The organism is Bradyrhizobium sp. WCU1 (genome assembly GCF_053474805.1).
In genome coordinates, this window is sequence record NZ_CM130280.1 from 5,271,954 (window position 1) to 5,329,624 (window position 57,671).

The following is a 57,671-nucleotide window of genomic DNA, read 5'->3' on the forward strand; positions in this document are numbered from 1 at the left end:
AGCCAGAGTACCCCGTAGCTGCCGTCGGCGCGGCGGCCGTCGAGCCAGCTCTGGCAGCGGATCTGCCCGAACCGCTGCCGCAGTGCGGTGAGATGACCGATGAAATCGATGACGTCGTCGTCCGTGCCGAGGTTCTCCCAGCCGATCCAGCCGGTCTCATTGTCCTGGCAATAGGCGTTGTTGTTGCCCCCTTGCGTGTTGGCGACCTCGTCGCCGGCAAGTATCAGCGGCGTGCCTTGTGCGAGCAGCAGGCAAGCCAGCGCGTTCTTCCGCAATTGGCGGCGCATCGCGATGATCGCTGGGTCATCGGTCGGGCCTTCATGACCGCAATTGTTGCTGTGGTTGTCGTTGGAGCCGTCGCGATTGTCCTCGCCATTGGCCTCGTTGTGCTTCTCGTTGTAGCTGAACAGGTCGGCGAGCGTGAAGCCGTCATGCACCGTGATGTGATTGATGCTGGCGCGGGTCGCGCGGTTGTCGTGGTGAAACAGATCCGAGGAGGCGGTCATGCGGCCGGAGATATCGCCGATCAGGCTGCCCTCGCCGCTCCAGTAGCGCCGCATCGCGCTGCGATAGCGGTCGTTCCACTCCGACCATTGCGACGGGAAGGCGCCGACCTGGTAGCCGCCGAGACCGAGGTCCCAAGGCTCGGCGACCATTTTTGCGGTCGCCAGCACCGGGTCCTGGCGGATCGCCGCGAGCAGGGGATGGTTGCGATCGAATCCGTTCGGCCCACGTGCGAGGGTCGTGGCGAGATCGAAGCGGAAGCCGTCGACATGGCAGACCTCGACCCAGTAGCGCAGTGAGTCCATCACCATCTGCAGCACGCGCGGATGGGTGAGGTTGACCGAGCTGCCGCAGCCGGTGAAGTCGTCGTAGAAGCGCGGGTTCTCGCGGTTCAGCCAGTAGTAGGAGGCATTGTCGATGCCGCGGAAGCACAGCGTCGGGCCCATGTGGTTGCCCTCGGCGGTGTGGTTGTAGACGACGTCGAGCAGCACCTCGATGCCGGCATCGTGCAGTCGTGCGACTGTCGTACGGAACGAGTCCAGCGCATTTTCCTGGGCGTAACGCGCCTCGGGCGCGAAGAAGGCGATGGTGTTGTAGCCCCAGTAATTCGAAAGCTTCTTCTCGACCAGGACGCGGTCGTCGATCAGGCCGTGGATCGGCAACAGCTCGATGGTGGTGACGCCGAGCCGCTTGAGATGGTCGATCATCGCAGGCGAGGACAGGCCGCCATAAGTGCCGCGCAAATTCGGCGGCACGTCCTCGCGCTTCTGGGTCAGGCCCTTGACGTGGGCCTCGTAAATGATGGTGTCTTGCCAGGGAACGTGCGGCCGGATCTCGCGGCGGCCCCAGTTGAAGCTCTCGTCGACCACGACCGCCTTCGGCATGCCGCGGGCGTTGTCGCGCCGGTCGAAGGAAAGATCCTCGCGCGCACTGCCGGTGCGATAGGCGAAATGCGCGTCGCTCCACACCAGCCGTCCGGCGAGCCGCTTGGCGTAGGGATCGAGCAGCAGCTTGTTGGCGTTGAAGCGGTGACCCCGTTCCGGCGCGTAGGGCCCGTAGACGCGGTAGCCGTAGAGCTGGCCCGGCGAGACGTCATTGAGATAGCAGTGCCAGACGTCCTCGGTACGCTCCGGCATCTCGATCCGCTCGAGCTCGCGGCGTCCCTGGCCGTCGAACAGGCACAGCTCGACCTTCTCCGCATTCGCCGAGAACAGCGCAAAATTGGTGCCTCTGCCGTCCCAGCTTGCACCGAGCCGTGCGGACGTTCCCCCGGTCAGACGCATGAGCTAGCTTTCCGGTACGAGGAAGATCGCTGCCAGCGGCGGGATGGTCAGGCTCAGCTCGGGCGTGGCGCCCTCGGAAGCACGGACCTCGCCGATATTGCCGACATTGGTGCCGCCGTAATGCGAGGAATCCGAGTTGAACACCTCGTGCCATTTGCCGGCGAACGGCACGCGGACGCGATAATTGCGATAGACGTTGGGCGAGAAATTCACGACCACGAGGCAGCGTGCGCGCGCATCATTGCCCTTGCGGATCCAGGCGAACACATTGTTGTTGGCATCGTCGGTTATGACCCATTCGAACCCGGCCTGGTCGCAGTCGAGCTCATGCAGCGCCGGCAGCGCGCGGTAGAGCCGGTTGAGGTCGCGGACCAGGTTCTGGATGCCGCTGTGCTTCGGCTGTTGCAGCAGATGCCAATCGATCGAGTAGTCGTGATTCCACTCGCGCTCCTGGCCGAACTCGCAGCCCATGAACATCAGCTTCTTGCCGGGATGGCCGAACATGAAGCTGTAATAGGCGCGCAGATTGGCGAAGCGCTGCCAGTCGTCGCCGGGCATGCGGCCGAGGATCGAGCGCTTGCCGTGCACGACCTCGTCGTGGGACAGCGGCAGGATGAAGTTCTCCGAAAAGGCGTAGTGCAGGCCGAACAGGATGTCGCCGTGATGGTGCTTGCGGTGAATCGGGTCCTTGCCGATGTATTTCAGCGTGTCGTGCATCCAGCCCATGTTCCACTTGTAGCCGAAGCCGAGCCCGCCATATTCGACCGGACGCGACACCTGCGGCCAGGCAGTGGACTCCTCCGCCGCGGTCGTCGCCTGCGGGAAGTGTGCGAACAGCTCGGTGTTGAAGCGGCGCAGGAAATCGATCGCCTCGATGTTCTCGCGGCCGCCATATTTGTTCGGGATCCAGCCGCCGGCCGGACGGCTGTAGTCGAGGTAGAGCATCGAAGCGACGGCATCGACCCGCAGCCCGTCGACGCCGTAGCGGTCGAGCCAGAACAGCGCGTTCGACACCAGGAAATTGGTGACCTCGGTGCGCCCGTAATTGTAAATCAAGGTGCCCCAGTCGAGGTGGCGGCCCTGCAGCGGATTGGCGTGCTCGTAGAGCGCGGTGCCGTCGAAATTGCCGAGGCCATGCGGATCGTCGGGGAAATGCCCGGGGACCCAATCGAGCAGCACGGCGAGGCCGGCGCCGTGACAGGCGTCGATCAGCGCGGCGAAATCGTCCGGCGAGCCGAAGCGGCTGGTCGGCGCGAACATCCCGGTCGGCTGGTAGCCCCAGGAGCCGTCGAACGGATGCTCTGATATAGGCAGGAACTCGAGATGGGTGAAACCCATGTCGCTGGCATAGGCCGGCAACTGCTCGGCCATCTCGCGATAGGTCAGCCACTCATTGCGGCCCTTGCGGCGCCACGAGCCGAGATGCACCTCGTAGATCGACATCGGCGAGCTCAGTGCGTTGACGCGATCGGGCGCCGGACGCGGATGCGGGATCTTGCGCTCGTCGATCACGATCGAGGCGGTCTTCGGCCGTACCTCGGCGGCAAACGCCAGCGGATCAGACTTCAGCGGCAGATGCTGGCCGTTGCGCCCGATGATCTCGAACTTGTAGTGGTCGCCGACCCGTGCCCGCGGGATGAACAGCTCCCAATAGCCGGGGCCGCGCACCCGCATCGGATGCCGCCGTCCATCCCAGAAATTGAAGTCGCCGACCACGCTGACTCGCCGCGCATTCGGCGCTAGCACCACGAAGCCGATGCCGTCGACACCGTCGAGCGTCATCGGATGCGCACCGAGCGTGTCGTAAACCCGCTGATGCGTGCCTTCGCCGAGCAGATAGAGATCGAAATCGCTCAGGATCGGCGGAAAGCGGTAGGCGTCCTCCAGCTCGACGACGTTGTCGCCGAATCGGGCGCGGAGCTGGTAGCGCGTCGAGCCGTTCGGCAGGGGGCCCGCGAACAGGCCGGCATCATGGATCCGCGCCAGCGGTGCGGTTTCGCCATGCTCGCCGATCGCCTCGACATTGGTGGCATCAGGCAGGAAGGCGCGCACGACGTTGCGATCCCCCTCGGCGTGCAGGCCGAGATAGTGGAACGGATCGGAGTGGCGACCCTCGATGATGGCATAGGCCTCGGCGGGCAGTTTGTTCATGCAACCTCATGCGGCTGTTGCGCCAGAAGTCTCAACAGGCCAGTCAGCGGGACGCGGAGCCAATCCGGGCGGTTGGCCAACTCATACTCGATCTCGTAGAAGGCTTTCTCAAGCAGGAAAAAGTTGAGCAGGCGGTCGGCCGCCTTGGCCTCATTGGGCCAAAGCCGCTGCCCGGCCATGGTCACGCGGTAGGCCGCCAGCAGGGTATCCGCTGCCTGGTCGCGCCATTCGGCCAGAGCGAGGCTTAACCTGCCGCTCTCGTCGGGGAAAACTTTGAGCGCCCGTTCCAGCGCCGCGGTCGCGGCATAGTCGATCGAGCGGATCAGGCCGGCGACGTCTCGCGCAGGCGGGGCCTTGCGGCGCCGCTCGGCGATGGTGCGGCCCGGTCCGCCGTCGAAATCGATGATGAAGACGTCGTCCTTGACCACCAGCAGCTGGCCGAGATGCAGGTCGCCATGGTGGCGGATGTTGAACCCGTCAGTGTCGCGCGGCAGCAGCGCCTTGAGCCGCTCCGGCAGCATATCGTGCTGGGCCTGCAATTGATCGGCCAGCAGCCGCTCGGCCTCCTTCAGGGAACTGCGGCGCTGCTTCAGCGTGTCGAACACGCGCTCGGCGCGCGCCACGATCTCGTCGATCCAGCGCTGCAGGTCCTCGGACCTGGTCGGCTCGGGGGCGAACTCGGGCAGATCCCGGTTGCTGGCGAGCGCGATGTGCAGCTCGGCGAGACGCTTTCCGGCATGCGCCATGTGGCGCAGATAGGTTGCCTGATCGCCGCCGTTCTCGGCGGGGCCTTCGCTCGCGGCGAGCAGGCGCTGCCGTTCGACGAGGCGGTCGAGGTGCGAGGCGGCCACGGTCCATAGGTCGCCCTGGTTGACCACCATCGCATGCAGCACCGCGATCGCGCTGCGCTTGTCGCCCTCGACCAGTTCAGAGGTGCCGAGCAGGGCCGGGGTGTTCGGAAAGTTGACCACTTCGGTGAGGAAGCGGCCCATCTCGATCTCCGGATTGATGCCGACTTCGAGCTTGCGGTAGATCTTGGTGACATATTCATTGTCGACCAGCGCGGTCGAATGCGGCTGATCGTTCTCGAACACGCGGATGCGCTCGGGCTGCCGTACCGGCCGGTCGGAGAAGCGGCTGGTCGGCCGGAATTCGAGCTTCAGGCCCTGCTCGCCTTCATCGACCGTGAGGTTTTCGCGCAAATTGCGCAGGAACAGGCCGGTGAAGATCTGGTCGGTGGCGACGTCGAGCAGCGTGCCCTCGCGCGCGCCCTGGCGCACGGCGGCGAAAGCGCGCGGGTTGTAGCGTTCGCGGTCGAACCGCACCCATTCAATCTGCATCGGCAGCACGTAGCGGCTGGTGGTGCCGCGTTCGGTGGTTTCGAAGAAGATCAGCCAGGGCCGGTTGTCGCCGACGTCGCAGAACGGGATCGCCGCCACCAGCGTCGGCTGGATCGCCTTGGCGGAATGCTCCGGGTACCAGCGCATCCGGGCCAGATGGCCGGGCAGCACGTCGTGCTCGAACACGCCGCGCTCCCGCGCCAGCGACGTCCAGGTCGAATTCAGCGGCACCACCAGGGTCTCGAATTCCGGCACCGCGCGCGGCGTCACCGGCTCGGACTTGTCGCGCTCCTGCAACTGGAACCAGTAGAAGCCGTAGGGCGCCAGCGTGATCATATAGGGCAGCTCGCCGATCGCGGGGAAGCGCGTGCGCCCGAGCATTTCGAGCGGGATGCGGTCCTTGAAGGCGGAGAGGTCGAGCTCGGTCGCCTGCGCCGAGCGCGACAAATTGGCGACGCAGAGGATGACCTCGCCCTGATACTGCCTGACATAGGCGAGCACCGAGCGGTTTTCCGGGCGGATGAAGGTCATGGTGCCGCGCCCGAAGGCCAGCGTCGACTTGCGCACCGCGATCAGCCTCTTGGTCGCCGACAGCAGCGACGACAGGCTGCGCGACTGCGCCTCGACATTGACGGATTCGTAGCCGTAGACCGGGTCCATGATCATCGGCGCGTAGAGCCGCGCCGGATCGGCGCGCGAGAAGCCGCCATTGCGGTCCGGCGACCATTGCATCGGCGTCCGCACGCCGTTGCGGTCGCCGAGATAGATGTTGTCGCCCATGCCGATCTCGTCGCCGTAATAGATGATCGGCGTGCCGGGGAACGACAGCAAGAGCGAATTCATCAGCTCGATCTTGCGCCGGTCATTGTCCATCAGCGGCGCAAGACGGCGGCGGATGCCGACATTGATGCGGGCGCGTGGATCGTTGGCGTAGGTCGACCATAGATAGTCGCGCTCGACGTCGGTGACCATTTCCAGGGTCAGCTCGTCGTGATTGCGCAGGAACAGCGCCCATTGGCACGCCGCCGGGATGTCGGGCGTCTGCCTCAAGATGTCGGTGATCGGAAAGCGGTCTTCCTGCGCGATCGCCATGTAGATGCGCGGCATCAGCGGAAAGTGATAGGCCATGTGGCATTCGTCGCCATGGCCGAAATATTCCTGCACGTCCTCCGGCCATTGATTGGCCTCGGCCAGCAGGATCTTGCCCTTGGCATAGGCATCGAGTTCCTGGCGCAGCCGCTTGATGATGGCATGCGTCTCCGGCAGGTTCTCGTTGTTGGTGCCGTCGCGCTCGCACAGATAGGGAATGGCGTCGAGCCGGAAGCCGTCGACGCCGGTGTCGAGCCAGCGCTTCATCACCTGCACGATGGCCCGCACCACGCGCGGATTGTCGAAATTGAGGTCCGGCTGGTGCGAGAAGAAGCGGTGCCAGTAGAACTGGCCGGCCTCCGGATCCCAGGTCCAATTCGACTTCTCGGTATCGGTGAAGATGATACGTGTATCGAGGTACTTCTGGTCGGTATCGCTCCAGACGTACCAGCTGCGCGCGCTCGAATTCGGCGGGCTGCGGCGCGCGCGCTTGAACCAGGCATGCTGGTCCGAGGTGTGGTTGATGACGAGCTCGGTGATGACGCGCAGGCCGCGCTTCTTGGCTTCCTGGATGAAGCGCTTGAAGTCCTTCATGGTCCCGAAATCGGGATTGATGTCGCCGTAATCGCCGATGTCGTAGCCGTCGTCGCGGCCGGGCGAGGGATAGAACGGCAGCAGCCACAGCGCGGTGACACCGAGCTCCTGCAAATAGCCGAGCTTCTCCGTCAGCCCGGTGAAGTCGCCGATGCCGTCATTGTTGCTGTCGGCGAACGCCTTGACGTGCAGCTGGTAGATGATCGCGTCCTTGTACCACAGCTGGTCCGCGGTCTCGGTCGCGACCTTCGCCTCGGCGTTGACGGAGGAGAATACGTTCATGACGGCTCCTTCAGGCGACACAGCGCAACAGCAACGCGGGATCGCGCGCAGGATCGAGACGCAGGCGGATGCCTCCCCATTCGAGCGCATGACGCTCGCCGGTGACAAGGTCTTCCACGTCCGTGGCGGGGCGGCGGTCATCGCCGCGGCCGAGCATGACGTCGCCGAGCGGAAGCCAGACCTCGCGCGGTTCTGACGACAGTGCAATCGCGGCCGCGATCACATTGCCCTGATCGGCCGCCTCCTTGACGAAGCCGATCACGCCGCCGTCACCGACATTGATAAAGCGCAGATTGGCGAATTGTTGCAGGGCCGGATTGTTGCGCCTGATCTGGTTGAGGGTTGCAATGTAGAGCTTGATGTTCCCCGGCTTGTCCCAGTCGCGCACCTTGATCTCGTACTTCTCGGAGTTGAGATACTCCTCGCGGCCGGGCACCGGCGCGTGCTCGAGCAACTCGAAGCCGCTGTACATGCCGTAGCTGCTTGAGAGCGTCGCGGCCAGCGCGAGACGCGACTTGAACATCCAGGATTCGCCGCTTTGCAGGTGGAAGGGCAGGATGTCCGGTGTGTTGGCGAAGAAATTCGGCCGAAAGAAGTCACGCTCGGGATACGAGGTCAACTCGCCGAGATACTGCTCGAGCTCGGCGCGCTGCGTGCGCCAGGTGAAGTAAGTATAGGACTGCGAGAAGCCGAGCTTGGCGAGGCCTTTCATCAGTTTCGGCCGTGCGAAGGCTTCCGACAGGAACAGCACGTCGGCATCGCGATCCTGCACCTCGCGGATCAGCCATTCCCAGAATGCCAGCGGCTTGGTGTGCGGATTGTCGACCCGGAAGATTTTCACGCCCTGCTCGACCCAGAACAGCACGACATCGCGCAGCGCATGCCACAACGCGCCGGCATCCTCGGACCCGAAATCCGGAGTGACCACGTCGTCCCAGCGCTGCGGGGGGTGTTCGGCCGCGCGCATCGATCCGTCCGGACGCCGCTTGAACCATTCCGGATGCTCGGTCAGCCAGGGATGATCGGGCGAGCATTGCACGGCGAAATCGAGCGCGACCTCGAGGCCGTGCGCCTTGCATGCCACAACGAACGCGCGGAAGTCGTCGAGCGTGCCGAGCTCGGGGTGCACCGCGTCGTGGCCGCCTTCGGTCGAACCGATGGCATAAGGACTGCCGGGATCGCCAGCCTGCGCGATTGCAGCGTTGTTGCGGCCCCTGCGATGCGTCTGTCCGATCGGGTGGATCGGTGCCAGCAGCACGACGTCAAAGCCCATCGCGGCGATATCGGGCAGCCGCGCGATGCAATCGTTGAAAGTCGCGTGCACGCCTGACGTCCGGCCTTGGCTACGCGGAAACATCTGGTACCACGCGCCGCTGCGTGCCCGCGGACGGTCGGCGGTGAGGGGATAGGGCTGCGATCGCATCAGGTCGCGGCGAAACTGGCTGCCGGCCATCGCCGCCTGCAATTCGGGCGCAAGCAGGGCGCCCGGCTCGCCGGTCTGCAGAAAGATTTCACATTGTTTGATGATCACGGCAGCCGCGGCAGGTCCGCCTGCCTGCGCCTGGGTCAGCATGCCGGCGCCCTCGAGCGCGTCCAGCGTGTGGTCGCTGCCGTCGCGCTGCTTCTGCACAAAGCGGTGCCGCCAGCTGGCGAATTGGTCGGTCCAAGCCTCGATCGCGAATGTGTAGCGTCCCGGCCGCTCGGGCACGAAGGCGCCGCCCCAGCGGTCGTCGCTGTGCGGCGTCATCGGAGCGGACTGCCATGCGTCGTCGCCTTCGCGTCGCCACACCAATGCCGCCGATATTACATCATGTCCGTCCCGGTAGATGTCGGCCCACACCTCGACCGGCTCGCCGGCGATACGCTTGACCGGGAAGCGGCCGCCATCGACCGACGGATAGACATCGGTGACATGAAAAGTGCCATGGGCACTCTCGACAGGCCGGAGGGTTTTGTTCACGGTGATGCCGCCATTGAGAATGCAAATGACGTCTCGACGCCGGGAAGGAGGCGCGCCAGACCCAGATAGAAAGCCGCTCGCCGGACAATGGTTCCCGGCGGGAACGCTTGATAGGGTAGAGCGTTGAACATCAACTATTCCTTTCCCGTATCAGTACAATTTAGCAACGATCCCGATACCGTTGCGAGCAAGCAGCGTGCCGAATGGACCTTTACGCCAAAGCCCAGAGCCTGGGAATCCAGACCGAGTATATCGATGGGAGCGGTCACCGCCGTGTGACAACCCCGGAGGCGCTGACAGCGATCCTTGCCGCGCTGCCGCCCCACACGCCGCGGCGGATCGTCATCGACCCCGTGGTCGTCCGAGGCGGCCATGGCGGTCAGACGCAGCTCTCCGAGGCGGCCCGGCTGCCGGTGCAATGGAAGCTCTCCAGCGGCAGCGCGGTGCTCGCGCAAGGCGAGGCACGTGAGCGGAGCGTGACGTGGCCGGCCGGCCTGCCCGAGGGCGTGCATCGCTTGCAGCTCAAGGATGCATCCGGCAGTGAGGAGCTGCCGTTGCTGGTGGCGCCGGACCGTGCGTTCGGCGGCGCGTTCGATCGCTGCTGGGTGATCGCGGTCCAGCTCTACGGCGTGCGGTCCGCGCGCAACTGGGGCATCGGCGACTTCACAGATCTGGAGGGCCTGCTCGCATTCGCGCATCGGCTCGGTGCCGATGGCATCGGGCTCAATCCGTTGCATGCGTTGTTCGACGACCGGCCGGGCGATTGCAGCCCGTATTCGCCGAACAGCCGGCTGTTCCTCAACGCGCTCTATATCGACGTCGAGAAGATTCCCGAATATCGCGTCGATGCGGCGACGCAGGCCGCGCTGGCGCAGCTGCGCAGCCGCGACATGGTCGACTATGTCGGCGTCGCGGCGCTGAAATGGCCGGCGCTGCGCGCGGCCTTCGCGGCCTTCAAGGCCAATCCCGGCCTCGGGCGCTGGCAGGATTTCGAGGCCTACCGCAAGGAGCAGGGCACGCTGCTGTCGCGCTTCGCTTGTTTCGAGGTGGTGCGGCACAAGTTCAACACGCCGTGGTGGGAGTGGCCGGACGACTGGCGGCAGCCCGACGATGCGGCGTGCACGAAATTGCGCTGGGCGCGCGACACCGCCGCCGAGGTCGAGTTCGTCGAATTCGTGCAATGGACCGCCGACCGCCAGCTCGGCGCCTGCCAGGGACTCGCGCACAAGCTCGGGATGCGGGTCGGGCTCTATCTCGACGTCGCGGTCGGCGTGCAGTCGGATGGGTTCGATGCCTGGAATGAGCAGACCGCGATCTCGCGCCATCTTGGCGTCGGCGCGCCGCCGGACCCGCTCAACACCGCCGGCCAGGACTGGGGACTCGCCGGCTTCAATGCCGCGGGTCTCGAACAGCGGTCGTTCGAACCGTTCCGGCAGATGCTGCGCGCCTCCATGCACCACGCCGGCGCAATCCGGCTCGACCACGCCTTCGGGCTGAAGCGGCTTTATCTCGTGCCGCGCGGCTTCGGCCCGGCCAACGGCGCCTATGTGCTGATGCCGTTCGAGGCGCTCTTGGCGGCGACCGCGCAGGAGAGCGCAGCCAGCCGTTGTGTCGTGATCGGTGAGGATCTCGGCACCGTGCCGCCGGGATTCCGCGAACAGATGAACGGCTGGGGCATCTGGTCCTATTTGGTGATGATGTTCGAGACCGACGACCAGGGCGTGTTCCGCAACGCCGACTATTATCTGCCGGACGCGCTGGTCACCTTCAACACCCACGACCTCTCGACCTATGCCGGCTGGCGCTCGTTCAGCGATCTCAAAACCAAGCGCGCGCTCGGGATCGATCCCGGCGAGACCGACCAGGGGCGCTGGGACGCGCTCGGCCGTCTCGACGACGTGCTGCGCCGGCTCGACATCCACCACAACGATTTCTACTCGGTGGTGGGCTTCATGGCGCGGACGCGATCGCGGATATTGGCGGTCTCGATGGAGGACCTGCTCGGCATCGTCGAGCAACCGAACATCCCCGGCACCGTCTACGAGCATCCGAACTGGAAGCAGCGGCTGCCGGTCTCGATCGAGCATCTCGCGTCGGCGATCGATATCGACGCGCTCAAGCGCGCAACCCGCGAGCGGTCGCATGCCTGACAACGCGGAGCACGGCGCGTGGCTTCCCGGATCGAAGACTACGGACTGATCGGTGATTGCGAGACCGCGGCGCTGGTCGGCCGCGACGGCTCGATTGACTGGCTGTGCTGGCCGGCGTTCGATTCCGATGCCTGCTTCGCGGCGCTGCTCGGCACCTCGCGCAATGGCCGCTGGCTGCTGGCGCCAGCCGAGACGATCAAGCGGACCTCGCGCCGCTATCGAGACGATACGCTGATCCTGGAGACGCGGTTCGAGACCAACGGCGGCGTGGTTGAACTGATCGACTTCATGCCGCCGCGCGGCCATGCCTCCGACGTGGTCCGCCTAGTTCGCGGCATCAGCGGCCGCGTCAAGATGCACATGGAGCTCGTGATCCGCTTCGGCTTCGGGGTCGATGTTCCCTGGGTGAAGAAGAACCCGGACGGCGGCGGGCTGCTGGCGATCAGCGGGCAGGACATGACCGTGCTGCGCACGCCGGTCGAGACCCGCGGCAAGGACCTGACCACGATCGCCGATTTCGAAGTCGGCGAGGGCGACACCGTGCCGTTCGTCCTGACCTACGGAGCGTCCTTTCAGCCGGTGCCGGAACCGATCGATCCCGAGGCTGCGCTGAAGGACACCGAAGACTATTGGCGAGAATGGTGCAGCCGCTCGACCTATGACGGCGGAGATCTGCGCGGCCTCGTGATGCGCTCGCTGATCACGCTGAAGGCGCTGACCTTCAGGCCGACCGGCGGCATCGTCGCCGCGCCGACCACGTCATTACCGGAGAAGCTCGGCGGCGCGCGCAACTGGGACTACCGGTTCTGCTGGCTGCGCGACGCCACCTTCACGCTGCTGGCGCTGATGAATTCGGGCTACACCGAGGAAGCGGCGGCCTGGCACAATTGGCTGCTGCGGGCCGCCGCCGGCGCGCCGGCCAACATGCAGATCATGTACGGCATCCTCGGTCAGCGCCGCCTGCTGGAATGGGAGGCCGGATGGCTGCCCGGCTATGAAGGGGCGCAGCCGGTCCGTGTCGGTAACGCCGCGCATGCGCAGCTTCAGCTCGACGTCTACGGCGAACTGATCGACGCCTTCCATCAATCCCGCATGGCCAAGCTCAAGCTCGACGAGGAGAGCTGGTCGCTGGAATGCACCGTCGTCGCTCACCTCGCCGAGGTCTGGGACCAGCCCGACCACGGCATCTGGGAGCGTCGCGGCGCGCCCCGGCACTACGTGTTCTCCAAGGTGATGTGCTGGGTTGCCTTCGACCGCGCCATCAAGAGTGCCGAGCGGTTCGGCTTCAAGGCGCCGCTGGTGAAATGGCGGGTGCTGCGCGAGGCGATCCATCGCGACGTTTGCCGACGCGGCTTCGATCCCGATCTCAACAGCTTCGTCGAAAGCTATGGCTCAAAGCTGCTCGACGCCAGCCTGCTGCTGCTGCCGTCGGTCGGCTTCCTGCCGCCGGACGATCCGCGCATCCGCGGCACCATCGCGGCGGTCGAGCGGCACATGATGCGCGACGGCTTTGTGCTGCGGCACGATCCGCGCGAGGTGTCCGATGAGATCCAGCCGATCGAGGGTGCGTTCCTGGCCTGCAGCCTGTGGCTCGCCGACTCCCATGTGCTCGCCGGAGATGTCGACAAGGCGCAGGCCATGTTCGATCGCGTGGTGGCGGTTGCCAACGATCTCGGCCTCCTGGCGGAGGAGTTCGACTCTCGAGCCGGCCGGCAGACCGGCAACTTCCCGCAGGCGCTGACCCATATCGCGCTGATCAACACCGCGCACAATCTCAGCGCCGCCAGCGCCGGTGCCGGGAAGCCCGCGGTGCAGCGGTCGACCTGATTCTCCCTCTCGCGCCTTAACGGCCGGTCGTCAGCACGACATCCATCGCGCGCGCGAAGCCGTCGTGCTCGTTGGTCTCGGTGACATGCGTGGCGTGTGCCTTGACGTCGTCGCTGGCATTGCCCATCGCAAAGGAGACGCCGCTTCTTGCGAACATCGGCAGGTCGTTCTGCATGTCGCCGATCGTGGCGACATTCTCCAGCGGCACGCCGAGGCGCTTGGCGATGCCTTCGACGAAGGTGCCCTTGTCATGGCCGGGCGGGGTGACGTCGAGATAGTAGGTCTGCGAGCGCACCGCGGTCGCATCATGGCCGACCATCTGCTGCATGTCGGCTTCGCAGCGTTGCAGCAGCGGCGCATCCGAGCTGGCACCGACGATCTTGCAGGCCTGGTCGAGATAAGGCGCGAAGTCATCGACGATGGTCGGATCGTGCTTGATCGCGCGCTTTTCATGCGCGTTGTATTCGCCGTTGGGATTGCGGGTCAGCCAGCGGTCGTTGGTGAACAGCCAGATGTCGATGCCACGCTCGCGGAGCAGGTCGATGCAGCGCTTGGCTGTCGCGGCGGGGATCAGATGCTGTTCGAGTGGCTTCAATTGCGGATCGACGATCGATGAACCGTTGAAGGCGCCGATCGGCAGCGTGATCGCGAGCGGCGCGACCAGGAAGCCCATCCCGATCGTCGGCCGGCTGGAGACGATGGTGAAGCCGATGCCGGCCTCGTGGAGCTTGCGCACCGCCGTCAGGGCGCCGTCGGTCAGGGTCTTGTCCTTGGTGAGCAATGTGCCGTCGACATCGGATACGACAAGGGCGATACGATTCATGGGCGGTCCAGCTTCAATTGATTGACGATGTCTTCGATGATGGTGTCGACCGAACGGTCGATCGCAACAATGATCGGGCGTTCGTCCGGCGTCGGCGGCTCCAGTGTCTTGAACTGGCTCGCAAGAAGTCCGGGCGGCATGAAATGATCCTTGCGCGCGGCCAGCCGCGTCGCGATCAGCTCCTGGGTGCCGTCGAGGAAGATGATGCGGACGTCGTCGCGGCCATGCACCAGGATGTCGCGATAGCTGCGCTTCAGCGCCGAGCAGGCGATCACGGCGCGTTCGCGGACGCTACAGGTGCGATCGATCTCGGCGGCGATCGCGCGCAGCCAGGGCCAGCGATCCTCGTCGGTGAGCGGCTGGCCGGAATGCATCTTTGCGACATTGCTCGGCGGATGGAAGCCGTCGCCGTCCTCATAGCGCCAGCCGATCCGGATCGCGAGGCGGTCGGCGATGGTGCTCTTGCCTGAGCCGGAGACACCCATGACGACCAGCGCGCAGGGATTTTGCCTGTCACCCAAGGTGGTCACCCAGCAAAGTCATCCAGGAAAATTCTCCGGCAGCGCCGCCTGATCGATCAGCCAGACGGTTTCGCCCAGCGATCGTGCGCGGTTTGCCGGCAGGTTCTCGCCTGCGAACAGGCGCGTCAAGATCGCACGCTTGTTTTCACCGGCCACCTCGAACAGCATCTCGCGGCAGGAGGCGAGGGCAGGCAGCGTCAAGGAGACGCGCGGCACGAACGGCTCGACATTGGCCTTGGGCACTCCGACCACCCAGCGTCGGGTTTCTTCGACCGCGGGATAGCCGGGAAACAGCGAGGCGGTGTGACCGTCAGGCCCGATGCCCATCAGCACCAGGTCGAACAGCGGCCGCTGCGGGTCGAGCTGCTCGGCGCCGTAGAACGCCATCAGCTCGTTCTCGTACAGCGCCGCGCTGACGTCGGGATCCCTGAGGTCGGCGGTGTCGGTTGCGATCGGGTGGACATTCGCAGCCGGGGCGCAGCGGTCGAGGAAGGCCTGGCGCGCCATGCTCATGTTGTGCAGCTTGTCCTTGCGCGGCACCAGGCGCTCGTCGCCGATGAACCAGTGGATACGGTCCCACGGGATCAGCTCGCGATAGTCCGGCGTCGCCAGCAGCTGGTAGAGCGCCTTCGGACTGGAGCCGCCGGTGAGGCAGACCGCGATCCAGCCGGGATTCCCGGCGATCCGCGCGATCACCCGTTCGGCGGCCGTCTTCGCCAGCGCCGCCGGATCGGCGACCGTGATGATCTTGCGCTCGCCGCTCGTGGTCATGCTCAGCCCAGCTTCCGCCAGCTGCGGCCGTCGCGCGTCAGCAGCGCGTTGGCGGCCTCCGGGCCCTCGCTGCCGGCCTTGTAGGGTTGCAGGCCGCGCCCGCCGGCCGTTCTCCAGGCGTCGATGAAGGGCTGCACCGCCTGCCATCCGGCCTCGACACTGTCGGCGCGCTGGAACAGCAAATTGTCGCCGATCATGCAGTCATAGATCAGCGTCTCGTAACCGGTCGACGGCTCGGCCTTGAAGTAGTCCTTGTAGCGGAACTTCATCTCGACGCCGTCGATGTTGATGGCCGGGCCAGGCACCTTGGTGTTGAACTGCAGCTCGATGCCTTCGGTCGGCTCGGTCGAGATGACCAGGTAATTCTGCGACAGGCGGTCGACCGCGGTGTCGCGGAACATCGCGAACGGCGCCTGCTTGAACTTGATCGCGATCTCGGTGCGCTTGGCGGTCAGCGCCTTGCCGGTACGCAGATAGAACGGCACGCCGGCCCAGCGCCAATTGTCGATGGTCAGCTTCAGCGCGGCATAGGTTTCGGTCGAGCTGTTCGGCTTGACATCCGGTGTCTTGAGATAGTCCTCGATCTCGGTGTCGCCGACCCGGCCGGTGCGATACTGGCCGCGCACCGAGTTGGACAGCGCTTCCTGCTCGCTCTGGATCTGGATCGCGCTCAGCACCTCAGCCTTTTCCGAGCGCACCGCGTGGGCGTCGAAGCGCGCCGGCGGCTCCATCGCCACCAGCGACAGCAGCTGGAACAGATGGTTCGGCACCATGTCGCGCAACGCGCCGGTTGCGTCATAGAAGCTGCCGCGATGGCCGACGCCGAGCTTCTCGTCCACCGTGATCTGGATGTGGTCGATGTGGTTGCGATTCCAGATCGGCTCGAACATGCCGTTGGCGAAACGCAGCACCAGGATGTTCTGGACGGTTTCCTTGCCGAGGTAATGGTCGATCCGGTAGATCTGGTGCTCGTCCATCAGCTTCAGCAGCGCGGCATTCAACGCCCGGGCCGATGCCAGGTCGGTCCCGAACGGCTTTTCGATGATCAACCGCCGCCAGGCGCCGTTTTCCTCCAGCATGCCGGTGCGACCGAGTTGCTCGCTGATCGGCAGGAAGGCGCTCGGCGGGGTCGCAAGATAGAACAGCCGGTTGCCGCCGGTGCCGCGCGCCTTTTCCAGCTTGTCGAGCCGTTCGTTCATCGCGTCGAACGACGCGGGATCGCGTGGATCGGCCTCGACCGAGGTGACGCATTCAAACAGCCGCTTCGCGATCGCCTCGTCTACCGGGCGGGTGGCGAACTTGCGCAGCCCCTGCATCAGGCTGTCGCTGAGCTGCTCGCTCGACATGCCCTTGCGGACGATGCCGACGACGCAGAATTTGTCCGGCAGCAGGTTGCCGGCGGCGAGATTGTAGAGCGCCGGGACGACCAGGCGATGGGTCAGATCACCGGTGGCGCCGAAGATGATGAAGGAGCAAGGATCGGGTTTCTTCTGCACGTGACCTTCCGTGGTAATCGTCTCGAGCCCCCGTTCCGATTGCATCGAAACGTGGACTCCAGATTTCGTTTTGACGCGCTTTCTTCACGCGAACCGGTGTCCATCCCGCATCAAGTGCGGGACAGGCCCCGCTCGAAAACGCCTTTAAGCCTTCTTCGGCGGCTCCTTGTGGCCGCCAAAACCTGCGCGCATCGCCGAGAGGATCTTCTCCGCGAAGGTATGATCCTTGCGCGAGCGGAAGCGGGTGTAGAGCGCGGCCGTCAGCACCTCGGCCGGCACCGCCTCGTCGACCGCGGCATTGACGGTCCAGCGGCCTTCGCCGGAATCCTCGACAAAGCCGGAGTAGTTGTCGAGCGTGTGGTTCTGCGCCAGCGCCGAGGCGGTGAGGTCGAGCAGCCAGGACGGGATCACGCTGCCGCGCCGCCAGACTTCGGCGATGTCGGCGATGTCGAGATCGAAGCGATGCTCCGCCGGCAATGCCTCGATGTTGGCGTTCTTCAGGATGTCGAAGCCTTCGGCATAGGCCTGCATCAGGCCGTATTCGATGCCGTTGTGGATCATCTTGACGAAATGCCCGGCGCCGACGGGACCGGCGTGGATATAGCCCTGCTCGATGCGCGGGTCGCGGCCCTCGCGTCCCTGGGTGCGCGGGATGTCGCCGATGCCGGGCGCCAGCGTCTTGAAGATCGGGTCGAGCCGGTCGACCACGGGCTTGTCGCCGCCGATCATCATGCAGTAGCCGCGCTCGATGCCCCAGATGCCGCCGCTGGTGCCGACATCGACGTAATGCAGTCCGCGCTCCCTGAGCGCCTTGCCGCGGCGGACGTCGTCCTGCCAGAAGGTGTTGCCGCCGTCGATGATGACGTCGCCGGGCTGCATCAGCTTCGACAGCGCCTCGATGGTGGCTTCGGTAATCTTGCCGGCCGGCAGCATCACCCAGGCGGTGCGCGGCGCTTCCAGCTTGAGGACGAAATCCTCAAGCGAAGAGGCGCCGGTGGCATTGTCCGCGACCAGCGCGGCGACTGCCTTGGGGTCCTTGTCGTAGACCACGGTGGTGTGGCCGTTGCTCATCAGGCGGCGGACGATGTTGCCGCCCATCCGCCCGAGGCCGATCATGCCGAGTTGCATCGCGCGCCTCCGTCAGTTCAGTGCGGCCGAGATCGCGGCGTCGAGTGCCGCAAGCCCGGAGTTGAGGTCGCCCTTGAGATGCACGCGCAGCGCCCGCCGGCCGCGCTCGGTGAGCACGTCGAAATCGCCGCGCGCCTGCGCCGCCTTGATGACGCCGAAGCTCGCCTTCTGGCCGGGCACCGCCAGGTCCTGGCTATCGTCGGTCGTGACCTGCAGGAACACGCCGCTGTCGGGGCCGCCCTTGTAGGCCTGCCCGGTCGAATGCAGGAAGCGCGGGCCGAACTCGGCGCAGGTCGCAAGGTGCTTTGCATCACGCAGCTTCAGCCGCATCGCCTGCATCGCGTCGATGGTGTCGCCGTCGCGCTCGATATAGGCGAGCAGGGCGACATAGTCGCCGCGGCCGGAGCGCGACAGGTGGGCCTTGATCCACGAATTGAGATCGCCGTTGGCGCCCGCCTTGCGCAGCTCCTCGGCGTTCTGCGCGTCGGTGTAGAGCTCGACCCCATCGGCCGACACCACCGGCTGCTCGGCCGGCAGCGCGCCGGTCTTCTCGAACGCCGCGGTCAGCTCGCGCGTCTTGATCTTGGCGGCCTCGACGTCGGGCTGGTTGAACGGGTTGATGCCGAGGATCGAGCCGGCCACCGCAGTTGCGATCTCGAAGCGGAAGAACTCCTGGCCGATATGGTCGATCGATTTCATCACGATCCGGACCACCGGATGGCCGGCGGCCTCGAGCGCCGCTAGTTTTGCCTCATGCGCGGCATCGTGCTCGCGTTCGGTGCGGAGGTCGATGAAGAAGCGGTCGTTGCCGTAGACCGCGGCGTCGCCGATGGTTTCGCCCTCGATCGGGACCAGGCCCTTGCCGTCCTTGCCGGTGGATTCCGCGATCAGCTGCTCGGCCCAGGCGCCGAAATCGGCGACGTCGGGTGAGGCGAACAGCGTCACCTTGTCGCGGCCTTCGAGGCCGGCGATGCCCATCGCCAATCCAAGCTGGACGCCCGGATTTTCCTGCGGCGGCACGTCGGCGCCGCAGGAGCGCACCATGGCGAGGGTGTGGCCGAGCAGGCTGCGGACGTCGATGCCCGCTGCGGCCGCCGGCACCAGGCCGAACGGCGACAGCACGGAATAGCGGCCGCCGATCGCCGGGTCCCCGTAGAAGATCCGGGCAAAGCCCTGCTTGATCGCGACCTTCTGCAGCGAGGAGCCCGGATCGGTCACCGCGATGAAGCGGTGGCCGGCCTTGTCCTTGCCGATCGCCTTGGCGACCCGGTCGAAGAAATAGTCCTTCATCACGTTCGGCTCGGTGGTGCCGCCGGATTTGGAGGACACGATGAACAGCGTCTTGGCGATGTCGACATACTCCTCCATCGCGCGCACCTGCGCCGGATCAGTCGAATCGAGCACGTGCAGCCGCGGGAAGCCGGATTTGTGCGGGAAGGTCTGCGCCAGCACCTCCGGCCCGAGGCTCGATCCGCCCATGCCGAGCACGACGGCGTCGGTGAAGCTCTGGCCTTTCACGCGCTTGGCGAAATCCTCGTAGTCGGTGACATCGGCGGTTGCGGCGCTGGTCAGCCAGCCCAGCCATTTGTCCTCGTCATCGCCGGTCCAGACCGACTTGTCCTTGTGCCAGAGCCTGCGAATCTTGGCCGAGGCGCGCCATTCCTCGGCGCTCTTCTCGACCGCCTTCGCGATGCCGGCGCCGAGCGCCAGCTTCTGGTGGTCGATGCCGCCGCCGAGCGAGGTGGCGCGCTTGTGGGCAACCGCGCCGTACAGCTTGTCAGCCGCGTCGGCGAACAGCTTGACGCCGTCCTTGACCAGCTCCTCGGTGATCGCATCGAGCGAGATGCCGGACCGCTCCAGCTCCTCCAGCACGCGGCGGGCCGCCTCGACATTCTCCTCCAGGCTGTCGCGGACCTTGCCGTGATCGCGGAAGGCGTCGAGCGTGGCCGGCGGCACGGTGTTGACGGTGTCGGGGCCGATCAGCTCCTCGACATAGAGCACGTCGCTGTAGTCCTTGTTCTTGGTGCCGGTGGACGCCCACAGCAGCCGCTGCGGCTTGGCGCCCTTCTTCGCGAGCTTATCCCAGCGCGCGCCCGAGAACAGGCGCTTGTAGTCCTGGTAGGCGAGCTTTGCGTTCGCGATCGCGACCTTGCCCTTCAGCGCGGCAAGCCGCTCCTTTTCTAAGGGATCGTTGGCGCGCGCGATCTTCTCGTCGAGCTGCTTGTCGACGGCAGAGTCGATGCGGCTGACGAAGAAGCTGGCGACGCTCGCGACATGGGAGGGGTCGCCGCCCTTGGCGACGTACTTCTCCAGGCCCTTGAGATAGGCCTCGGCAACCTGGCGGTAGACCTCCTGGGAGAACAGCAGCGTGATGTTGATGCTGATGCCTTCGCCGATCAGATACTCGATCGCCGGCAGGCCTTCCGGCGTCGCCGGCACCTTGACCATCAGGTTCTTGCGATGGACGTCCTTCCAGAGCCGCTCGGCCTCCACGATCGTGCCCTTGGTGTCCATCGCCAGATAGGGCGACACTTCGAGGCTGACGAAGCCGTCGCCGCCGTGGCTGTGGTCGTAGACCGGGCGCAGCACATCGGCGGCATGCTGGATATCCACGACAGCAAGGTGCTCGAACAGGTCGGCGACCGAGCGGTCGCCCTTCTTGAGCGCCTGGCCGATCGCCCCGTCATACTCGTCCGAAGAGCCGATCGCCTTCTCGAAGATCGAGGGGTTGGAGGTCACCCCCTTGACGCCGTCGGTCTCGATCAGCCGCTTCAGATCCCCCTTGGCGACGAAGCCGCGGGCGAGGAAGTCCAGCCAGACGGCCTGGCGGTGATTTTCGAGTTCTTTGACGGGGTTCATGGGTGCCTGTTCTCGTTCGATCGAGGGTCGGTTTTTGGGTTCCCGGGCAGCTTTCGGGGACAGCGGAGGATTGTCAACATCAGGTGGGGCCCGGGCGGAATATCAGCATTCCCAAGGGATAACGCCATTCACAACAGTTCGATCCCCTCGGACGCGGTCCCGAGCAGACCCTGATCTCGGCACATTTTTATGACGCGTTGCGGCGCACGCCTCAGGTCAGGGCCGCAGGTAGAGGTAACCCTGGGATTGCAGCTCGGCGAGCCGAACGACGCCGCCGCGCTCGGCGGCGACGAAGCCGGGCAGCAGGTCCTTCAGGCCGATGTTCTGCGATTTCATGGTGTTGCCGCAGGCGGCAAGCTCGATCCCGTCCCTGGTGAACTGCCCGACATGCTTTGACAGGTCGGGATTGGCCGCTGCCGAATGAAACGCCTTCAGCGCCTGGCCGTGCACCACCAGCGCGATCGTGACATTGCCGGGGCCGCCGACGCCGTCGAGATGGTTCTGGATGTTGCCGATCACGAAACCGACCTTGTCGAGGTCGTCGAGGTGATAGGCCACCTTCAGCTTCTGCTGCGGCGCTTCGGCCGTGGCGTTGGCGCGTGACGCGGCGAAAGCGGCGCCGATTGCCGAGAGCGTGCCCCACAGGATGCTGCGTCGGTGCATGGCGTCCCTCGCGCAATTGTTGTTGACGAGCAATCCTATCACTTGTGGCGGAGCGCAGCGAGTTCCTTGCGGTCAGTCACAAGTTCGGCGCATTCGCGCAAGTCCGCGCGATCGATCCGAAAGATCCTGTCGTCGGCGCCGGCGAGCAGCTCTTCGCTCGCGTCATCGTCGGGCTTGTTGCGATTCCACATCCTGATGCTGGCGAGGCGCGCGATCGCGGATTTATCGTCCTTCGACAGCGCCACGCTGATGCCGCCGCCTTCACAATCGACGCTGCATTCGAAGCGGATTTCGTGTCCGGATTCGGTCGCGAGCGCGTGGTGGCAATAGCCGCTGGAGTCGAAATTGCCCGAGCGGTGGCGGTAGGCGACGCCGAGGCGGAACGAGTAGTTGGTGGTCTTGTCCTCCGGTGCGTCTTCCGCCGAGACCAGCAGCTTCATGGCGCTGACCTTCTGCTTCGGATGCTGCGCCAGATGATTTGCATCGTAGCGACGCACAAAGCAGGCATAGGCTTTCGCCCCTAGCGGGCCTGCAAACATTCTGTTGTCGAAGGCGGCTGCGGTGGCCTTGTCGACCTCTTCCTGCGCCTGGACGGCCGACGTGGCGCCGGCACCGGCTGCGACGGCAAGTGCGACAACGAGGAGCGTCTGCTTCATGGCCGCCTCGGGAATAGCCCGCGCCTCCAAGGTGTCATCTTTACAGCGCGGCAATGGTGCCGCGCGGAACTGCGCGGGCTCGTTGCCTTAGTCGCGGCGACAAGGAGGCACGTTCAACGGCACATAAACCTTTGTTTATGCGGCCCCGTGAAGTGCCCATCTTGACGCCAAGGCTGGACAATCACACCTCTTCAGGGAAGCCCAACGTTCATCTTCGGACGGGGAAGTTGCCCCGCTCGGATGTCCGCTTCGGAGGCGCTGTTGGAGGCTCTAGCCCCGGTAAACCACGGATGTGGCGAAGGGGCTACAACCGCCAAAAACAGGCCACCAACAGGGGATATTGATGAACCATTAAGCTTCCTGCCTGTTGATAAGGCAGAGGCTGCATGCGCCGTGCATTGCCGAAGTGAGTCGGTCGAGTGTCCAATGGACCCAGCGTGCCGACGCTGATTCGATCCTAGGACGCTCTGGTTACGACTCGTGTCAGTCGTGCGGCGATACATATCGTGGAGATAGGGATCATGTACAACGATTCTTTGTTCAACGCCTTCGCAAGGTCGTTTGAAGCGCGAAGCCAGACCGACATGTCGATGGCCGAGTATCTGGAGTCGTGTCGAAGTGATCCGATGCGATACGCCAATGCGGCCGAGCGGTTATTAGCGGCAATCGGTGAGCCCCAGATGATCGACACGGCCAAGGACCCACGCCTTGGCCGTATCTTTTTGAACCGTACGATCCGGTCGTATCCGGCCTTCGCCGGCTTCTACGGCATGGAGGACACGATCGAGCGCCTCGTCGGCTTCTTCCGCCACGCCGCGCAGGGCCTCGAAGAGCGCAAGCAGATCCTCTATCTGCTCGGACCGGTCGGCGGCGGCAAGTCCTCGCTCGCCGAGCGCATCAAGGCGCTGATGGAAATCCATCCGATCTACGTGCTGAAGGCGGGTGACGAATTGTCGCCGGTGTTCGAGAGCCCGCTCGGGCTGTTCGACCCCGAGCAGCTCGGTCCGATGATCGAGGAGAAGTACGGCATTCCGCGCCGCCGGCTGAGCGGGCTGATGTCACCCTGGGCCTACAAGCGGCTCGAGGCCTTCGGCGGCGACATCTCGCAGTTCCGCGTCGCGCGCATCCAGCCCTCGCGGCTGCGCCAGATCGCGGTCGCCAAGACCGAGCCCGGCGACGAGAACAACCAGGACATCTCCTCGCTGGTCGGCAAGGTCGACATCCGCAAGCTCGAGACCTACGCCCAGAACGATCCGGACGCCTACAGCTATTCCGGCGGCCTTAACCGCGCCAACCAGGGCGTGCTCGAGTTCGTCGAAATGTTCAAGGCGCCGATCAAGATGCTGCACCCGCTGCTGACCGCGACGCAGGAGGGCAACTACATCGGCACCGAAAACATCGGTGCGATCCCGTTCACCGGCATCATCCTCGCGCACTCCAACGAAGCCGAGTGGCAGAGCTTCAAGACCAACAAGAACAACGAGGCCTTCATCGACCGCATCTGCGTCATCAAGGTCCCGTACTGCCTGCGGGTCACCGAGGAGCAGAAGATCTACGAGAAGCTGATCCAGGGCTCCGAGCTCGCCGCAGCGCCCTGCGCGCCGGCGACGCTGGAAACGCTGGCCCGCTTCTCGGTGATGTCGCGGCTGCGCAAGCACGAGAACTCGACGCTGTTCGGCAAGATGCGGGTGTATGACGGCGAGAGCCTGAAGGAGTCCGATCCGAAGGCGCGCAGCGTGCAGGAGTACAAGGACGCCGCCGGCGTCGACGAGGGCATGGACGGCGTCTCCACCCGCTTCGCCTTCAAGGTGCTGGCCTCGACCTTCAACCACGACACCACGGAGGTCGGCGCCGACGCGGTGCACCTGATGTATGTGCTGGAGATGGCGATCCGCCGCGAGCAGCTGCCTGACGAGACCGAGAAGCGCTATCTCGAATTCATCAAGGCCGACCTTGCGCCGCGCTATGCCGAGTTCATCGGCAACGAGATCCAGAAGGCCTATCTGGAATCCTATGCCGACTACGGCCAGAACCTGTTCGACCGCTACGTCGACTACGCCGACGCCTGGATCGAGGATCAGGACTTCAAGGATCCCGACACCGGCCAGCTGATGAACCGCGAGCTTCTGAATCAGGAGCTGACCAAGATCGAGAAGCCGGCCGGCATCGCCAACCCGAAGGACTTCCGCAACGAGGTCGTCAAGTTCTCGCTGCGTTCGCGGGCGCACAATGGCGGCAAGAACCCGAGCTGGACCTCCTACGAAAAGGTTCGCGACGTGATCGAGAAGCGGATATTCTCGCAGGTCGAGGATCTGCTTCCGGTGATCTCGTTCGGCTCCAAGAAGGACGGCGAGACCGAGAAGAAGCACGGCGAGTTCGTCGAGCGGATGGTGGAGCGCGGTTATACCGAGCGCCAGGTCCGCCGGCTCGTCGAGTGGTACATGCGGGTGAAGCAGGCCGGCTAGAGCATGATCCGAAGAGATCATGCTCGAGCAAGAATCCAGTGTACGATCCGGAAAGCCGGCAGCGGCTTTCCGTCTCGTCCGGTTCCGTCCAATAAGAATGCGATGCGACTGTGATGATCGCATCCGGCGCGAGGCAGATGCAAAGTGGTCATGCACATCGTCGATCGGCGGTTGAATCCGGGTAGCAAGAGCCTGGAGAACCGTCAGCGGTTCCTGCGGCGCGCCAAGGCGCTGGTGCAGGGAGCCGTCAAGAAGTCGTCACAGGACCGGGACATCAAGGATGTCCTGGAGGGCGGCGAGGTGACCATCCCGCTGGACGGCATGGACGAGCCGCGGTTCCGGCGCGAGGGCGGCACGCGTGACATGGTGCTGCCCGGCAACAAGAAGTTCGTCGAGGGCGACTGGCTGCAGCGCCCGAACCAGAGCGGCGCCAAGGGCTCCGGCGCCGGCGAGGGCGACAGCGAAGACGCCTTCCGCTTCGTGCTGAGCCGCGAGGAGTTCGTCGACCTCTTCCTCGACGATCTCGAGCTGCCCGATCTCGCCAAGCGCAAGCTCGCGGAAACCGAGAGCGAGGGCATCCAGCGCGCCGGCTATGCGACCTCGGGCTCGCCCGCCAACATCTCGATCAGTCGCACGGTGAGCCGGGCGCTGGCGCGCCGCGTGGCGCTGCGCCGGCCGCGCAAGGACGAGATCGAGGCGCTCGAGGCCGAGCTTGCCGCGTGCGAAGACGATACGCGCCGCCGCGAGCTGCTTGCGCTGCTCGAAGCGCTGAAGGCCAAGGCCAAGCGGATCCCGTTCATCGATCCGATCGACATTCGCTACCGGCGCTTCGAGACGGTGCCGAAGCCGGTGGCGCAGGCCGTGATGTTCTGCCTGATGGACGTCTCGGGCTCGATGTCCGAGCACATGAAGGATCTCGCGAAGCGGTTCTACATGCTGCTCTACGTCTTCCTGAAGCGGCGCTACAAGCACGTCGAGATCGTGTTCGTCCGGCACACCGACCGCGCCGAGGAGGTGGACGAGGATACGTTCTTCCATGGACCGGCGTCCGGCGGCACGCTGGTGTCGAGCGCGCTGGTTGCGATGAACGACATCGTGCGCACCCGCTTCCGCCCCGCCGACTGGAACATCTACGCGGCCCAGGCTTCGGACGGCGACAACATGACCTCCGACAGCGGGCTGACCGGGCATCTCTTGACCGACAAGATCCTGCCGGTGTGCCAGTTCTTCGCCTATCTCGAGGTCGGCGAGGCCGCCAACTACACCTTCGACATGCCGGACTCCTCGCTCTGGACGCTCTATGAGCGTCTTCGCAACGACGGCGCGCCGTTGTCGATGCGCAAGGTGAGCGAACGCGGCGAGATCTTCCCGGTGTTCCAGGACCTGTTCAAGCGCCGTACCACCAGCCAGGAAAGGGTATAGTTGATGGGATCTTCCGGCGAACGGCTGTTCGAGGGCGCCGACTGGGATTTCCAGACGCTGCAGCGGATTCACGACGCCTGCGAGGAGGTCGCGCGCAAGGAGCTCGGGCTCGACGTCTATCCCAACCAGATCGAGGTGATCACCGCCGAGCAGATGCTCGACGCCTATTCCTCGGTCGGCATGCCGCTGTTCTACAAGCACTGGTCGTTCGGCAAGCAGTTCGCATTCCAGGAAGCGTCCTATCGCAAGGGCCTGATGGGCCTCGCCTATGAGATCGTGATCAATTCCTCGCCGTGCATCTCCTATCTGATGGAGGAGAACACCGCGACGATGCAGACGCTGGTGATCGCGCATGCGGCGTTCGGGCACAATCACTTCTTCAAGAACAACTATCTGTTCAAGCAGTGGACCGACGCCGACGGCATCCTCGACTATCTCGAATTCGCCAAGGGCTACATCGCCGCCTGCGAGGACCGCCACGGCCGCGAGACGGTGGAGCGGACGCTGGATGCCGCGCATGCGCTGATGTCGCATGGCGTCGACCGCTATCCCGGCAAGAAGACGCTCGACCTGCGCGCCGAGGAGAAGCGTGCCGGCGAGCGCCGCCAGCACGAAGAGGCCGTGTTCAACGATCTGTGGCGGACGGTGCCGAACACCAAGGCCAAGAGCAAGGCTGCGCTGACTGCCGAGCGCCGCCGCGCGCTGCTCGGTCTGCCGCAGGAGAACATCCTCTATTTCCTGGAGAAGACCGCGCCGCGGCTTGCGCCCTGGCAGCGCGAGCTCATTCGCATCGTGCGTCATATCGCGCAGTATTTCTACCCGCAGGGCCAGACCAAGGTGATGAACGAGGGCACCGCGACCTACGTCCATTACCGCATCATGAGCCGGCTGCATCAGCAGGGCCGGATCACCGACGGAAATTTCCTCGAATTCCTGCAGTCGCACACCAACGTAGTGTTCCAGCCCGAGTTCGACGACCGCCGCTATTCCGGCTTCAACCCTTACGCGCTCGGTTTCGCCATGATGCAGGACATCGAGCGGATCGTGAAGAATCCGGAGGACGAGGATCGCGACTGGTTCCCCGACATTGCCGGCAAGGGCGACGTCGAAGGCGTGCTGCGCGAGATCTGGAGCAACTACCGCGACGAGAGTTTCATCAACCAGTTCCTCAGCCCGGCGCTGATCCGGCGCTTCCGCATGTTCCATCTGCACGACGACCCCGCCGAAAGCCAGGGGATCAAGGTCGATGCGATTCATGACGAGCGTGGCTACCGCCGGGTGCGGCGCGAACTGGCGCGGCAATACGACGTCGGCTTCGTCGACGCCAATATCGAGGTCGTCGATGTCGACCTCGACGGCGATCGTCGCCTGATGCTGCGTCACACCACCGTGAAGGGCGCGCAGCTCAACGAGACCGACACGCGCCGCGTGCTGCAGCATCTCGCTGATCTGTGGTCCTACGACGTCGCGCTGACCGAAGTCGACGGTGCCGACAAGGTGCTGAAGGAATACGTCGTCAGCCCGCGCGCAGCGGCGGTCGCGGCTTGAGCATGGCGCTCATGCAGCGACAAGCGAGCTGACCGCGGCGTGGAATGCACGTCTCGCTCGGTGGACCTTCATTTCTATCGAAGGCCCACATCATGAACATCCCGGCAACATTTTCGGATTTGAAGCGCATCACGTTCCGCGCGCGAGCGTGATTGCCGGCTTGCGGAAATTTCGCTGCCGTCTTGGTGATTGCCTGCGCGGGCGCGATTGATAAGGTGCGCCGCGTCAAGAAAACCAAGAAAAGGATACGCTCTTGTCAACTCGCTCCCGCCTGGCGGGTCTTCTCGCCGTCACCGCGCTCATGGCTGCGTCGATCTCGTCATCCATTGCGGCCGATTCCGCGATCAAGATTGGAAATACCGCGCCCTATAGCGGCCCTGCGTCGGCCTACGGCACCATCGCGCGCGCCGAGGCCGCCTACTTCCAGATGCTCAACGATCAGGGCGGCATCAACGGCCGCAAGATCGAGTTCGAGAGCCTCGACGACGGCTATTCGCCGTCGAAGACGGTCGAGCAGACCCGCAAGCTGGTCGAGCAGGACGAGGTGCTCGCGATCTTCAGCGCGGTCGGCACCGCGCCGAACATCTCGGTGCAGAAGTATCTCAACATCAAGAAGGTCCCCCAGCTGTTCGTGTCGTCGGGCGCGACGCGCTGGAACGATCCGAAGCAGTTCCCGTGGACGGTCGGCTTCAATCCGACCTACGAGCTCGAAGGCCGGCTCTATGCAAAGTACATCCTGAAGACCAAGCCGGACGCCAAGATCGCCGTCATCACGCCGAACGAAGACGCCGGTAAAGACTATCTCAGGGGCTTCAAGGACGGGCTCGGCGAGCACGTCGGCCAGATCGTCGCCGAGACCACATACCTCACCACCGATCCGACCATCGATTCCCAGATGGTGACGATGCGCGAGTCCGGCGCGGATGTGTTCTTCGCCGAGGCGACGCCGAAATTCGCCGCGCAAGCGCTGCGCAAGGCGGCGAGCATGGGCTGGAAGCCGCTGACCATCCTGCCGACAGTCTCCAACTCGGTCTCCGCGGTGCTCGAGCCGGCCGGGCTCGAGAACGTCATCGGTGTCGTGACCGGGCTCTACCTGAAGGACCCGACCGATCCGCGCTGGGCCGACGACGCCGGGCAGCAGGAGTTCTCGGCCTGGATGAAGAAGTATCAGCCCAATGCGAGCCCGGGCGATCTGTTCAATGTGCAGGGCTACACGGTCGCGCAGGTCATGACGGCGGTGCTGAAGAACTGCAACGGCGACTACAGCCGCGACAACATCATCAAACAGGCGACCAATCTGAAGCCGCTCGAATTGCCGATGCTGCTGCCGGGCATCAAGGTGCAGACCGAGTCCGACAACGTGACGCCGATCCGCCAGATCCAGATGGCGCGGTTCGACGGCAAGTCCTGGGCGCTGTTCGGCGATGTGCTGAGCGACAAGTAGCCGTCAATAGCTCCGCCGTCGTCCCTGCGAAAGCAGGGACCCATACGCCGCGGCTGTTGTTATGAATGGGACTCGTCGTTCCAGCGTAGCTCGACGATCTGCATCGGTGGTTATGGGTCCCTGCGTTCGCACTAGGGCATGCACAGATCTCTGAGGGACCATCCAGCGGCTGCGGCGTGGAAGTATTGCAGGCCGTGTTTCATAGTGATGGGGCCCGGCGGTTTGGACGATGGATAGCCGTCCCAGCCGCCGAGCCGGCCGATAATCCAGGCGGCCCAAGCGAGGCTGTCAGGCGGGTGCGGGTTTCTCAGCCGCTTGCTTTGGGCTTCGAGGTTGCGATTGAGGGCGGCAAGTGTAGCGACTTCCCCAGCATTGAAGGCAATTCGGACAGACTGGTTGTCGCGACCATCGCGCGCCTGCACAAGCTGAAGGGAGATGACTGCCGCCTTGGCCGCGATCGCGACCAGCTTGAGAAGCCGCTCGGCGGTCCCGATCTGACTGTCTTCGAGCTTGAGGCCTTGTGTCTTCAAGATGCGGAAGAACTGCTCGATCAGCCACCGCCGCTTGTACCATTCGATAATGCGCCAGGCCTCTTCTGCATTCGTCACCGGATGCGTGGTGAGCAGCCGCCAGTGCAGCGGCTCGATCCCGGCCTGCGGCTCGATCTCGCGCACATCGACCAGGATCAAGGGTAGGCTTTTCGGCAGATGGCGCAGGAACTTGGTTTGCGGTCGGGCCAGTTCGACGGCGCCGAAGCGCAGATCGAGAAGCGCAGCCCGCTCAGGCCGTTGTGCTCGCGCAGGCAATACGATGGTCCGTTGTTCGATGCTGGTCATGGCCTCGCTGGCCGCATACAGGCCACAGCCATCCGCCAGCTTGCGATCATGCATGCTCCGGGCAATGACGTGGAACTGGTGTTCTGCGGCGCAGGCGTAGAGCGCGAAGATGTCGCTCTCGCGGTCGCCCAGCATGGTCACCATCGCAGCCTTCGCCAACAGCGGCTTGGCTGCCAGAGCGGTCGCGATCCAGCGTTGCGATTCTTTGTCCTTCAGATCGCGATTGTCGTGCGAGACGGTGCGGCGGCCCTGGCGGGTCCAGATCTCGCCGTGCAACAGGCCAAGGCAGCAGCCGCTTTCCGCGTCTGCGGCCAGCATCGGGTGCAGCAACACCCCGCGGGTGTTGCCATGACCGATCTCGCCCAAGCCACGCCGGTTTTGTGCCTTGGTGGCAAAATTGATCTCGCTGGTATCCTGGATCGCCAGCACATGGCGGCCTTCGGCCGCCATTACCGTACCATCGCTCCAGCTTTCGATTATCCGCGTCGTCGTCACCTTGGCATTGCCGAGAAAGCGGTTGAAGCGCACCTCCCGGGCACGCATGCCTCCTGCCAGCCGTCGCAGGCAGACATCCTTGCCCGCGACCATGCATTCGACGAGCGCCGCCCCCCTTTATCGAGGCGGAGATCCCCGAACCGACCTAATGACCAGTCAATTTGCGCCAGCATGTCGACACCTCCGCCAAAGCCGAAGTGCCGCAATATGAATCACACGAAATACCGATTCGGGAATCCCCACCCAACTAGATGTGTGCATGCCCTAGTGCGTTCGCAGGGACGACACGGAGTTTGTTGTACATCCTTGCCGCCTCATTATGACGGCGAGAATGAGCGCTTACCGTAGGCTGGCGTTGATCTTGTCCAGCACGGCCGAGCCGGGGCACAGCGCCTGCTCATCCATTGCGTTGAGCGGCGTCTCGACGGTGTCGAGATGGGTGTGCAGATCCTCGGCGTCCGGATCGACGTAGAGCAGGCCGGTGACGATCTGGCCCTTGGCCGCATGCTTCTGCAGGAAGGTCATCGCGCCGAGCCGATCATGCGGATCGTAGTCGGCGTCGAGTTTGCGCAGCGCGAGGCGCGAACCGTCATGCTGCTCGACCACCTGCACGGTGCCGGGCGCGTAATCGACGCTGATCGGCTCGCGGCCGACCAGCACGTCGAGCCGGTTCACCGCATCATTGTGCTCGCGGACATAGTCGAAGCTCTTGGTCGAGCCGGCGTGATTGTTGAAGGCGATGCAGGGGCTGATCACGTCGATGAAGGACGCGCCCTTGTGGCGGATCGCGGCCGCGATCAGCGGCACCAATTGCGTCTTGTCGCCCGAGAAGCTGCGCGCCACGAAGGTGGCCCCGAGCTGCAATGCGATCGCAACCAGGTCGATCGCATTGTCGGTGTTGGTGACGCCCTTCTTGGACTTCGAGCCGCGGTCGGCGGTCGCCGAGAACTGGCCCTTGGTCAGGCCATACACTCCGTTGTTCTCGACGATATAGGTCATGTTGACCGCGCGCCGGATCGAATGCGCGAACTGGCCGAAGCCGATCGATGCGCTGTCGCCGTCGCCGGAGACGCCGAGATAGATCAGGTCGCGGTTGGCGAGGTTGGCGCCGGTTAGCACCGACGGCATGCGGCCGTGCACCGAGTTGAAGCCGTGCGAATTGCCGAGGAAATAGTCCGGGGTCTTCGACGAGCAGCCGATGCCGGAAATCTTCGCCACCCGGTGCGGCTCGATCGAGAGCTCGTAGCAGGCCTCGATGATCGAGGCGGTGATCGAATCGTGGCCGCAGCCGGCGCACAGCGTCGAGATCTTGCCCTCGTAGTCGCGATGGGTATAGCCCAGCTCGTTCTTCTTCAGGCCGGGGTGATGAAACTTCGGCTTTGCAATGTAGGTCATGTCACGGCCTTGCGGAGAGGGGTCACCTTGAGGTGGTCCTGGTGGTCGCCGATCGCGTTGGCGATGAAGCGTGCGGTGATCGGCGTGCCGTCATAGTGCAGGATCGGCACCAGCCTGACGGGGTCGATGCCGTTCTCGTTGACGATCAGCTGACGCAGCTGCGCGTCGCGGTTCTGCTCGACCACATAGACGAAGTCGTGGTCGGCGATGAAGCTCGCGACGCTGGAGTGGAACGGGAAGGCGCGGATGCGCATGCGGTCGAGCTGATGGCCGCGCGCCTCCAGTATCCCGATCGCCTCGTCCATCGCCGGCGAGGTCGAGCCGAAATACAGCACGCCGTATTTGGTCGGCTTGGCCGCGTTGGCCTGCAGCGGCCGCGGCACCATGTCCTGCGCGGTCTCGAACTTGCGCACCAGGCGCTGCATGTTGTCGGCGTAGACGGCGCCTTCCTCGGAATAGCGCGCATAGCGGTCGCGCGAGGTGCCGCGGGTGAAATAGGAGCCCTTGGTCGGATGGGTGCCGGGATAGGTGCGATAGGGGATGCCGTCGCCGTCGACGTCGAGATAGCGGCCGAAGTCGCGGCCTTCCTCGAGCATCTCCGCGGTCATCACCTTGCCGCGGTCATATTGCTTCGCATCGTCCCACTTCAGCGGGCGGCACAGCCGGTGATTCATGCCGATGTCGAGATCGAGCATCAGGAAGATCGTGGTCTGCAGCCGCTCGGCGAGGTCGAATGCGGCGGCGGCGAATTCGAACGCCTCGGCCGGATCTTCCGGGAACAGCAGCACGTGCTTGGTGTCGCCGTGCGAGGCATAGGCGCAGGCGATCACGTCGCATTGCTGGGTGCGGGTCGGCATGCCGGTCGAGGGGCCGGCGCGCTGGATGTTCATGATCACGGCCGGGATCTCGGCGAAATAGGACAGGCCGATGAATTCGGTCATCAGCGAGATGCCCGGACCCGAGGTCGCGGTGAAGGCCCGCGCCCCGTTCCAGGAGGCGCCGATCACGATGCCGATCGAGGCGAGCTCGTCCTCGCCCTGCACGATGGCGTATTTCGCCTTGCCGGTCTCGGGATCGTGGCGATACTTCTTGCAGTGGCTGGTGAAGGCTTCCGCCACCGACGATGACGGCGTGATCGGATACCAGGCGCACACGGTGGCGCCGCCATAGACGGCGCCGAGCGCGGCGGCGCTGTTGCCTTCGATGAAGATGCGGTCGCCGACCTTGTCGGATTTCTTCACCCGCAGCCCGAGCGGGCATTTCAGGTTCTGCAGCGCCCAGTCGCGGCCGAGATGCAGCGCATGGACGTTGGAGGAGAGCAGCTTCTCCTTGCCCTTGTACTGCTCGCCGATCAGCTGCTCGACCACCTTGGGATCGAGGTCGAGCAGGGCGCAGAGCGCGCCGAGATAGATGATGTTCTTGAACAGCTGGCGCTGCCGAGGATCGGTGTAGGTCGAGTTGGTGATCGCGGTCAGCGGCACGCCGATGACCGTGATGTCCTCGCGGAATTTCGACGACGGCATCGGCTTGGTCGAATCGTAGAACAGATAGCCGCCGGGCTCGATCGAGGCGACGTCCTTGTCCCAGGTCTGCGGATTCATCGCCACCATCATGTCGACGCCGCCGCGGGCACCGAGATGGCCGTCCTCGGTGACGCGCACCTCATACCAGGTCGGCAGGCCTTGGATGTTGGACGGGAAGATGTTGCGTGGCGAGACCGGCACGCCGTGACGCAGGATCGAACGCGCGAACAGTTCGTTCGCGGAAGCCGAGCCCGAACCGTTGACGTTGGCGAAGCGGACGACGAAGTCGTTTACGCTGCTGATCGGGCTTTGGACTGACATGTTGATCCCGCTTGAGCCATATCGATGAGGTACTTCTGCATGTCCCAGGCGCCGGTCGGGCAGCGCTCGGCACACAGTCCGCAATGCAGGCAGACGTCTTCGTCCTTCACCATCACGCGGCCGGTCTTCAGGTCACCGGAAACGTACAGCGCCTGGTCGTGATGCGGCGAAGGGGCCTTCAGCCGTTGCCGCAAATCATCCTCTTCGCCGTTCTCGGTGAAGCTGATGCAGTCCATCGGGCAGATGTCGACGCAGGCGTCGCATTCGATGCAGAGCGGCGCGGAGAATACCGTCTGCACGTCGCAATTCAGGCAGCGCTGCGCCTCGCCGAGCGCGAGCTTGAGGTCGTAACCGAGCTCGACTTCGGCGCGGATGTCCTTCAGCGCCACCACCTTGTCGCGATGCGGCACCTTGAAGCGCTTGTCGGCGGAGATGTCGTTGTCGTAGCTCCACTCGTGGATGCCCATCTTCTGCGAGGAGACGTGCACCTCGGGCAGCGGACGCTCGTTGATGTCCTCGCCGGACAGCATCTTGTGGATCGACAGCGCGGCGTCATGGCCGTGCGCCACCGCCCAGATGATGTTCTTCGGCCCGAACGCCGCGTCGCCGCCGAAGAACACCTTCGGATTGGTCGAGACGAACGTCTTGGGGTCGACCTTCGGCATGTGCCACTTGTCGAATTCGATGCCGCAATCGGCTTCGATCCAGGGGAACGCGTTCTCTTGGCCGACCGCAACGAGCACATCGTCGCAGGGGATGGTCTCGTCCGGCTCGCCCGAGGGCACCAGATTGCGCCGGCCCTTGTCGTCGTATTCGGCCCGGACCTTCTGGAAGGTGACGCCGATCAGCTTGCCGGCGACATGCTTGAATGCCACCGGCACCATGTAGTTGAGGATCGGGATGTCCTCGTGGATGGCGTCTTCCTTCTCCCACGGCGAGGCCTTCATCTCCTCGAAGCCGGAGCGGACGACCACCTTGACGGCCTCGCCGCCGAGCCGGCGCGCGGTGCGGCAGCAATCCATCGCGGTGTTGCCGCCGCCGAGCACGATGACGCGGCGGCCGATCTTTTCGACATGGCCGAACGAGACGTTGGCGAGCCACTCGATGCCGATATGGATGTTGGCGCCGGCTTCCTTGCGGCCGGGAATGTCGAGCTCGCGGCCGCGCGGCGCGCCGCTTCCGACGAAGATCGCGTCGTAGTTCTCGGAGAGCAGTTGCTTCAGGCTGTCGACGCGCTGGCCGCCCTTGAACTCGACGCCGAGGTTGAGGACGTAGTCGGTCTCCTCGTCGATCACGCTGTCGGGCAGGCGGAATTTCGGAATCTGGCTGCGCATCATGCCGCCGGCCTTGGGATCGCCGTCGAACACGGTGCAGTGATAGCCGAGCGGCGCGAGATCGCGCGCCACGGCAAGCGAAGCAGGGCCGCCGCCGACCAGCGCGATGCGCTTGCCGTTCTTCGGCCCCGGCTTCGGCAGCCGATGCTTGATGTCGTCCTTGAAGTCGGCGGCGACGCGCTTCAGGCGGCAGATCGCGACCGGATTGTCCTCGACCCGGCCGCGGCGGCACGCCGGCTCGCATGGACGGTCACAGGTGCGCCCGAGAATCCCGGGGAACACGTTGGACTTCCAATTGATCATGTAGGCGTCGCTGTAACGCCCCTCAGCAATCAACCGGATGTACTCGGGAACGGGGGTGTGTGCGGGACAGGCCCATTGGCAATCGACTACTTTATGAAAGTAATCCGGCGCCGAGATATCAGTCGGTTTCATTCCTACCTTTGACCCGCGCAAAAATGCCTGACCGCGCGGCCTTATCGTTGACGACGAACGCTCACGTGGCGTTGTTCCGGTTTTTGAATTGGATCATAGGTTTATCTTATTAGAGCCGTTCCAGAGAAGGCAAAGGCTAAATTGTCCGATCATCTGCTTTCGCGCGGCTGATGCGCGTGTAGCGTTAATCTCGATTGCGTTATGTGGCGGTGCAGCATGTGCGCACCGCCAATCTGCGTTGCTAGCCGCGCGGAAGATCGCTCTTCACGATATCCCACAGCAATCGATAGACGCCGCTGGTGACCACCATCGGTTTCAAGGCTGCGTTGCCCGTGATGACGGCCGCGGCCGCAGGGACTGCGCCGACGTCGGTGGCGTCGATCAAGACGAACCAGTCACCGGCGCCGGGATCGGCTTTGCCAGCGTCCGGCGTCAGCGGCTTCGACAGCACGGGATCGTTCTCCAGGAGATGCATCGAGATGATGCCATCACGCGCGGCGGGATCGAGTTGCTCCCGCAATGCAGCGCGGAGCCGGTCCGCTCCTTCGGCCGGCGGGCGGAGGCGGATGATGCCGAGCGCGGCGCCTCGGCCGACGCCGCGGCTGATGGTGATGCGCGCCACCCCGCGGATCATGTTCTGGAAGCGCGCGATGTTGGTCTTCGACCAGTCGGTCTGGTTGGCGAGCGCCTTGCGGTAGGCCGGGCTCTCAAGCACCTCGAAGGTGGTGGTGGAGTAGAGGCTGAGATATTTCGGCTTGCCGTCATGGGCGACGTAGCGGCGGGCCTCCTCGAATCCCTCGATCGCGACACGTTCTTCGAGATGCTCGCGGTCGTACCAGCGGTTGAATTCAGCTTCGTGTAAGCTGTCGATATCCATCGAGGTCAGCAGCATGCCTTGTCCGGCGATTGGCATCGGGTGCTCCTTTTTTGCCTTGTTTTATCTGCACAATATCGCCGACCGGCGCCGGCCGGGGAAGCCGGATCCGGGCGCCGCGGGCGGCTCAGACCAAGGATTGCCACAATTGCCGCAATCCTGTTCAGCGCGCATTCACGGAAGTAGCCTTTCCATCCGTTACGCCAACTCTCGAGAAGAAAAGGGACGACCACTATGGCGCGCATTCTGTGGGCTTTGATCGTCGGTCTGGTGTCGTTCGCCGCGCTTCCTGTCCATGCGGAGGACCAGGAGAAGCGCCTCGCGCTCGTCGTCGGCAACGGCGCCTACCAGGCCGGCGCGCTGCAGACCGCCGCAAACGACGCCGGACTGGTGGCGCAGACCTTGCAGGCCGCCGGCTTCGACGTGATCGGGGCGCGCGATCTCGATAGCGAGACGCTCCGCAAGTCGTTCCGCGACTTCATCCAGAAGGTGCAGGACGCCGGACCGAACGCCGTCGCCTTCGTCTACCTCGCCGGCTACGGCGTGCAACTCACCGGCGAGAACTACTTCGTGCCGGTCGACGCCAAGATCGCCCGCGACACCGACGTGCCGGTCGAGGCGATCCGCATCTCCGACTACAGCCATCTGCTCTCGGCATTGCCGATCAAGGCCGGCGTGATCGTGCTCGATGCGGCGCGCAGCAATCCCTTCGCCAAGGACGGCCAGCCGCTGGCCGGCGGCCTCGCGCTGGTCGATCCCGAACCGAAGATGCTGATCGCCTTCAATTCGGCGCCGGGCACCGTCGCCCCCGACGGCGCGCCGCCTTACGGGCCCTACGCGCAGGCGCTGGCGGAAATGATTCGCGCCGGCGGCCTGACCTTGCCCGAGGTGTTCGACCGCGTTCGCCTGCGGGTCAACGAAATGACCAAGGGCGCCGAGATCCCGTGGAATGCGCAGAAGGTCGACGCGCCCTTCATGTTCTTCGAGCGCAAGCCGGATGCGCCGCCGCAGCAGGTCGATGCCGGACTGCGCACCAAGCCGATCCGCGATTTCCCGGCGCAGGATGCCTATGCGGCGGCGCTGGAGCGCGACACGCTGCAAGGCTATGAGGATTACCTGCAGGCCTATCCGACCGATCCGCTGGCCAAGCGGGTGCGCGCGATCGTGGCGGCGCGGCGCGAGGCGATCACCTGGCGGCGCACCTACAACGCCGACACGGCCGACGCGTATTGGTCGTATCTGCGGCGTTATCCGCGCGGGCCGCATGCTTACGACGCAAGGCGCCGGCTCGCCTATCTGTCGGCCGCGCTGGAGCCGCCGCCGCAGTTCGCGGCGATCGATTACGACGTGCCGCCGCCGCCGCCCGACGAGATCGTCTATGTCGACCGTCCGGTGCTCTACTACAGCGATCCGGTGTTCGCCTTCGCGCCGCCGCCGCCGCCGCCGGTGTTCTTCCTGCCGCCGCCGCCGCCGGACTTCGTCGTGCTGCCGCCGCCGCCGCCGCCGATCGGCCTGTTCGTGCTGCCGACGCCGTTCTTCGTGGCGATGCCGGCCTATGTCGCCGCGCCGGCCTATGTGGTGCCGCCGCAGAACAACATCGTGTTCAACAACATCCACAACACGACGGTCATCAACACCGTCATCAACAATCCCAACCCCACGCCGGCGCAGCTCCATGCCGCCGGGGTGACCGCAGCGATGGGCGGGGCGCCGGTCACGGCGGCTCCGCAACTGCCGGCCGCCGCGATGCAGCGCGCCAACCTGGTGCAACCAGGCGGTCCGCAAGGCGCGACGCCGGCGCAAGGCGCGATGGGAGCCCCTGGCGCGGCGCCCAACGCCGCCACCACGCCGAACGCGATGGGCGCTCCGGGCGCGCACACTTTGCCGGGCGCGAAGAATGGACCGCCGCTGCCGCAGTCGGCGACCGCGCCGGCCAACGCCACGCAGCAGCATGGCGCCGCCCAGCCGGGCGTCATGCAGCCGGGCGCCGCGCAGCCCGGCTCTACGCAACCCGGGGCGAAGCCGAATGCGCCAGCGCCAGGCAAGCCGGCGACGGCGATGGCGCCTGCCAACGCGCAACCTGCGCCTCCAGCCAAGCCCGGCGTTGCACCGACAGCAAACGCGCCGGCCTCGCCCGCGACCGCCGGCAAACCAGGACGGCAGCAACAGCTCATGCATGCCACGACCGCGCCGACCGCAAACGTAAAGCCCGCAACCGCGGCAGGGCCGGCGAGCCGCGCGGCACCGGCACGGACGACGCCGGCTGCGCGTTCGGCACCGGCGCATGCCGCGGTGTCGCCGCCGCCGGTCTCGCGGCCCGCGCCGGCACGGGCCGCAGCGCCGCCGCCGCCGCGTGCCGCAGCCGTGCAGCCGCGTCCGGCACCGGCGCCGGCCCCACGTGCTGCGCCGCCGCCACCGCGGCCGGCGATGCAGGCGCAACGCGCAGCACCGCCGCCGCGGATGGCAGCGCCGCCGCCAAGGCCCGCGGCACCAGCCCGCGCCGCGCCGGCGTGCCCTCCCGGCAAATGCAAACACTGAGGGCGTGACACCATGAGCCGAGCAGGTCAGCCTTTGATGAGCACCACGGCCACACTCGGATCGCGGACAGTCGCGAAACTGATGATCGGCACGATCGCCGCGCTGGTGGCATATCACCAGCCGGCACGGGCGGCCGAGCTTGCCGCGCAGGACATCGCGCTGCTCGATCGCCTGACCTGGGGCGTCAACGCGTCCAGCGCGGCGCATCTGCGAGAGGTCGGCACCGAGCGCTGGTTGCAGGAGCAACTGCATCCGGCTGGCACCGTATTGCCGGACGCCGTCCAGAAGCAGATCGAGGCGATGCCGGACGTGCATCGCTTCCCGTTCGACATCGCGGCCTCGTTCGACCAGCAAGGCAAATCCGCCAACCAGGTAGCCGATCCGGAGCAGAAGAAGGCGGCGCAACAGGTCTATCAGCAGGCCATGAACGACCGCGCCAGGCAGGCCGCGGCCCGCACCATCCTGCGCGCGCTTTATGCTCCGGATCAATTGCGCGAACGCCTGACCTGGTTCTGGTTCAACCACTTCAACGTTCACCAGTACAAGGCCAACATCCGCGTCTTGGTCGGCGACTACGAGGACCGCGCGATCCGCGCCAACGCGCTCGGCAAGTTCCGCAACCTGCTGTCGGCGACGCTGCATCATCCGGTGATGCTGCGATACCTCGACAACGCCGATAACGCGGCCGGTCACCTCAACGAGAACTACGCCCGCGAGATCATGGAGCTGCATACCATGGGCGTCGGCTCAGGCTACACCCAGGCCGATGTCGAGGCGCTGGCGCGGATCCTCACCGGCGTCGGCATCGACTTCAAGTCGGAGGATCCGAAGCTGAAGCCCGAGCAGCAGTCGCAGCTGGTTCGCGAAGGTGCCTTCGAGTTCAATCCGGCGCGCCACGATTTCGGCGACAAGGCTTTCTTGGGCCATCAGATCAAGGGCCGCGGCCTCGCCGAGGTCGATGAGGCCCTCGACATTCTCTGCCATCATCCCGCGACCGCCACGCACATCGCAAAGCAGCTGGCGACCTATTTCGTGTCCGACAATCCGCCGCCGGCGCTGGTGCAGCAGATGGCGCAGACCTTCCAGAAGACCGACGGCGATATCGCGGCCGTGATGTCGACGCTGGTTCATGCGCCGGAATTCACCGCGAGCCTGAAGGGCGGCGCCAAGTTCAAGGACCCGATGCTCTACGTGATGTCGTCGGTGCGGCTCGCCTACGACAACAAGGTGATCCTCAATACGTTGCCGATCCAGGGCTGGCTCAATCGCCTGTCCGAAGGTCTGTTCAATCACGAGACGCCCGACGGCTATTCGATGCTGTCGGCGGCCTGGAACGGTCCCGGGCAGATGATGCTGCGTTTCGAGATCGCGCGCGCGATCGGCTCGGGATCGGCCGGACTGTTCAAGCCGAACGAGCCCAATGCCGTCGACCAGCCGGCGTTTCCGCTCGTGATGAACGGGCTCTATTTCAGCAACATCAGGCAGACGCTGAGCCCGACCACGCTCGCCGCGCTCGACCAGGCGGTCTCACCGCAGGACTGGAACACGCTGTTTCTGTCGTCACCCGAGTTCATGCACTGAAAGGGAGGTTCGACGATGAACCGCCGCGAACTGATCAAGGCCTTCGCCGCTTCCACCTCGCTCACCCTGGCCGGCCGGGTCTGGGCGGCGCCGGCCACCGACGCGCGCATGCTGGTGGTGTTCCTGCGCGGCGCCTACGACGCCGCCAACGTGGTGGTGCCGGTCGGCAGCGAGTTCTACTACGCCTCGCGCCCGACGCTTGCGGTGGCGCGGCCCGATGCGGGCAATCCCAACGCCGCGCTGGCGCTCGACGCCGGATGGGGACTGCATCCGGCGCTGCGCGATTCGATCTATCCGCTGTGGGCCAAGCGCGAGATCGCGTTCGTGCCGTTTGCCGGCACCAGCGACGACCTTTCGCGCAGCCATTTCGAAACCCAGGACACGATCGAACTCGGCCAGGCGGTCGGCGGCAGCCGCGACTATCGCTCCGGCTTCATGAGCCGGCTCGCGACCGAGCTGACGCGGGTGAAGCCGATCTCCTTCACCGACCAGCTGCCGCTGATCTTCCGCGGCCAGAACCAGATCCCGAACATCGGCATCGCCAGCGTCAGCAAGCCGGGTGTCGACGACCGCCAGGCGCGGCTGATCAGGGACATGTACGGCAAGGGCGACCTCGCCAACTCGGTGTCCGAAGGTTTTCGCGTCCGCGACGACGTCTACAAGTCGGTCTCCGAGGAGATGATGGCGGCGAACCGCGGCGCGGTGTCGCCGCGCGGCTTCGAACTGTCGGCGCGGCGGATCGGCCGCCTGATGCGCGAGCAGTTCAACCTCGGCTTCGTCGACGTCGGCGGCTGGGACACCCACGTCAACCAGGGCGCCGCGACCGGCTATCTCGCCGACCGTCTCGGCGAACTGGGCCGGGGCCTTGCCGGCTTCTCCGAAGAGATCGGCCCTCAGATGTGGCGCGACACCGTCGTGGTCGTGATCTCCGAGTTCGGCCGCACCTTCCGCGAGAATGGCGACCGCGGCACCGATCATGGCCATGGCAGCGTCTACTGGGTGATGGGCGGCGGCATCAATGGCGGCCGGATGGCCGGCGAGCAGGTCCAGGTCGCCCAGGCGACGCTGTTCCAGAACCGCGACTTTCCTGTGCTGACCGATTACAAGGCGTTCTTCGCCGGCCTGATCCAGCACGTCTACGGCCTGCAGCAGGCGAGCCTCGAGCGCATCTTCACCGGCATCAAGCCGAAGGACCTGAACCTGGTTTGAAGTGGCACTGCAAAAATATCGAAAACAACCCCATGCAAAGGAGCGACAGGTTGCCGGGGTTCGACCCGGCGACTTGACACGTCGGGCAAATCAACAGTACACTTCTATTATTCAGAAATCTTGCATGGCTGCCGGTATGGCCGGCGAACCGGTCCAGGCCGCGCGGGCGACGCTGTCCCGCTTAGGCTCATGCCTGGGATGCAGCCAACCGGGAGGCAAGCAAGCCATGATGGGACGGTTTTTCTCACGGCGGGCCGCCCTCACGGCGGCGTTCCTGTTAACTCTGGAAGCGGCAGCACCCGCCGCGCATGCGGCCGACGTCAAGGTCATGAGCACGGTCGCGCTCACCCCCACACTCGGCGAACTGATCCCGAAGTTCGAGAGCGGCAGCGGCAACAAGCTAATCGTCGTCTACAGCACGATCGCCGATCTGAAGAAGCGGATCGAGGCGGGCGAAACCGCAGATGTGATGATCCTGTCGCGCGCGGCCCTCGACGGTCTCTTGACCCAGGGCAAGGTTGCCGAGGGCAGCATCGTCAACGTGGGCCGCTCTTATGTCGCCGTCGGGGTTCGTACCGGTGCGCCCAAGCCCGACATCGGCACGGTGGAGCAACTGAAGACTGCGCTTCTCGCCGCCAAATCGATCTCCTACGCCGATCCAGCGAAGGGCGGTGCCAGTGGCGTCTATTTCGCCAAGGTCATCGATCGTCTCGGCATCGCCGAGCAGATGAAATCCAAGACGGTCCTGGTGCCGGGCGCCGAAGCGGGCGAACTCGTCGCCAAGGGCGAAGTCGAAATGGGCGTCGCACAGGCCTCGGAAATTGCCGCGGTTCCGGGGGCTCAGGTGGTCGGCCCTCTGCCCGGTGATTTGAACAGCGTGATCGTCTTCGCGGTCGGCATCGGATCCACGAGCAAGGATCCGGCAGCCGCCAGATCGCTGATCGAGCTCCTCACCGGTCCGACCGGTTCCGCCGTGCTCAAGTCCAAGGGAATGGATCCGGCCTAGGCGTCAAGGAGATTTTCGACCCCGGCTGACGAAGAACTTTTTCTCCACCTTCCTGCGGTATGCCAAAGTCTTATCCGGGCGTACGACGGGACAAGGGAAAATCCGAAATCATGTTGACGGACCGTGGAAATGCCGACGCCGACGCGATGGACGAGGGTGCTTTGCCCGGGCCTCGGTCGCGGCTTCTCAACCGCCGGGCGTTTCTAGCCGGCTCTGCTGCCGGTCTCGCCGCACTGAGCGTAGCCGGTTGCGCATCCGACTACATGAGCCTCGCCGAGGCGGAGAAGCTCTACGGGCCCGTGCCCGACGAGAAATTCCCGATCCCTGCGGTCGATGTCAGCAAGGTCGATCCGAAATATTTTCGCAAGACAGTGAAGTACGACAGCGGTGAGGCGCCCGGTACGATCATCGTCGATCCCGGCAAATACTATGTCTACCGCATCGAAGGCGAGGGAAACGCGACCCGCTATGGCGCCAATGTCGGCCGCGATGGGTTCCGATGGAGCGGAGAGGCTTACGTCGGGCGCAAGGCCGAATGGCCGACCTGGACGCCGCCCAAGGAGATGATCGCGCGCCAGCCGGAGGCCGGCAAATATGCGCGCGGCATGCCGGGAGGCCTCGACAATCCACTCGGCGCGCGCGTGCTCTACCTCTACCAAAACGGGGTGTACACGCTTTACACGATTTATAGCACCAGCGCCCCCGAAACGATCGGGAACGGCATTACGAGCGGCTGCACCGGCCTCCTCAGCCAGGACATGATCGATCTCTATGCGCGAACGCCCGTCAAGACGAAGGTGATCGTGCTGCCGGCATAGGCGACGGCGTCGGCCGCCGGTCGAGGCACCGCCAGTAGCTCTCCGAGAATCCCGTCGGCTAGACTGTGCCGGCTTGAACGCGTGCGGCTCACCCTGGTGTCACGGCGAAATCCGGACAGCAGGCCGAAGCGCTGCGTGCTCGTTGCACAAGCATCGAGGGCGCTATTTGTCGGGTCAACGTCGTGGCCGCTATGGGGCAAAGGCAGCCATCTCGATCGGGGAGATTGGGTCCGCTTCACATCAACAAGCCGACGTTCCGATGCTCAGGGCGAATTTCGGTTATGGGCCCCAGAAGCGGAAGTAGGCAAGGACTTATAATAAATAGCATTACAGATGACGGCTACGCCATTAAGGGTACGGTTTCTGCCTTAGAACCTGCCGAGTAAGCGCTTTGCTCACCTCGCGATCTTTCCTCGCCAACGACATTATTTCTCGGCTATCCTGTATTGCAACATCGGCTCGTCGCAAGAGATCGCCTATTGAGGCGCGTGAACTCATCTCCCTCTGCGCGAGGATCTCTCTGGTTACATCTCTCACGTGGTGTACCAAGGCGAGAACAGAACCTCCCTCGTCTATCATCGCCCAATTCTTCGGATGCCAGTAGCGAACCTCCCATGGCCGCCTTTGCGGTTTAATGTCATACCGCTGCAGGGGCATCACGTCCGCGCGGCCGGTATGCATCACCGCGTCAAAAGACGCTTGAAGGTTGCGCACACCATCAGCCCTAAGATCGTGCGGGCTATCAGGGAAGACTTCGAACATCGACATGCTCGCGAGGGCATCGCGCTCCATCGCGACGTCGGCAAGATACGAGTCGTTGGCATCGATGATCCGCAACTCTGGAGTAAGCACGAGGAGACTAATCGGCGCAGTCTCGAACAGAAGGCGGCAGGCTTTTTGAGCGTTGAGCATTTGTGCTGCGGGAGAGCGAAAAGTCGGGTGGTGGAGAGCATCCATCATGATCACCTTTCTCGTGCAGTCAGCTCCTGTACTCGGGGCGATTATGTTCACTTATACCGCTTTGCGAACCGTTAGGGACCATTGAAAATGCGCCAGCAATCCGAGTTGAGCCAAGTCGAACCCAGGTTTCAAACGCCAATACTCGGCTTTGTGCGTGCTGCACGTCAGGCTCGGCTTGTATGATCGCGATAACATGGAACTGCGGCACTTGGAGCAAGCCGAAAGCGAATCTATTTCAGGCAAACGCTCGTTCAGGCTGTCAAGACAACCGTGTGCAATGGCGCGGAGAGGGGCTACCGCCGCTTTGGGTCAAAGGCTGCCCCCGGCAGCCGGCATGCCCTTGGTCGGGTCACCTCTCGGAAGCGGACATCGCCGCGCTCTGGGCTGAGGTCAGCCACGGGCCAAGAGGCGACATAACGCTGCCAGTCCCAGGCGGTCCGGTCGCGTTCGCCCGTCGACACACGCCGAGAATGTCAATTCTTGATCCCCGTCGAACAAAAAAAGACCGCCTGGCAGCGGTCTCTCCGAGTCTAACCGGGTGCTCCATCAAGCAGCTCGCTTGAACGCCTCCCGCGCAGCCTCATTGGCGCGATCGAAGGCCGTGCGCGTTTCCGTCAAGGCCGCCATGAGTGCGGACCATGACTGGGTTCCCGCCTGATTCAACTTCTCTAGTTTTTTCTCCGCCTCGACTGCATCTGCGTTCATGCGCTTAACGGCGGCGTCGATATCGTCCCGACGCTCAGAGGCGAATTTCTTGGCATCGCGGCCAAGCTTCTCGGCTACTTCGCGCCACGCTTTCAATTGGGCATCGGCTTGAAGCTTGAACGTCGCCTGCTGGTGCTCGATTTGCTTGCCGAAGCTTTCGACATATTTCTTGACCTCGGCCTGGAACAAGCCCCAGTCAGCCTCAAGCTTTGCTTTTGTCTGGATCCACGCGGCCTCGTTAGCTTCCGACTGCTTCTTCATGGTGTCACGGAAGTCATCACGCTGCGAGCGCAGATCAGCAAGAACCTTCTTCGCTTTGTCGCGGACATCGGCCTGCACCTCGGCAGCCTTGCCCTCAAGCGAGGTCACCGTTGCGTCCATTTCGTCGAGACGCTCTTTGGCCCAATTTGTAAAGAAGTGGATATTGCTTTGTGTAGCCATTTACTGGTCTCCATGAAGTCGAATAACGCCGCCCCATGTTGCCGATTAACATGCCGCGCCAAGCCATTTTTGATGTGAGTCAAAGAGTGTTCTGCGGTCTGACCAAATTTCACTCAAGAAGTTGCGAGTTCCGAAATGGGTCAGAAGCGGACTTCAATGCATCTAAAGGACGCTGACTAACCACTCCCGCAGCCATTTGTGCTGGGCATCTCCATCCTGACGAGGATGCCAACTGGCCAATACGTCAACTTTCAGCGGAGCCAAGTTCGGTTTGAGAACATGCCGGGCGCCCTGGTCATTGTCTCGCCGCCAGATCCGCGATCGACTTCATCACCGCGTTGCGGATGCCGGGGTCGTCGAGGATGTGGCTTGCGCCATCGACGATGCGGACTTCGCTGCCTCGCCGGGCGCGCGACGAGCGCGTGCGAGGTCGCGGGCGGGCACCAGCAACACTGCGCGGCGGTCCTTCGGATCATTCCATCCCGGCTTCGCAATCCGGCAAAGGGCTTGCCCTCGATATTTCAATGAATGCTGAAATGTTATTGACAGCGGACTTTATTTCGATAAATACTGAAGTATGAAAAAGACCGATGCTGTTGCCGCCTTGGCGGCACTCGCGCAGGACAATCGCCTCGATATATTCCGGCTGCTCGTGCAAGCCGGACCGGAGGGCATGCCAGCGGGCGCAGTCGCCGGCGCTCTCGATCTTGCGCCCAATACGCTGACATTTCACTTTGACCGGCTGCGCGCGGCGGGTCTTGTCAGCGTTCGCCGCGAAGGCCGCTCGATGATCTATGCCGCGCAGTTCGAGCAGATGAACGCGCTCCTTGGCTTCCTGACTGAAAACTGCTGTGGCGGCGCGCCCTGTGCGCCTGCCGCCGCCGAATGCAAACCGGCGCGCAAGCGCACGAAAATCCCAGCCTGAAAGGACACTCCATGAAGCGCCTTCATGTCCACGTCACCGTGAGCGATCTTTCACAGTCCGTAGGCTTCTACTCTGCCTTGTTCGCTGCCCAACCAACGGTTCTCAAGACGGATTACGCAAAGTGGATGCTCGATGATCCTCGCGTGAATTTCGCCATTTCGGCCAGAGGCCGCGAGCCCGGCCTGGATCATCTCGGCATTCAGGTTGAGAGCCAAGAGGAGCTTCACGAGGTCTACGACCGCTTGAGTCAGGCGGGGGGCAACATCATCGAGCAGGGCGAGGCGGCCTGTTGCTACGCCAAGTCCGAGAAGTCGTGGATCGACGATCCCGCAGGCATCGCCTGGGAAACCTTTCACACGACCGGCGAGAGCACGGTCTATGGTGATGGCACCGGAGAGAACACGGCGCGCGTCGCGCATGGCAAGCAATCGGCCTGCTGCGCCCCGCAGGCAGCGCCAGGTTCTTCCGCGTGCTGCGCGACGTGACGGTGCGCCGTGGCTGATCGCCCATACAACGTTCTGTTCCTCTGCACCGGAAACTCGGCGCGCTCGATCATTGCGGAAGCGATCTTGAACAAGGTGGGCGCAGGTCATTTCCGCGCCTACAGCGCCGGCAGCCAGCCCAAGGGCCGGGTCAATCCGCACGCCATCCATCTTCTCGAAAACATGGGCTACGATACGTCGGGCTACCGCTCGAAATCATGGGACGAGTTCGCCAAGGCCGGCGAGCCCCAGTTCGACTTCGTGTTCACGGTCTGCGATAGCGCGGCGGCTGAAGCATGCCCGGTCTGGCCCGGACATCCTGCAACAGCCCACTGGGGCATTCCTGATCCGGCTGAGGCGAAGGGGACGCCGGCCGAAATCGCGGTCGCATTCGAGGATGCCTATCGCATGCTCAATCAGCGAATTGCCGTCTTTACCGCGCTGCCTCTGCGATCCATCGACGCGCTCAGCTTGCAGGGCAAGCTCCGAGAGATCGGGCAAATGGAAGGCTCGACGGCCAAGGCCACGGAAGCGCATTGATGCCGACGCTGGCGCGCCGTCTGGTCGCGGAATTGCTTGGCACGGCGCTTCTCCTGGCTGCCGTCGTCGGCTCCGGGATCATGGCCCAGAAGCTCGCGGGCGGGAATGTTGCGCTCGCGCTGCTTTGCAATACCATCCCAACCGGCGCAATTCTCGCTGTGCTCATATTGGTCTTCGGACCGGTCTCAGGCGCGCACTTCAATCCTGCCGTAAGTCTCGCGCTCTCGATTCGGAGCGAACTGCGTTGGCCAATTGCGGTTGCCTACATCGCTGCTCAGATCGTTGGAGCCGTCGCGGGAGTATGGGTGGCTCACCTCATGTTTGAACTGCCGGTGCTGCAACTCTCGATGACGCAGCGTTCCGGCAGCGGGCAATGGCTCGCTGAAGCGGTTGCCACCTTTGGCTTGCTCCTGACCATATTCGGTTGCGCCGCCAGGGCACCGGGGGCGATTCCGTATGCCGTCGGCCTGTACATCACGTCGGCCTATTGGTTCACAGCCTCGACCTCGTTCGCGAATCCGGCGGTGACAATCGCGCGCTCGCTTTCCGACACCTTTGCCGGAATAGCGCCCGGCGGCGTTGCCGCTTTTATCGTCGCTCAGTCCGTCGGCATGCTGGCTGCGGTTGCCCTCGCCGGGTGGCTGTGGCGCGAGAGGAAGCCGGCATAGGCCATGGGCATTACCGTTGACAGTGTACGGGTTGCATCCGCCGCAGACGCGGCTTCTATCGCAGCGATCCATGCTCCATATGTCCTGGCATCCGTACTGGCTTGCTCAGCCCGGACATGCTCGCCCTCTATTCGCGAACGCTCGTCAAGACGGAGGTGATCGTGCTGCCGGCATAGGCAACGGCGTCGGCCGCCGGTCCGGGCGCCGGATGCGCGAGCAGTTCAACCTGGCTTCGACGACGTCGGCGGCCGGGACATCCGCGTCAATCAGGGGGCGACTGCTATCCTGCCCACCGTCTCGGCGAACCGGGCCGGGGCCTTGCCGGCTTCTCCGAGGAGGTCGGCCCTCGGATGTGGCGCGACACGCTCGGTGGCGCCCACCGTCTCAACTCTCGTTCTTGTAGATCTTGCCGTCCTTCATGATCACCTTGAAGTTCCTGGCGGGGTCGGCGACCAGATCGATATTTTCGAGCGGATTGCCGTCGACCAGCAGAAGATCGGCCAGCGCGCCCTGCTCGACGACCCCGAGCTTGCCGGGATACGGATTGCGCTTGCCGGACAAAGCCAGCAATTCGGCGTTGGTCGACGTCGCCATGACCAGCACTTCGCCGGGCGTGTACCAGCGGGTGAGCGAAGCGAGGATCGCGCCCTGCCGCTTGGCCAATGCCCCGGAGAACAAAACGTCGGTGCCCCACGCCGTCTTGATCTTATACTTCCTTGCCAGTTGGTAGGTCCTGGCGATGCCGGGCCAGACTTCATCGGCCTTTGCCCGCTGCACCGATCCGGCCGCCAGGCCGGTTCGCATTTCTTCGGGAAGCGGCTGCGTGCTCAGCCACACGCCCTTGTCCGCAATCAGCTTCGCGGTCGCCTCGTCCATCAGGAAGCCGTGCTCGATGCATTGCACCCCGGCTGCGATCGACCGTTGGATCGCCGCGGGGGTGAAGGCATGCACCGTGACGTAAGTCCCCCAGTTCTCGGCCGCCTCGACCGCGGCGTGCAGCTCCGCCTCCGTGAAGGTCGACACGTCGATCGGACTGAAGGGCGAGGAGACGCCGCCGCCGGCCGTCAGTTTGATCTGGGAAGCGCCCTGCATGAGTTGCTCGCGGACGCGCACGCGGACTTCGTCCGGGCTGTCGGCGATCATGCTGCCTCCGACCTGTTCCATGCGCGTCAGCATGCCGCCGATCGTCCGCGGCAGATCGGATAATTGGCGGAAATCGCCGTGTCCACTGGTCACGGTGATCATCGCGCCGGAGGGATAGATGCGCGGTCCGGCGATCAATCCTTGGTCGATGGCGTCCTTCAGGCCGAAGGTCGGGCCGCCGAGGTCGCGGATCGTCGTGAAGCCCCGCATCAATGTGTCGGTCGCCTCGACACCGGCGGCGATGTTGTTGAAGCCGACGTCGCCCATCGCCTGAGCGGGATTGGTCCGGATCAGCATCGCATGCCAATGGTTGTCGATCAGGCCAGGCATCAGCGTCCGCCCGCTGCCGGCGATCACGGTGCTGCCGGGCTCGGCGGTGATCGGCGTCGCCGAGATTTTCTCGATGACGTTGCCTCTCACAAGGACGTCAGACGGCGCCGAGAGCGAACCGCCCTTGCCGTCGAAGATGCGTACATTTTGAAATAACGTCGTGCTGATGGGCGCCGGTGGAGTGCCCTGGGCGCAGACCGCGGGCGCCAGACCGAGGGCTAGAAGCGGAAGCGTGGCACGAAAGGCTCGCAAGGACAGGGCAACCATCGCAGATACCTCGCGGATGGAATCCAGCAGTGAGCGCCGCCTGTGACAGTATCGCATCTGGACGGTCGCCATTTGCGGACCGTCACGCCGGCATCAATGCTACCAGAGCGGGTCTGACAAGTGAAGTTCAATGCGTGTACGCTCGCGCTGTCCGCCGCGATGTAAGCGCCCCGACGCCAAGGACGTCAATGAGTGCACTTGCCGGATTTCTGATTCGAATCGCCGACCGGCTGATTGCGATCATCGGCTTTCTGGGCGCTGTGGCTGTCGCGGCGGCGCAGCATGTCCGCAGTGGTGGCCGCGCTGTTTTTCGGCGTCGTCGGATGGTGGATCGCCATTCCCCCGTCACATGATCGTCATTGGCGCCCGGAAGTGGCCGTCATGCCGCGGGCGTTCATCGACGGCGACCGCGTGCGGTTCACCGGCGTGCGCGATTTCGACTATCGTTCGCGCAATGATTACACGGTGCGCTACGAAGAGCGCGAGGTGCAGCTGTCGCATCTGAAAGCTATCGATATCGACAGCTATCTGTATCATTCGGGCCGGATCAACACGAACCTGCCGTTCGATGAATTGCGGCTACGCTCCCTGATCAATCCGGCCGCACAGGCAGCCGACGGCGTGGGCCGATTTCTCGGAGCGGATCAGCGTCCCTGCCGCCGCGTTGATGAAAAGCCGCTCGCGATGTGATGCAGCGTTTGCTTTCGCGTCGCCTTGCGGGCGCTCCGGCTTATGAGTGTGCCCTGGTCATTGTCTTGTCGCCAGATCGGCGATCGCCTTCATCACGGCGTTGCGGATGCCGGGGTCGTAGAGGATGTGGCCGGCGCCATCGACGATGCGGACTTCGCTGCCCAGCCAGCGCGCGGCGAGTGCATGCGAGGTTGCGGGCGGGCACAGCAGATCGTAGCGGCCCTGCACCAGGATGCCGGGAATGCCGGCGAGCTTGCCGGCCTCGTCCATCAGCTAAAGCGCTCTCTAGGACAGCATCTCACCTATCTTTACCGCTAGTTCTTCGATCTGAAAGGGCTTGCTTATCATCGCCATGTTTGTTCCGAGGAAGCCAGCTCGAATGGCGGCGTTTGCGGCATAGCCCGTGACGAAGAGGATCGGCACTTGCGGGTGATGCTTGCGAGCGACTTCGGCAAGTTGCCGGCCGTTCATGCCGGGCAGTCCAACATCGGAAATCATCATGTCTATCGGACGACCGCTTTCCAGCAGCTTGATTGCGGAGTCGGAATCAGGTGCTTCGATCGTTCGGTAACCCAACTCCGATAGCAGTTCGCCGATGAGAAGACGAACCGAAGGGTCGTCTTCGACAAGCAGAACAGGCTGACCGGCTCCTTGCGGAGACGCTTCATGATGGACGGTGGTCTCGATCGCGCTTTGATCCGCAGCCGGCAGGTAGATCTTCGCGGAGGTGCCTTGGCCCGGTGTCGAATGGATCCGGACCTGGCCGTTTGACTGCCGTGCGAACCCGTAGACCATCGATAGACCGAGACCGGTACCTTGCCCCACAGGCTTTGTCGTGAAGAAGGGATCAAAGGCCTTTTCGATCAGGTCCGGCGTCATTCCGACTCCGGTGTCCGAAACTGCCACGACCACGTAGCGGCCGGGCGAAATACCTGGTCGAGACCTCGTATATGTCGCGTCGAGGTCAACTACAGACGTCTCGACGGTAAGCTTGCCTCCGTGAGGCATCGCGTCGCGCGCGTTGATGGCGAGGTTAAGGATGGCGTTCTCGAGCTGATTGGCATCCACTATGGCGGCGGGCACCTCCTCGTTGGTTTGGATGGCGATCGAGATGTTCTCGTCCACAGTGTGATGCAGCAGGTCCGAAAGCGACCGGACGAGAGCATTGATATCGGTCGGTTTGCTGTCGAGAGATTGCCGGCGCGAGAAAGCGAGAAGTCGTGATGTCAGATTGGCAGCACGGTGCGCCGATGTGCTCGCCGCGTCCATGAAGCGATTCAAGTCGTCGAGCCGATTGGATGCAATGCGTCGTTTCATCAAATCGATGGCGCCGATGACGCCGGTGAGCATGTTGTTGAAATCGTGCGCAATGCCCCCGGTGAGCTGACCGACAGCTTCCATTTTCTGGGCTTGGATCAGTGCAGATTCCGCCCGCGACCGCTCTGCCGTCTCCCTGCGGAGATCGGACAAGGCCTTCTCGAGCTCCGCGGTACGTTCGGCTACCTGCAACTCGAGCGTCTCTGCGGCCTTCGCCAACCTTTGCTGCGCGAGCTTTTGCTCGTTGATGTCGACGACGACGCTTATCGCGCCCGTGATCGCGCCGTCGTGTCTCACGATTGGCACGCTGCTGATGCGGGTCCAGACTGGTCCCTCTGCCGAGCCCGTGTAGAGAAATTCGACCCCGGTCACATGTTCGCCCTGCAGTGCACGCGCGCTCGGAAAACGGCTTCGCGAGAGCGGAGAGCCGTCGATGTCCTGCGCTAGCCATTCATGTTCCGCTGCAGGGTCGAAAGCGGGGCTTTTGCCGGACTTGGAAAAACGTCTGAATGCCGGATTCGAGAGCAGTTCAGTTCCGGTCTTGTCAAGAAACACGACCCCGACCGGTAGGTTGTCGAGAAGCGTTCTCAAGCTCGCCCGCTGCGTGTCCAGCTCCGCGAGTTGATCGCGCATCAGAAATTGCCGCTGCCGCGCCCGCATAGCCGAGGCGATCGTACTCAGCAGGGATTCGCTGCTGAGTGGCCTCTCGAGCAAGACCACATTCGTCGCGCTTGGCGGCAGCTTGCGGCGGACCGCTTCGTTCGGACGCTCGCATCCTGCTCGTCGGCCGAACAGCAGAATGAATGGAATGTCCGACCACGCCGGTTGGGCAGTCAAGGCGGATTGCAGCGCCGACGTATCTCCGCCGAGTGCTTCCTCGGTCATCAGAATGACGCCCGCATGCGCATCGACGAGTGGCGCGAGTTCGGCGAACGTGCCGCAAATCTTGGTATCGTAGCCCTGAGACAGCAGTAGCCCCGATACGCTCTCCGCATCGCGGCCATAAGGGGCGATGATCAGGACGCGATGGCCCTCGGCTACTGTCCTATGCACCTGAACCGCGATCTTCCATGAGAGGATTGGCTACGCCCGTGTAATGCGGTGCTCCGGTCAAGATGCCCGTGAACTCCGACAGAGGCTCGCCGACCCTTACGCCCCGATCGTCGATGCGCATCTCGCGGATCGTATCTTCGTGCCTTCCCGACCTGTTTTTGACGACGGAGATGGCCTTCCGGATACGTCCTGCAGCCTCGAAGAACCGGAGAAGGATGACCGTGTCTGCCAGATACGAAACATCCAGACCATTTGTCTGCATATTTCCAAAGAAGCCGCTTTGGGGATTAATCATCAGTGTCAGGACGCCGGACTGGCTCAGGTAGGACAGCAGTTCGTGAAGTTGCAGAATGAGCTGCTGCTCCTGCGGCATGGCGGCGACGTAGCCGCTGAGGCTGTCGATCATGAGGATCTTGATGGAGCGTTGTTGAACTTCCTTGATAACGTTGGCGGCGAACTCGCCCGGCGAAATCTCCGCAGGGTCGATCTGCCGAACGACAAGCTGCCCCTTATCGATGCACGCCCGAAGGTTGAGGCCCATTGCTTCCGCGCGCGCCAGAAGGGTGTCGATGCGCTCGTCGAATTGATAGACCGTCACCTTCTCTCCTCTCTCGCAAGCGGCAGCAAGATATTGCAGCCCGAGAGTGGTTTTTCCGGCGCCGGAAGGTCCGGTGATGAGAACTCCTGTGCCGCGCGCAGGACCGCCATTCAGCAGCGCGTCAAGTTCCGGTATGCCGCTACGAACACATTCGTTCGAGTATTCGATTTCATGCTCGGCTGCGACCAGTCGAGGAAAGATATCCAAGCCGCCACGCCGAATGACAAAGTCGTGGAATCCGGCGATGAAATCCACGCCTCGGAGTTTTTGAACCTGAAGCCTTCGCCGTGCTGCGCCAAAGTCCAGCGTCAGCCGGGATAGGGTAATGACGCCATGGCAAAGGCTGTGCAAGTGATTGTCCGAATTTCCGCCTGACCCGGTGAAGTCGTCCACCAGCAAGACGGTCGTACTGAGACCGGAGAAAAATTGCTTGAGAACGAGAAGCTGCCGCCGATACCGGAGTGGATCCTGGGCGAGCAGCCGCATTTCGGAGAGACTGTCGAACACGACCCTTGTCGGCTTGATCTTCTCGACCTGCGCCTTGATGAGCTTGATCGTTTCTCCAAGCTCGATCTCCCAGCTATGGAGTATCGACTGATCTCTGCCCGGGCCGAGGACTTCGTCCGCGGCGCTCAGTTCAAAAATATCAATTCTGCTCAGATTCCAACCGTGGGAGTCCGCGACGACCTGGAGCTCTTCCTTGGTTTCCGACAATGTGATGTAGAGTACGCGCTCGTTCTTGGATTGCCCGTCTTGGAGAAATTCGAGCGCAAGCGTCGTTTTGCCTGAACCGGGCGTTCCCTCGACAAGGTACAAGCGGTTGCGTGGCAAGCCTCCACGAAGGACATAGTCGAGGCCAGCGTTGCCGGTCGAAATGCGATTGCGTGTGTGATCCATGGCGCGCGTTTGATAAAAGGCTTAATACTCATCGTTCTGCACGAGACGGCAGAGGCACAAGGCTGCTGCCAGCGCACGTCGCCCGCCGCAGCTAGGAGTGTTCACTATTGAACATAACCCTCGCCTCCGAGGCTTAAGTCAGCGAAGGCGATCCCACTCAAACCCATGTTCCTGTCATTCATTGTTCCTGGAACAGAACGCGCGCAGCGGCGATAGGCTCCCTCGGACGCGGAACTCTTTTCGACCATTCGTTCGGGTAACAGCGGAACATTTTGTGAGGCCACTGATTCGCAACGGCTTCGAGCTGTCGCCGCGCCGGATCGGATGGCCAAGGCAAGCTTGCCGACTCGTCTCTGCCCTAGCTTCTTGCCGCCAAATCCGCGATCGCCTTCATCACCGCATTGCGGATGCCGGGATCGTAGAGGATGTGGCCGGCGCCATCGACGATGCGGACTTCGCTGCCCGGCCAGCGCGCGGCGAGTGCGTGCGAGGTCGCGGGTGGGCATAGCAGGTCGTAGCGGCCCTGTACCAGGATGCCGGGAATGCCGGCGAGCTTGCCGGCCTCATCCATCAGCTGGTGCGGCCGCATGAAGCAATCGTTGGCGAAGTAGTGCGCCTCCATGAACGGCGTCGAGGGCAGGGCGCCTGATGCCTTTGCCAGGTCGAGCCGCGTCTGCTTCGGCGTGTGCTCCGACAACGTGCGTTCGGTGTCGTGCCAGGCGCGTGCGGCCGGCGCATGCACGGCCGCGTCGGGATCGAGGATGCGACGATAATAGGCGGCAACCGGCGTCGCGCGCTCATGCTCGGGCAGGAAGTTGAGGAAGTCCTCGGAGAGGCCGGGATAGAAGCGCGGCAAGGCGCGCAGGAAGACGTCTTCCAGCTCCTCGGCCGTGCCGAGAAAGGTCGCGCGCAGTGCGAGGCCGCTGACCCGCTCGGGATGGGCCTCTGCATAAGCCAGCGCCAGCGTCGCGCCCCAGGAGCCGCCGGCCACCATCCAGCGCGCGAAGCCGAAGCGCTCGCGGATCTTCTCCATGTCGGCGATCAAATGCTGCGTCGTGTTGTGGTCGCGGCTGCCCTTCGGCCGGCTGCGGCCGCAGCCGCGCTGGTCGAACAGCACGGCGTGAAAGCGCTCGGGATCGAACAGCCGGCGATGGTCCGGCTGGCAGCCGCTGCCCGGGCCGCCATGCAGATAGACCGCGGGGACGCCGCCTTCGCGCCCGACGCTCTCGACGTGCAGATTGTGGCCGTCGCCGACATCGAGCCATTCCGATGTCAGCGGAGCGAAGGGATCGGCACGCCTGGCAGCCTTGCCGGCATCGGCGTCAGGCGCCATGAGATTTTCCCTGGCGTTCGTGCTGATGTTGGTCCGGCTCCAGCGTGCCGCCGGCGAAGTTGCGGTAGAGGAAACGGTTCTGCGCGCCGGCGGAGTCCTGCTCGGCCTGCTTGAAGATCTCCTGGTGCCGCGGCGACAGCGCGCAGGCCGGGTCGGTATTCCCGGCATCTCCGGTCAGCGCAAAGGCCTGGCAACGGCAGCCGCCGTAATCGACCTCGCGGAACTCGCAGCTCTGGCAGGGCTCCGGCATCCAGCCGGTGCCGCGATAGCGGTTGAAGGCCTCGGAGTTCTGCCAGATCCAGGCGATCGAATGGTTCGAGCGCACGGACTCGAATTCGATCCCGGTGATGCTCTCGGCGGCGTGGCACGGCAGCACCTTGCCGGCCGGCGAGATGTTGAAGAACTGGCGGCCCCAGCCGCCCATGCACTTCTTCGGCCGCAGCGCGTAATAGTCCGGCACGACATAGTCGATCGCGAGCGTGCCCTTCAGGCGCGCCTGCGCGTCCTCGACGATGCGGCTGGTCTCCTCGATCTGCGCGATCGTCGGCATCAGCGCGGCGCGGTTCTTCAGCGCCCAGCCGTAATACTGCACGTTGGCGACTTCGAGCCGGTCGGCGTCGAGATCGAGCGCCATCTGGATGATATCGGGCAGCTGATGCAGGTTCTGCCGGTGCATCACGGCGTTCACCGTGAGCGGCATGTCGAGCTCGCGCGTCCATTTCGCAACTTCGAGCTTCTTCCTGTGCGCGTCCTTCAGGCCCGCGACGCGATCGGCAACCAAGGGCTCATTACCCTGAAAACTGATCTGCACATGGCTGAGGCCGGCATCGGCCAGCGCCGACAGCTTGTCCCTGGTCAGCAGCACGGCCGAGGTGATCAGGTTGGAATAGAGCCCGACATCGGTCGCGTGCTGCACCAGCTCGACGATGTCCTTGCGCGCGGTCGGCTCGCCGCCGGAGAAATGGACCTGCAGCACGCCGAGTTCGGCGAGCTCGCTCAGCACCTTCTTCCATTCCTCGGTCGTGAGCTCGGTCGAGCCGCGGTCGAGCTCCACCGGGTTGGAGCAATACGGGCATTGCAGCGGGCAGCGGTGGGTGATCTCGAGCAGCACCGCGAGCGGGATGCCGTAGGTCTCGGCCGCCGAGCGCGTTTGCTCGAGCACCGCCAGCCCGTCGGTTGGGCCTGCCGTCGTCGTCTTGCTGTCGGCGAGCGTGTCACTCATGCTGTGCTCTCGCGCGCTTCGGTGAGAAAGCCCTTGTCCGCCAGGTCCTGCAGCATCGCGATCACGTCGGTCGCGATCGCCTCGCGAGGGGCGGCATATTTCTCGGCGAGCTGATCCACCATGTCGGCGACACTGCGCACGCCGTCGCACAGATGCAGCACCTCGACCGCGATCTCGTCCGGGGCCAGGACGCGCTCCGGCGCGAGGATCACCCAGACCTGCCGCGTCTCGTCGAATTTCAGCTTGGCATGGCGCGGCAGTTTCGGCCGGCTGGTCTCGCTGACGCTGATGTTGCGGCTGGCCATGACCTGAGTCCCTAACCTGTCTTCGGCACGAAGGCGCCGGGCGGAATCTGGCCCTCGACATAGGCGTGATACAGCGCGTCGAGCTGCACCCAGAGCACGTTGGTCTTGAAGATCAGCGCATTGCACACCGCCTCGCGCTCGGCCGGCGTCCTGGCGTGCTGCTTGACGTAGTCGAGCGCAAAGCCGGCGTCGCGCGGCGCCTGGGTCAGGCGGCGGCTGAAATAGCTCATGATGTCGGGATTGACGAAGTCGTAATGCTTCAGCATCCCCGAGATGCGCTCCTCATGCAGGTTCGGCGCGAACAATTCGGTGAGCGAGGAGGCGATCGCCTCCAGCGGCGTGCGGTCGCGGCAGAAATGCACATAGGCCTCCACGGCAAAGCGCGTCGCCGGCAGGATGCCTTCGGTGGACTCGACATAGGCGGTGTCGAGGCCGAGGCCTTCGGTCAGCTTCA

Annotated in this window: 42 protein-coding genes and 1 pseudogene (2 of these 43 cut by a window edge); 16 read left to right on the forward strand and 27 right to left on the reverse strand. The window is 64.1% G+C overall.

Annotation, left to right across the window (positions count from 1 at the left end):
- The 4 genes in view from glgX to ACTUWL_RS24390 are tightly spaced (at most 10 nt apart) and all read right to left on the reverse strand, a layout consistent with a single transcriptional unit that may run on beyond the window.
- On the reverse strand, positions 1–1,787 hold the 5' portion of the coding sequence (gene glgX, locus ACTUWL_RS24375) for a glycogen debranching protein GlgX (protein ID WP_021080897.1). The gene continues 286 nt to the left of window position 1, outside the view; 1,787 of the gene's 2,073 nt are visible here — the first part of the coding sequence; it begins with the start codon at positions 1,785–1,787; the stop codon falls past the left edge of the window.
- A 3-nt stretch (positions 1,788–1,790) separates the two neighbouring features.
- Complete coding sequence (glgB, locus tag ACTUWL_RS24380) at positions 1,791–3,938, reverse strand: 1,4-alpha-glucan branching protein GlgB (RefSeq protein ID WP_021080896.1); 2,148 nt, start codon at positions 3,936–3,938, stop codon at positions 1,791–1,793.
- Entirely contained in the window at positions 3,935–7,243 is a 3,309-nt protein-coding gene (gene treS, locus ACTUWL_RS24385; RefSeq protein WP_021080895.1) for a maltose alpha-D-glucosyltransferase, read from the reverse strand. The genes glgB and treS overlap by 4 nt, the downstream gene beginning before the upstream one ends.
- A gap of 10 nt (positions 7,244–7,253) precedes the next feature.
- Positions 7,254–9,203 (reverse strand): alpha-1,4-glucan--maltose-1-phosphate maltosyltransferase, encoded by a 1,950-nt coding sequence (locus tag ACTUWL_RS24390; RefSeq protein WP_021080894.1) that lies wholly within the window; start codon positions 9,201–9,203, stop codon positions 7,254–7,256.
- Positions 9,204–9,406: 203 nt separating this feature from the next.
- On the opposite strand from ACTUWL_RS24390, the gene malQ reads away from it, so the two are divergent.
- On the forward strand, positions 9,407–11,353 hold the full coding sequence (gene malQ, locus ACTUWL_RS24395; RefSeq protein ID WP_021080893.1) for a 4-alpha-glucanotransferase: 1,947 nt from the start codon (positions 9,407–9,409) through the stop codon (positions 11,351–11,353).
- Positions 11,354–11,371: 18 nt separating this feature from the next.
- Positions 11,372–13,180, forward strand: a complete 1,809-nt coding sequence (locus ACTUWL_RS24400) for a glycoside hydrolase family 15 protein (RefSeq protein ID WP_021080892.1) — start codon at positions 11,372–11,374, stop codon at positions 13,178–13,180.
- A gap of 16 nt (positions 13,181–13,196) precedes the next feature.
- Here the strand turns inward: ACTUWL_RS24400 and ACTUWL_RS24405 are convergent, their stop codons facing one another.
- The 8 genes from ACTUWL_RS24405 to ACTUWL_RS24440 all read right to left on the reverse strand — a co-directional run bounded on the left by ACTUWL_RS24405 (position 13,197) and on the right by ACTUWL_RS24440 (position 22,097).
- Entirely contained in the window at positions 13,197–14,003 is an 807-nt protein-coding gene (locus tag ACTUWL_RS24405) for a Cof-type HAD-IIB family hydrolase (RefSeq protein ID WP_021080891.1), read from the reverse strand.
- The gene (locus tag ACTUWL_RS24410; protein ID WP_021080890.1) at positions 14,000–14,488 is read right to left on the reverse strand and encodes a gluconokinase; all 489 of its coding nucleotides are present in this window, start codon (positions 14,486–14,488) and stop codon (positions 14,000–14,002) included. The genes ACTUWL_RS24405 and ACTUWL_RS24410 overlap by 4 nt, the downstream gene beginning before the upstream one ends.
- Before the next feature lie 54 nt (positions 14,489–14,542).
- Positions 14,543–15,295, reverse strand: coding sequence for a 6-phosphogluconolactonase (pgl, locus tag ACTUWL_RS24415; protein WP_021080889.1), 753 nt, complete (start codon positions 15,293–15,295; stop codon positions 14,543–14,545).
- A gap of 2 nt (positions 15,296–15,297) precedes the next feature.
- On the reverse strand, positions 15,298–16,836 hold the full coding sequence (gene zwf, locus ACTUWL_RS24420; RefSeq protein WP_021080888.1) for a glucose-6-phosphate dehydrogenase: 1,539 nt from the start codon (positions 16,834–16,836) through the stop codon (positions 15,298–15,300).
- A gap of 99 nt (positions 16,837–16,935) precedes the next feature.
- On the reverse strand, positions 16,936–17,919 hold the full coding sequence (gene gnd, locus ACTUWL_RS24425) for a phosphogluconate dehydrogenase (NAD(+)-dependent, decarboxylating) (RefSeq protein ID WP_021080887.1): 984 nt from the start codon (positions 17,917–17,919) through the stop codon (positions 16,936–16,938).
- Between the two features lie 12 nt (positions 17,920–17,931).
- Positions 17,932–20,778 (reverse strand): bifunctional transaldolase/phosoglucose isomerase, encoded by a 2,847-nt coding sequence (locus ACTUWL_RS24430; protein WP_021080886.1) that lies wholly within the window; start codon positions 20,776–20,778, stop codon positions 17,932–17,934.
- Positions 20,779–20,994: 216 nt separating this feature from the next.
- The gene (locus ACTUWL_RS24435; RefSeq protein WP_021080885.1) at positions 20,995–21,441 is read right to left on the reverse strand and encodes a DsrE family protein; all 447 of its coding nucleotides are present in this window, start codon (positions 21,439–21,441) and stop codon (positions 20,995–20,997) included.
- Between the two features lie 38 nt (positions 21,442–21,479).
- On the reverse strand, positions 21,480–22,097 hold the full coding sequence (locus ACTUWL_RS24440) for a hypothetical protein (RefSeq protein WP_021080884.1): 618 nt from the start codon (positions 22,095–22,097) through the stop codon (positions 21,480–21,482).
- A gap of 521 nt (positions 22,098–22,618) precedes the next feature.
- Here ACTUWL_RS24440 and ACTUWL_RS24445 point away from each other — a divergent pair.
- The 4 genes from ACTUWL_RS24445 (at position 22,619) to ACTUWL_RS24460 (ending at position 28,976) form a co-directional block, all read left to right on the forward strand.
- A complete protein-coding gene (locus ACTUWL_RS24445) occupies positions 22,619–24,562 on the forward strand; it encodes a PrkA family serine protein kinase (RefSeq protein ID WP_021080883.1) in 1,944 nt (647 codons plus the stop codon).
- A 150-nt stretch (positions 24,563–24,712) separates the two neighbouring features.
- Entirely contained in the window at positions 24,713–25,984 is a 1,272-nt protein-coding gene (locus ACTUWL_RS24450; RefSeq protein ID WP_035652585.1) for a YeaH/YhbH family protein, read from the forward strand.
- 3 nt (positions 25,985–25,987) lie between these two features.
- Complete coding sequence (locus tag ACTUWL_RS24455; protein WP_021080881.1) at positions 25,988–27,532, forward strand: SpoVR family protein; 1,545 nt, start codon at positions 25,988–25,990, stop codon at positions 27,530–27,532.
- Between the two features lie 253 nt (positions 27,533–27,785).
- Positions 27,786–28,976, forward strand: a complete 1,191-nt coding sequence (locus tag ACTUWL_RS24460) for an ABC transporter substrate-binding protein (RefSeq protein ID WP_106940516.1) — start codon at positions 27,786–27,788, stop codon at positions 28,974–28,976.
- A gap of 131 nt (positions 28,977–29,107) precedes the next feature.
- Here ACTUWL_RS24460 and ACTUWL_RS24465 read toward each other — a convergent pair whose 3' ends face one another.
- From ACTUWL_RS24465 to ACTUWL_RS24485, 5 genes are all read right to left on the reverse strand, one after another.
- On the reverse strand, positions 29,108–30,400 hold the full coding sequence (locus tag ACTUWL_RS24465) for an IS4 family transposase (RefSeq protein ID WP_110201936.1): 1,293 nt from the start codon (positions 30,398–30,400) through the stop codon (positions 29,108–29,110).
- A gap of 246 nt (positions 30,401–30,646) precedes the next feature.
- Complete coding sequence (locus tag ACTUWL_RS24470) at positions 30,647–31,702, reverse strand: 2-oxoacid:ferredoxin oxidoreductase subunit beta (protein WP_021082264.1); 1,056 nt, start codon at positions 31,700–31,702, stop codon at positions 30,647–30,649.
- Positions 31,699–33,546 carry a 2-oxoacid:acceptor oxidoreductase subunit alpha gene (locus ACTUWL_RS24475; protein ID WP_021082265.1) on the reverse strand — a complete coding sequence of 616 codons (1,848 nt, stop codon included), beginning with the start codon at positions 33,544–33,546 and terminating at the stop codon, positions 31,699–31,701. Before ACTUWL_RS24475 ends, ACTUWL_RS24470 begins: the two co-directional genes overlap by 4 nt.
- Positions 33,516–35,315, reverse strand: coding sequence for an FAD-dependent oxidoreductase (locus tag ACTUWL_RS24480; protein WP_021082266.1), 1,800 nt, complete (start codon positions 35,313–35,315; stop codon positions 33,516–33,518). Before ACTUWL_RS24480 ends, ACTUWL_RS24475 begins: the two co-directional genes overlap by 31 nt.
- A gap of 241 nt (positions 35,316–35,556) precedes the next feature.
- Complete coding sequence (locus ACTUWL_RS24485) at positions 35,557–36,228, reverse strand: DUF4286 family protein (RefSeq protein ID WP_021082267.1); 672 nt, start codon at positions 36,226–36,228, stop codon at positions 35,557–35,559.
- A gap of 195 nt (positions 36,229–36,423) precedes the next feature.
- Here ACTUWL_RS24485 and ACTUWL_RS24490 point away from each other — a divergent pair, with 195 nt between their 5' ends.
- The 5 genes from ACTUWL_RS24490 (at position 36,424) to ACTUWL_RS24510 (ending at position 43,341) form a co-directional block, all read left to right on the forward strand.
- Entirely contained in the window at positions 36,424–38,727 is a 2,304-nt protein-coding gene (locus tag ACTUWL_RS24490; RefSeq protein WP_106940507.1) for a caspase family protein, read from the forward strand.
- Positions 38,728–38,763: 36 nt separating this feature from the next.
- Positions 38,764–40,308, forward strand: a complete 1,545-nt coding sequence (locus ACTUWL_RS24495; RefSeq protein ID WP_021080066.1) for a DUF1800 domain-containing protein — start codon at positions 38,764–38,766, stop codon at positions 40,306–40,308.
- A 15-nt stretch (positions 40,309–40,323) separates the two neighbouring features.
- Positions 40,324–41,517, forward strand: coding sequence for a DUF1501 domain-containing protein (locus tag ACTUWL_RS24500; protein WP_021080065.1), 1,194 nt, complete (start codon positions 40,324–40,326; stop codon positions 41,515–41,517).
- A gap of 124 nt (positions 41,518–41,641) precedes the next feature.
- Positions 41,642–42,523 (forward strand): molybdate ABC transporter substrate-binding protein, encoded by an 882-nt coding sequence (locus tag ACTUWL_RS24505; protein WP_106940505.1) that lies wholly within the window; start codon positions 41,642–41,644, stop codon positions 42,521–42,523.
- Between the two features lie 110 nt (positions 42,524–42,633).
- Positions 42,634–43,341, forward strand: coding sequence for a L,D-transpeptidase (locus ACTUWL_RS24510; protein ID WP_021080063.1), 708 nt, complete (start codon positions 42,634–42,636; stop codon positions 43,339–43,341).
- 348 nt (positions 43,342–43,689) lie between these two features.
- Here the strand turns inward: ACTUWL_RS24510 and ACTUWL_RS24515 are convergent, their stop codons facing one another.
- Together ACTUWL_RS24515 and ACTUWL_RS24520 are read right to left on the reverse strand one after the other, a co-directional pair.
- Positions 43,690–44,301, reverse strand: a complete 612-nt coding sequence (locus tag ACTUWL_RS24515) for a PAS domain-containing protein (RefSeq protein WP_058606185.1) — start codon at positions 44,299–44,301, stop codon at positions 43,690–43,692.
- Positions 44,302–44,847: 546 nt separating this feature from the next.
- On the reverse strand, positions 44,848–45,447 hold the full coding sequence (locus tag ACTUWL_RS24520) for a hypothetical protein (protein WP_021080062.1): 600 nt from the start codon (positions 45,445–45,447) through the stop codon (positions 44,848–44,850).
- Positions 45,448–46,024: 577 nt separating this feature from the next.
- Here ACTUWL_RS24520 and ACTUWL_RS24525 point away from each other — a divergent pair.
- Genes ACTUWL_RS24525 through ACTUWL_RS24540 form a run of 4 tightly spaced genes read left to right on the forward strand, consistent with a single transcriptional unit; the run spans position 46,025 to position 48,062 of the window.
- Positions 46,025–46,372 (forward strand): ArsR/SmtB family transcription factor, encoded by a 348-nt coding sequence (locus tag ACTUWL_RS24525; RefSeq protein WP_021080061.1) that lies wholly within the window; start codon positions 46,025–46,027, stop codon positions 46,370–46,372.
- Between the two features lie 11 nt (positions 46,373–46,383).
- Positions 46,384–46,857 carry an ArsI/CadI family heavy metal resistance metalloenzyme gene (locus ACTUWL_RS24530; protein ID WP_021080060.1) on the forward strand — a complete coding sequence of 158 codons (474 nt, stop codon included), beginning with the start codon at positions 46,384–46,386 and terminating at the stop codon, positions 46,855–46,857.
- Positions 46,858–46,866: 9 nt separating this feature from the next.
- On the forward strand, positions 46,867–47,394 hold the full coding sequence (locus ACTUWL_RS24535; protein ID WP_021080059.1) for an arsenate reductase ArsC: 528 nt from the start codon (positions 46,867–46,869) through the stop codon (positions 47,392–47,394).
- Entirely contained in the window at positions 47,394–48,062 is a 669-nt protein-coding gene (locus ACTUWL_RS24540) for an aquaporin (RefSeq protein ID WP_021080058.1), read from the forward strand. The genes ACTUWL_RS24535 and ACTUWL_RS24540 overlap by 1 nt, the downstream gene beginning before the upstream one ends.
- 384 nt (positions 48,063–48,446) lie before the next feature.
- Here the strand turns inward: ACTUWL_RS24540 and ACTUWL_RS24545 are convergent, their stop codons facing one another.
- Positions 48,447–49,802 (reverse strand): metal-dependent hydrolase family protein, encoded by a 1,356-nt coding sequence (locus ACTUWL_RS24545; RefSeq protein WP_021080057.1) that lies wholly within the window; start codon positions 49,800–49,802, stop codon positions 48,447–48,449.
- A 282-nt stretch (positions 49,803–50,084) separates the two neighbouring features.
- Between ACTUWL_RS24545 and ACTUWL_RS24550 the strand changes: the two genes are divergently transcribed.
- Entirely contained in the window at positions 50,085–50,492 is a 408-nt protein-coding gene (locus tag ACTUWL_RS24550; RefSeq protein WP_021080056.1) for a hypothetical protein, read from the forward strand.
- A 57-nt stretch (positions 50,493–50,549) separates the two neighbouring features.
- Here ACTUWL_RS24550 and ACTUWL_RS24555 read toward each other — a convergent pair.
- The 7 genes and pseudogenes from ACTUWL_RS24555 to pqqC all read right to left on the reverse strand — a co-directional run.
- A pseudogene (locus ACTUWL_RS24555) lies at positions 50,550–50,765 on the reverse strand (alpha/beta hydrolase); the annotation flags it as partial.
- A 12-nt stretch (positions 50,766–50,777) separates the two neighbouring features.
- The gene (locus ACTUWL_RS24560; RefSeq protein WP_021080054.1) at positions 50,778–52,862 is read right to left on the reverse strand and encodes a hybrid sensor histidine kinase/response regulator; all 2,085 of its coding nucleotides are present in this window, start codon (positions 52,860–52,862) and stop codon (positions 50,778–50,780) included.
- On the reverse strand, positions 52,855–54,357 hold the full coding sequence (locus ACTUWL_RS24565; RefSeq protein WP_021080053.1) for an ATPase domain-containing protein: 1,503 nt from the start codon (positions 54,355–54,357) through the stop codon (positions 52,855–52,857). The genes ACTUWL_RS24560 and ACTUWL_RS24565 overlap by 8 nt, the downstream gene beginning before the upstream one ends.
- A 358-nt stretch (positions 54,358–54,715) precedes the next feature.
- Positions 54,716–55,690: a prolyl aminopeptidase gene (gene pip / locus ACTUWL_RS24570; protein WP_021080052.1), complete on the reverse strand. Its 975-nt coding sequence runs from the start codon at positions 55,688–55,690 to the stop codon at positions 54,716–54,718.
- Positions 55,680–56,912, reverse strand: a complete 1,233-nt coding sequence (gene pqqE / locus ACTUWL_RS24575) for a pyrroloquinoline quinone biosynthesis protein PqqE (RefSeq protein WP_021080051.1) — start codon at positions 56,910–56,912, stop codon at positions 55,680–55,682. Before pqqE ends, pip begins: the two co-directional genes overlap by 11 nt.
- Complete coding sequence (pqqD, locus tag ACTUWL_RS24580) at positions 56,909–57,217, reverse strand: pyrroloquinoline quinone biosynthesis peptide chaperone PqqD (RefSeq protein WP_021080050.1); 309 nt, start codon at positions 57,215–57,217, stop codon at positions 56,909–56,911. Before pqqD ends, pqqE begins: the two co-directional genes overlap by 4 nt.
- Before the next feature lie 11 nt (positions 57,218–57,228).
- On the reverse strand, positions 57,229–57,671 hold the 3' portion of the coding sequence (gene pqqC / locus ACTUWL_RS24585) for a pyrroloquinoline-quinone synthase PqqC (RefSeq protein ID WP_035652015.1). It continues 313 nt past the right edge of the window; the window shows 443 of its 756 coding nt (coding positions 314–756); its start codon lies off the right edge, out of view; its stop codon occupies positions 57,229–57,231.

Bases quoted from the DNA above. Each gene is read 5' to 3' on its own strand.
- ACTUWL_RS24435 (WP_021080885.1), bottom strand. From the start codon at position 21,441: ATGCACCGACGCAGCATCCTGTGGGGCACGCTCTCGGCAATCGGCGCC.
- zwf (WP_021080888.1), bottom strand. From the start codon at position 16,836: ATGCAATCGGAACGGGGGCTCGAGACGATTACCACGGAAGGTCACGTG.
- ACTUWL_RS24410 (WP_021080890.1), bottom strand. From the start codon at position 14,488: ATGGGTGTCTCCGGCTCAGGCAAGAGCACCATCGCCGACCGCCTCGCG.
- ACTUWL_RS24530 (WP_021080060.1), top strand. From the start codon at position 46,384: ATGAAGCGCCTTCATGTCCACGTCACCGTGAGCGATCTTTCACAGTCC.
- ACTUWL_RS24545 (WP_021080057.1), bottom strand. From the start codon at position 49,802: ATGGTTGCCCTGTCCTTGCGAGCCTTTCGTGCCACGCTTCCGCTTCTA.
- ACTUWL_RS24480 (WP_021082266.1), bottom strand. From the start codon at position 35,315: ATGAAACCGACTGATATCTCGGCGCCGGATTACTTTCATAAAGTAGTC.
- ACTUWL_RS24515 (WP_058606185.1), bottom strand. From the start codon at position 44,301: ATGATGGATGCTCTCCACCACCCGACTTTTCGCTCTCCCGCAGCACAA.
- ACTUWL_RS24470 (WP_021082264.1), bottom strand. From the start codon at position 31,702: ATGACCTACATTGCAAAGCCGAAGTTTCATCACCCCGGCCTGAAGAAG.
- ACTUWL_RS24540 (WP_021080058.1), top strand. From the start codon at position 47,394: ATGCCGACGCTGGCGCGCCGTCTGGTCGCGGAATTGCTTGGCACGGCG.
- ACTUWL_RS24455 (WP_021080881.1), top strand. From the start codon at position 25,988: ATGGGATCTTCCGGCGAACGGCTGTTCGAGGGCGCCGACTGGGATTTC.
- pip (WP_021080052.1), bottom strand. From the start codon at position 55,690: ATGGCGCCTGACGCCGATGCCGGCAAGGCTGCCAGGCGTGCCGATCCC.
- ACTUWL_RS24505 (WP_106940505.1), top strand. From the start codon at position 41,642: ATGGCTGCCGGTATGGCCGGCGAACCGGTCCAGGCCGCGCGGGCGACG.
- ACTUWL_RS24475 (WP_021082265.1), bottom strand. From the start codon at position 33,546: ATGTCAGTCCAAAGCCCGATCAGCAGCGTAAACGACTTCGTCGTCCGC.
- ACTUWL_RS24500 (WP_021080065.1), top strand. From the start codon at position 40,324: ATGAACCGCCGCGAACTGATCAAGGCCTTCGCCGCTTCCACCTCGCTC.
- ACTUWL_RS24510 (WP_021080063.1), top strand. From the start codon at position 42,634: ATGTTGACGGACCGTGGAAATGCCGACGCCGACGCGATGGACGAGGGT.
- ACTUWL_RS24405 (WP_021080891.1), bottom strand. From the start codon at position 14,003: ATGAATCGTATCGCCCTTGTCGTATCCGATGTCGACGGCACATTGCTC.
- ACTUWL_RS24430 (WP_021080886.1), bottom strand. From the start codon at position 20,778: ATGAACCCCGTCAAAGAACTCGAAAATCACCGCCAGGCCGTCTGGCTG.
- ACTUWL_RS24550 (WP_021080056.1), top strand. From the start codon at position 50,085: ATGTCCGCAGTGGTGGCCGCGCTGTTTTTCGGCGTCGTCGGATGGTGG.
- ACTUWL_RS24450 (WP_035652585.1), top strand. From the start codon at position 24,713: ATGCACATCGTCGATCGGCGGTTGAATCCGGGTAGCAAGAGCCTGGAG.
- ACTUWL_RS24485 (WP_021082267.1), bottom strand. From the start codon at position 36,228: ATGCCAATCGCCGGACAAGGCATGCTGCTGACCTCGATGGATATCGAC.
- malQ (WP_021080893.1), top strand. From the start codon at position 9,407: ATGGACCTTTACGCCAAAGCCCAGAGCCTGGGAATCCAGACCGAGTAT.
- pqqE (WP_021080051.1), bottom strand. From the start codon at position 56,912: ATGAGTGACACGCTCGCCGACAGCAAGACGACGACGGCAGGCCCAACC.
- pqqD (WP_021080050.1), bottom strand. From the start codon at position 57,217: ATGGCCAGCCGCAACATCAGCGTCAGCGAGACCAGCCGGCCGAAACTG.
- ACTUWL_RS24440 (WP_021080884.1), bottom strand. From the start codon at position 22,097: ATGAAGCAGACGCTCCTCGTTGTCGCACTTGCCGTCGCAGCCGGTGCC.
- ACTUWL_RS24465 (WP_110201936.1), bottom strand. From the start codon at position 30,400: ATGGTCGCGGGCAAGGATGTCTGCCTGCGACGGCTGGCAGGAGGCATG.
- ACTUWL_RS24520 (WP_021080062.1), bottom strand. From the start codon at position 45,447: ATGGCTACACAAAGCAATATCCACTTCTTTACAAATTGGGCCAAAGAG.
- ACTUWL_RS24445 (WP_021080883.1), top strand. From the start codon at position 22,619: ATGTACAACGATTCTTTGTTCAACGCCTTCGCAAGGTCGTTTGAAGCG.
- ACTUWL_RS24525 (WP_021080061.1), top strand. From the start codon at position 46,025: ATGAAAAAGACCGATGCTGTTGCCGCCTTGGCGGCACTCGCGCAGGAC.
- gnd (WP_021080887.1), bottom strand. From the start codon at position 17,919: ATGCAACTCGGCATGATCGGCCTCGGGCGGATGGGCGGCAACATCGTC.
- glgB (WP_021080896.1), bottom strand. From the start codon at position 3,938: ATGAACAAACTGCCCGCCGAGGCCTATGCCATCATCGAGGGTCGCCAC.
- ACTUWL_RS24490 (WP_106940507.1), top strand. From the start codon at position 36,424: ATGGCGCGCATTCTGTGGGCTTTGATCGTCGGTCTGGTGTCGTTCGCC.
- pgl (WP_021080889.1), bottom strand. From the start codon at position 15,295: ATGACCACGAGCGGCGAGCGCAAGATCATCACGGTCGCCGATCCGGCG.
- treS (WP_021080895.1), bottom strand. From the start codon at position 7,243: ATGAACGTATTCTCCTCCGTCAACGCCGAGGCGAAGGTCGCGACCGAG.
- ACTUWL_RS24495 (WP_021080066.1), top strand. From the start codon at position 38,764: ATGAGCACCACGGCCACACTCGGATCGCGGACAGTCGCGAAACTGATG.
- ACTUWL_RS24565 (WP_021080053.1), bottom strand. From the start codon at position 54,357: ATGGATCACACACGCAATCGCATTTCGACCGGCAACGCTGGCCTCGAC.